General features: G+C 74.6%; 52 protein-coding genes and 1 riboswitch (1 of these 53 running past the window's edge). Of the genes, 7 read left to right on the top strand and 45 right to left on the bottom strand.

The window, feature by feature from the left end; all coding sequences use genetic code 11:
* Positions 1 to 359: 359 nt before the first annotated feature.
* The 19 genes from ASF47_RS05245 to ASF47_RS05155 form a co-directional block, all read right to left on the bottom strand.
* Complete coding sequence (locus ASF47_RS05245) at positions 360 to 965, bottom strand: DNA-3-methyladenine glycosylase (RefSeq protein WP_056863009.1); 606 nt, start codon at positions 963 to 965, stop codon at positions 360 to 362.
* A gap of 10 nt (positions 966 to 975) precedes the next feature.
* Positions 976 to 2,403, bottom strand: coding sequence for an argininosuccinate lyase (gene argH, locus ASF47_RS05240; protein WP_056862827.1), 1,428 nt, complete (start codon positions 2,401 to 2,403; stop codon positions 976 to 978).
* A complete protein-coding gene (locus ASF47_RS05235) occupies positions 2,400 to 2,870 on the bottom strand; it encodes an NUDIX hydrolase (protein ID WP_056862826.1) in 471 nt (156 codons plus the stop codon). The genes argH and ASF47_RS05235 overlap by 4 nt, the downstream gene beginning before the upstream one ends.
* Positions 2,870 to 4,303, bottom strand: a complete 1,434-nt coding sequence (gene argG, locus ASF47_RS05230) for an argininosuccinate synthase (protein ID WP_056862825.1) — start codon at positions 4,301 to 4,303, stop codon at positions 2,870 to 2,872. Before argG ends, ASF47_RS05235 begins: the two co-directional genes overlap by 1 nt.
* Positions 4,304 to 4,402: 99 nt before the next feature.
* Positions 4,403 to 4,930 (bottom strand): arginine repressor, encoded by a 528-nt coding sequence (locus ASF47_RS05225; protein WP_056862824.1) that lies wholly within the window; start codon positions 4,928 to 4,930, stop codon positions 4,403 to 4,405.
* Positions 4,931 to 4,935: 5 nt separating this feature from the next.
* The gene (gene argF, locus ASF47_RS05220) at positions 4,936 to 5,934 is read right to left on the bottom strand and encodes an ornithine carbamoyltransferase (RefSeq protein WP_235558631.1); all 999 of its coding nucleotides are present in this window, start codon (positions 5,932 to 5,934) and stop codon (positions 4,936 to 4,938) included.
* Complete coding sequence (locus tag ASF47_RS05215; RefSeq protein WP_056862823.1) at positions 5,931 to 7,106, bottom strand: acetylornithine transaminase; 1,176 nt, start codon at positions 7,104 to 7,106, stop codon at positions 5,931 to 5,933. Before ASF47_RS05215 ends, argF begins: the two co-directional genes overlap by 4 nt.
* Positions 7,103 to 8,044 carry an acetylglutamate kinase gene (argB, locus tag ASF47_RS05210; protein ID WP_056862822.1) on the bottom strand — a complete coding sequence of 314 codons (942 nt, stop codon included), beginning with the start codon at positions 8,042 to 8,044 and terminating at the stop codon, positions 7,103 to 7,105. The genes ASF47_RS05215 and argB overlap by 4 nt, the downstream gene beginning before the upstream one ends.
* Positions 8,041 to 9,192 carry a bifunctional glutamate N-acetyltransferase/amino-acid acetyltransferase ArgJ gene (argJ, locus tag ASF47_RS05205; protein WP_056862821.1) on the bottom strand — a complete coding sequence of 384 codons (1,152 nt, stop codon included), beginning with the start codon at positions 9,190 to 9,192 and terminating at the stop codon, positions 8,041 to 8,043. The genes argB and argJ overlap by 4 nt, the downstream gene beginning before the upstream one ends.
* A complete protein-coding gene (locus ASF47_RS05200; RefSeq protein WP_056862820.1) occupies positions 9,189 to 9,800 on the bottom strand; it encodes an ACT domain-containing protein in 612 nt (203 codons plus the stop codon). The genes argJ and ASF47_RS05200 overlap by 4 nt, the downstream gene beginning before the upstream one ends.
* Positions 9,797 to 10,834, bottom strand: a complete 1,038-nt coding sequence (gene argC, locus ASF47_RS05195; RefSeq protein WP_156697730.1) for an N-acetyl-gamma-glutamyl-phosphate reductase — start codon at positions 10,832 to 10,834, stop codon at positions 9,797 to 9,799. The genes ASF47_RS05200 and argC overlap by 4 nt, the downstream gene beginning before the upstream one ends.
* A gap of 543 nt (positions 10,835 to 11,377) precedes the next feature.
* The gene (gene pheT / locus ASF47_RS05190) at positions 11,378 to 13,873 is read right to left on the bottom strand and encodes a phenylalanine--tRNA ligase subunit beta (protein WP_056862819.1); all 2,496 of its coding nucleotides are present in this window, start codon (positions 13,871 to 13,873) and stop codon (positions 11,378 to 11,380) included.
* Complete coding sequence (gene pheS, locus ASF47_RS05185; protein ID WP_056862818.1) at positions 13,873 to 15,003, bottom strand: phenylalanine--tRNA ligase subunit alpha; 1,131 nt, start codon at positions 15,001 to 15,003, stop codon at positions 13,873 to 13,875. The genes pheT and pheS overlap by 1 nt, the downstream gene beginning before the upstream one ends.
* Positions 15,004 to 15,162: 159 nt before the next feature.
* On the bottom strand, positions 15,163 to 16,209 hold the full coding sequence (locus tag ASF47_RS05180) for a sensor histidine kinase (protein ID WP_056862817.1): 1,047 nt from the start codon (positions 16,207 to 16,209) through the stop codon (positions 15,163 to 15,165).
* A 53-nt stretch (positions 16,210 to 16,262) separates the two neighbouring features.
* Positions 16,263 to 17,066, bottom strand: a complete 804-nt coding sequence (locus ASF47_RS05175) for a TrmH family RNA methyltransferase (protein WP_056863006.1) — start codon at positions 17,064 to 17,066, stop codon at positions 16,263 to 16,265.
* Positions 17,063 to 17,455 carry a 50S ribosomal protein L20 gene (gene rplT, locus ASF47_RS05170; protein ID WP_056862816.1) on the bottom strand — a complete coding sequence of 131 codons (393 nt, stop codon included), beginning with the start codon at positions 17,453 to 17,455 and terminating at the stop codon, positions 17,063 to 17,065. Before rplT ends, ASF47_RS05175 begins: the two co-directional genes overlap by 4 nt.
* Before the next feature lie 96 nt (positions 17,456 to 17,551).
* Positions 17,552 to 17,746, bottom strand: a complete 195-nt coding sequence (gene rpmI / locus ASF47_RS05165) for a 50S ribosomal protein L35 (protein WP_056862815.1) — start codon at positions 17,744 to 17,746, stop codon at positions 17,552 to 17,554.
* A 54-nt stretch (positions 17,747 to 17,800) separates the two neighbouring features.
* The gene (gene infC, locus ASF47_RS05160) at positions 17,801 to 18,529 is read right to left on the bottom strand and encodes a translation initiation factor IF-3 (protein WP_082499984.1); all 729 of its coding nucleotides are present in this window, start codon (positions 18,527 to 18,529) and stop codon (positions 17,801 to 17,803) included.
* 341 nt (positions 18,530 to 18,870) lie between these two features.
* Positions 18,871 to 19,404, bottom strand: coding sequence for an SseB family protein (locus tag ASF47_RS05155; RefSeq protein WP_228943058.1), 534 nt, complete (start codon positions 19,402 to 19,404; stop codon positions 18,871 to 18,873).
* 141 nt (positions 19,405 to 19,545) lie between these two features.
* On the opposite strand from ASF47_RS05155, the gene ASF47_RS05150 reads away from it, so the two are divergent.
* The 7 genes from ASF47_RS05150 (at position 19,546) to ASF47_RS05120 (ending at position 25,571) form a co-directional block, all read left to right on the top strand.
* Positions 19,546 to 20,367, top strand: coding sequence for an ABC transporter permease (locus ASF47_RS05150; RefSeq protein WP_056862814.1), 822 nt, complete (start codon positions 19,546 to 19,548; stop codon positions 20,365 to 20,367).
* The gene (locus tag ASF47_RS05145) at positions 20,355 to 21,191 is read left to right on the top strand and encodes an ABC transporter ATP-binding protein (RefSeq protein ID WP_082499983.1); all 837 of its coding nucleotides are present in this window, start codon (positions 20,355 to 20,357) and stop codon (positions 21,189 to 21,191) included. Before ASF47_RS05150 ends, ASF47_RS05145 begins: the two co-directional genes overlap by 13 nt.
* Positions 21,188 to 22,255: an ABC transporter substrate-binding protein gene (locus ASF47_RS05140; protein ID WP_082499982.1), complete on the top strand. Its 1,068-nt coding sequence runs from the start codon at positions 21,188 to 21,190 to the stop codon at positions 22,253 to 22,255. The genes ASF47_RS05145 and ASF47_RS05140 overlap by 4 nt, the downstream gene beginning before the upstream one ends.
* Positions 22,255 to 23,433: an LLM class flavin-dependent oxidoreductase gene (locus ASF47_RS05135; RefSeq protein ID WP_056862813.1), complete on the top strand. Its 1,179-nt coding sequence runs from the start codon at positions 22,255 to 22,257 to the stop codon at positions 23,431 to 23,433. The genes ASF47_RS05140 and ASF47_RS05135 overlap by 1 nt, the downstream gene beginning before the upstream one ends.
* A gap of 92 nt (positions 23,434 to 23,525) precedes the next feature.
* Entirely contained in the window at positions 23,526 to 24,041 is a 516-nt protein-coding gene (locus tag ASF47_RS05130; protein ID WP_056862812.1) for a hypothetical protein, read from the top strand.
* A 20-nt stretch (positions 24,042 to 24,061) separates the two neighbouring features.
* Entirely contained in the window at positions 24,062 to 24,634 is a 573-nt protein-coding gene (locus ASF47_RS05125) for a uridine kinase family protein (protein ID WP_200918944.1), read from the top strand.
* 10 nt (positions 24,635 to 24,644) lie between these two features.
* Positions 24,645 to 25,571: an aldose 1-epimerase family protein gene (locus ASF47_RS05120; protein ID WP_056863001.1), complete on the top strand. Its 927-nt coding sequence runs from the start codon at positions 24,645 to 24,647 to the stop codon at positions 25,569 to 25,571.
* A gap of 102 nt (positions 25,572 to 25,673) precedes the next feature.
* Here ASF47_RS05120 and ASF47_RS05115 read toward each other — a convergent pair whose 3' ends face one another.
* The 26 genes from ASF47_RS05115 to ASF47_RS04985 form a co-directional block, all read right to left on the bottom strand.
* Positions 25,674 to 26,147, bottom strand: coding sequence for a PH domain-containing protein (locus ASF47_RS05115; RefSeq protein ID WP_056862811.1), 474 nt, complete (start codon positions 26,145 to 26,147; stop codon positions 25,674 to 25,676).
* The gene (gene hisG / locus ASF47_RS05110; protein ID WP_193666496.1) at positions 26,131 to 26,997 is read right to left on the bottom strand and encodes an ATP phosphoribosyltransferase; all 867 of its coding nucleotides are present in this window, start codon (positions 26,995 to 26,997) and stop codon (positions 26,131 to 26,133) included. The genes ASF47_RS05115 and hisG overlap by 17 nt, the downstream gene beginning before the upstream one ends.
* A 23-nt stretch (positions 26,998 to 27,020) precedes the next feature.
* Positions 27,021 to 27,284, bottom strand: a complete 264-nt coding sequence (locus ASF47_RS05105) for a phosphoribosyl-ATP diphosphatase (RefSeq protein WP_056862810.1) — start codon at positions 27,282 to 27,284, stop codon at positions 27,021 to 27,023.
* A gap of 109 nt (positions 27,285 to 27,393) precedes the next feature.
* Complete coding sequence (gene ribH, locus ASF47_RS05100; RefSeq protein ID WP_056862809.1) at positions 27,394 to 27,882, bottom strand: 6,7-dimethyl-8-ribityllumazine synthase; 489 nt, start codon at positions 27,880 to 27,882, stop codon at positions 27,394 to 27,396.
* Complete coding sequence (locus ASF47_RS05095) at positions 27,879 to 29,258, bottom strand: bifunctional 3,4-dihydroxy-2-butanone-4-phosphate synthase/GTP cyclohydrolase II (protein WP_235558630.1); 1,380 nt, start codon at positions 29,256 to 29,258, stop codon at positions 27,879 to 27,881. Before ASF47_RS05095 ends, ribH begins: the two co-directional genes overlap by 4 nt.
* Positions 29,255 to 29,938, bottom strand: a complete 684-nt coding sequence (locus ASF47_RS05090) for a nicotinamide mononucleotide transporter family protein (protein ID WP_056862808.1) — start codon at positions 29,936 to 29,938, stop codon at positions 29,255 to 29,257. The genes ASF47_RS05095 and ASF47_RS05090 overlap by 4 nt, the downstream gene beginning before the upstream one ends.
* A complete protein-coding gene (locus ASF47_RS05085) occupies positions 29,938 to 30,579 on the bottom strand; it encodes a riboflavin synthase (RefSeq protein WP_056862807.1) in 642 nt (213 codons plus the stop codon). Before ASF47_RS05085 ends, ASF47_RS05090 begins: the two co-directional genes overlap by 1 nt.
* Positions 30,579 to 31,673 carry a bifunctional diaminohydroxyphosphoribosylaminopyrimidine deaminase/5-amino-6-(5-phosphoribosylamino)uracil reductase RibD gene (gene ribD / locus ASF47_RS05080; RefSeq protein WP_082500041.1) on the bottom strand — a complete coding sequence of 365 codons (1,095 nt, stop codon included), beginning with the start codon at positions 31,671 to 31,673 and terminating at the stop codon, positions 30,579 to 30,581. The genes ASF47_RS05085 and ribD overlap by 1 nt, the downstream gene beginning before the upstream one ends.
* 185 nt (positions 31,674 to 31,858) lie before the next feature.
* Positions 31,859 to 31,988: riboswitch (FMN riboswitch) on the bottom strand.
* 225 nt (positions 31,989 to 32,213) lie between these two features.
* Positions 32,214 to 32,708 carry a maleylpyruvate isomerase N-terminal domain-containing protein gene (locus tag ASF47_RS05075; protein WP_056862806.1) on the bottom strand — a complete coding sequence of 165 codons (495 nt, stop codon included), beginning with the start codon at positions 32,706 to 32,708 and terminating at the stop codon, positions 32,214 to 32,216.
* Between the two features lie 3 nt (positions 32,709 to 32,711).
* A complete protein-coding gene (rpe, locus tag ASF47_RS05070; protein ID WP_056862805.1) occupies positions 32,712 to 33,407 on the bottom strand; it encodes a ribulose-phosphate 3-epimerase in 696 nt (231 codons plus the stop codon).
* A 72-nt stretch (positions 33,408 to 33,479) separates the two neighbouring features.
* Complete coding sequence (locus tag ASF47_RS05065; protein WP_056862804.1) at positions 33,480 to 35,147, bottom strand: RecQ family ATP-dependent DNA helicase; 1,668 nt, start codon at positions 35,145 to 35,147, stop codon at positions 33,480 to 33,482.
* Positions 35,148 to 35,301: 154 nt separating this feature from the next.
* Positions 35,302 to 36,270, bottom strand: a complete 969-nt coding sequence (gene ligD, locus ASF47_RS05060; RefSeq protein ID WP_056862803.1) for a non-homologous end-joining DNA ligase — start codon at positions 36,268 to 36,270, stop codon at positions 35,302 to 35,304.
* Between the two features lie 73 nt (positions 36,271 to 36,343).
* Positions 36,344 to 37,693, bottom strand: coding sequence for an RsmB/NOP family class I SAM-dependent RNA methyltransferase (locus tag ASF47_RS05055; protein WP_200918962.1), 1,350 nt, complete (start codon positions 37,691 to 37,693; stop codon positions 36,344 to 36,346).
* Between the two features lie 80 nt (positions 37,694 to 37,773).
* On the bottom strand, positions 37,774 to 38,748 hold the full coding sequence (fmt, locus tag ASF47_RS05050) for a methionyl-tRNA formyltransferase (protein ID WP_056862801.1): 975 nt from the start codon (positions 38,746 to 38,748) through the stop codon (positions 37,774 to 37,776).
* A gap of 272 nt (positions 38,749 to 39,020) precedes the next feature.
* A complete protein-coding gene (gene def, locus ASF47_RS05040; protein WP_056862799.1) occupies positions 39,021 to 39,566 on the bottom strand; it encodes a peptide deformylase in 546 nt (181 codons plus the stop codon).
* A 151-nt stretch (positions 39,567 to 39,717) separates the two neighbouring features.
* On the bottom strand, positions 39,718 to 41,817 hold the full coding sequence (locus ASF47_RS05035) for a primosomal protein N' (RefSeq protein WP_056862798.1): 2,100 nt from the start codon (positions 41,815 to 41,817) through the stop codon (positions 39,718 to 39,720).
* A gap of 154 nt (positions 41,818 to 41,971) precedes the next feature.
* A complete protein-coding gene (gene metK / locus ASF47_RS05030) occupies positions 41,972 to 43,168 on the bottom strand; it encodes a methionine adenosyltransferase (protein ID WP_056862797.1) in 1,197 nt (398 codons plus the stop codon).
* A gap of 123 nt (positions 43,169 to 43,291) precedes the next feature.
* Entirely contained in the window at positions 43,292 to 44,608 is a 1,317-nt protein-coding gene (gene coaBC, locus ASF47_RS05025; protein ID WP_056862796.1) for a bifunctional phosphopantothenoylcysteine decarboxylase/phosphopantothenate--cysteine ligase CoaBC, read from the bottom strand.
* A gap of 7 nt (positions 44,609 to 44,615) precedes the next feature.
* Complete coding sequence (rpoZ, locus tag ASF47_RS05020) at positions 44,616 to 44,951, bottom strand: DNA-directed RNA polymerase subunit omega (protein ID WP_056862795.1); 336 nt, start codon at positions 44,949 to 44,951, stop codon at positions 44,616 to 44,618.
* Positions 44,952 to 44,979: 28 nt separating this feature from the next.
* Complete coding sequence (gene gmk, locus ASF47_RS05015; protein WP_056862999.1) at positions 44,980 to 45,549, bottom strand: guanylate kinase; 570 nt, start codon at positions 45,547 to 45,549, stop codon at positions 44,980 to 44,982.
* An 80-nt stretch (positions 45,550 to 45,629) separates the two neighbouring features.
* Positions 45,630 to 45,956, bottom strand: coding sequence for an integration host factor, actinobacterial type (mihF, locus tag ASF47_RS05010; protein WP_056862998.1), 327 nt, complete (start codon positions 45,954 to 45,956; stop codon positions 45,630 to 45,632).
* A gap of 132 nt (positions 45,957 to 46,088) precedes the next feature.
* Positions 46,089 to 46,586: a hypothetical protein gene (locus ASF47_RS05005; protein ID WP_056862794.1), complete on the bottom strand. Its 498-nt coding sequence runs from the start codon at positions 46,584 to 46,586 to the stop codon at positions 46,089 to 46,091.
* Positions 46,587 to 46,632: 46 nt separating this feature from the next.
* Complete coding sequence (pyrF, locus tag ASF47_RS05000) at positions 46,633 to 47,442, bottom strand: orotidine-5'-phosphate decarboxylase (protein WP_056862997.1); 810 nt, start codon at positions 47,440 to 47,442, stop codon at positions 46,633 to 46,635.
* A gap of 83 nt (positions 47,443 to 47,525) precedes the next feature.
* Positions 47,526 to 48,428: a tRNA-dihydrouridine synthase gene (locus ASF47_RS04995; RefSeq protein ID WP_156697729.1), complete on the bottom strand. Its 903-nt coding sequence runs from the start codon at positions 48,426 to 48,428 to the stop codon at positions 47,526 to 47,528.
* Positions 48,425 to 49,291 (bottom strand): iron-sulfur cluster-binding protein, encoded by an 867-nt coding sequence (locus tag ASF47_RS04990; protein WP_056862792.1) that lies wholly within the window; start codon positions 49,289 to 49,291, stop codon positions 48,425 to 48,427. Before ASF47_RS04990 ends, ASF47_RS04995 begins: the two co-directional genes overlap by 4 nt.
* 62 nt (positions 49,292 to 49,353) lie before the next feature.
* On the bottom strand, positions 49,354 to 50,181 hold the 3' portion of the coding sequence (locus tag ASF47_RS04985; RefSeq protein ID WP_235558629.1) for a quinone-dependent dihydroorotate dehydrogenase. Its footprint extends 243 nt past the window's final position; only the last 828 of its 1,071 coding nucleotides appear in the window; the start codon falls outside the window, past its right edge; it ends in the stop codon at positions 49,354 to 49,356.

Below are 50,181 nucleotides of genomic sequence, written 5' to 3'. Positions count from 1 at the left end.
AACCCTGACATGATGTCAGAATCATTGTCTTACCAAAGAAACCATCAACCAACCCCCAAAAAAAGAGGATCAGCCAACGGGGCATAACAAACTAATTCGTCGACTATGACACACTGTTGAGTTCTCAAGAATCAGACGCACACCGTCCTGCGACCTTCCGGTCGAAGCGGCGGGGCAACCTGCAGAAACTTACCGGTCCGACCTCAGCGCGTCAACTCCGTCGGAGTGACGCCCTGCCGTAGGATCCGGCCGCCGCACGTGCGTCAGCCACTCGAGGTGACCTTGCGGTCCGAGTGGCAGCTGCTCGCTGCGACAAGAAGAACGTTACACACGTGTTGCGGGGAGGCCAAATCAGGGCGTCAACACCCCAACGGGGGTGCCTTGCGGTAGGCGCTGACGGTCGGATCCTCCGCGATCCAGAAGCGCCACGGCCGCTCGGCGTCGCCCCGGAGCCCCACCCGTGGCCCCCGCTCCACGGCGGTGACCGGCTCCCCCGGATGCAGGGTGACGGTGCTCGGGGCGAGGAGGTCCGTCCCGTCGTGGTCAAGCCGCAGGCCGAGGGCCTGACCGAGCCGTCCCGGCCCCCGGGCGAGGTCGCGGGCGACGCCGGTGCGCCGACGGGACCGGGCCTCGTCGGCACCCGCCACGACCTCGCCGGCACGCAGCAGCACGGCACCGGGCGATCCCTCGGGACCGGTGACGACGTTGGCGCACACGTGCAGGCCGTAGGAGAGGTAGACGTAGAGCCGCCCGGCGGGGCCGAACATCGTGGCGTTGCGGCGGGTGGGACCGCGATGGGCGTGGGAGCCGGCGTCGTCGGCGCCGCCGTAGGCCTCGACCTCCGAGAGGCGGATCGACACCCCGGCGTGGGAGACCACGGCACCGAGCAGCAGCGGCGCGACCCGCTCCACCGGGGCGGCGAGCAGCGCCGCCAGGTCGTCGGGCCCGGGACGCGCGCCGCTCACGTGTGTCGGCTCAGGAGCCGAGCCGCGCGCGGTGCGCGGCCACGACCGCACCGAGCTCGTCGAGCTGCTCGCGCACCCGGACGGGGGCGGTGCCGCCGCGACCGTCGCGGGAGCCGACGGAGCCCTCGGCGCTGAGCACGTCGCGCACCCCCGGGGTCAGGGCCGGCGAGATCGCCGCGAACTGCTCGTCGGTGAGCTCGTGCAGCTCCAGGCCCAGCTCCTCGCACCGGCGCACGCACGCGCCCGCGAGCTCGTGGGCGACGCGGAACGGCACGTTCTCCCGCACCAGCCACTCGGCGATGTCGGTGGCCAACGAGAACCCCTGGGGGGCGAGCTCCGCGAGCCGCTCGCGGTCGAAGACCAGGGTCGCGACCATGCCGGTGAAGGCCGGGAGCAGCACCTCGAGGGTGTCGACGGAGTCGAAGACCGGCTCCTTGTCCTCCTGGAGGTCCCGGTTGTAGGCCAGGGGGAGAGCCTTCAGGGTGGCGAGCAGACCCGAGAGGTTGCCGACGAGCCGCCCGGCCTTGCCACGGGCCAGCTCGGCGATGTCGGGGTTCTTCTTCTGCGGCATGATGCTCGAGCCCGTCGACCAGGAGTCGTGCAGCGTGACGAAGCCGAACTCCCGGGTCGACCAGAGGATGACCTCCTCGGCCAAGCGGCTGACGTCGATCCCCACCTGGGCGCACACGAACGCGAACTCGGCCACGAAGTCTCGCGCGGCGGTGCCGTCGATGGAGTTGGCGCTGGAGCCGGTGAACCCGAGCTCGGCGCCCACCCCCACCGGGTCGAGCCCCAGGCTCTGGCCCGCGAGGGCGCCCGAGCCGTAGGGCGAGTCCGCCGCGACGCGGGCGTCCCAGTCGAGGAACCGGTCGACGTCGCGCAGCAGGGGCCAGGCGTGGGCCATCAGGTGGTGGGCCAGCAGCACCGGCTGCGCGTGCTGCAGGTGGGTGCGCCCGGGCATGACGGTGGGCGTGCCCGCCAGGTGGTCGGAGGCCTGGGCGGCCAGCACGTCCACGAGATCCAGCACCTGGCCGACCACCACGCGGCAGTGGTCGCGCAGGAAGACCTTGAAGAGCGTCGCGATCTGGTCGTTGCGGCTGCGACCCGCCCGCAGCCGTCCGCCGACGTCGGGTCCGACCTCCTGGAGCAGCAGCCGCTCGAGGGCGCCGTGCACGTCCTCGTCGGAGTCGTCGGGCCGCAGGGTGCCGGCGGCGTACCGCTCCCCCAGTGCGTCGAGGCCGCGCAGCAGCTCGGCGTGGTCGGCCTCGGTGAGCAGGCCGGCGCGGTGCAGCGCGTTGGCGTGGGCGCGCGACCCGGCGAGGTCGTAGGGCGTGAGTCGCCAGTCGAAGTGGGTGGAGCGCGACAGCGCCTCCAGCTCCGGCGACGGGCCGCCGGCGAAGCGGCCCCCCCACAGCTTGCCGGTGTTCGTGGTGCTCACTGGTCTCCTCCCAGGACGGCCCGGACGGCCGCGGTCATGATGTCGCACAGGTCGGGCGAGACGAGCCGGCCGTCGTCGGCCAGGTCGTCGGGGGTCCACCAGCGCGCCTCGAGGACGACGCCGACCTCGGCCTCCTCGAGGTGGTCGAGGACGACCTCCTGCGCGCGGTCGAGGGCGAGGGCGAAGAAGGTCGCGTCGCCGCGGTAGGTCGTGCCGCGCCAGGAGAAGTCCTGCACCTGGTGGTGGAAGGGCCCCACCAGGTCGGCCGCCCCCGCCCGGACCCCGGTCTCCTCGTGCAGCTCGCGCAGGGCGGCGTCGACGAGGGACTCCCCCTCGTCGACGCCACCGCCGACGGTGCCCCAGCGCGGGGCGTCGGGGCGCTCGGGGTCGTGGTCGAGCAGCAGCAGGACCTCGCCCGTCGCGCTGACCGGCACCACCCGGGCGCTACGGCGCAGGATCGGCTCCATCAGTCGGTGCCGAACTCCATGGCCGCGTGGTCGAGCGCCTCGTCGTCGATGTCGCCCTCGCCGGCTGGGCGCGTGGCGATGCGCTTCGCGCCGCCCGGCTCGAGCTCACCGAAGAGGGTGCCGTTCTCGACCAGCACCTGGCCCTGGTCGAGCGGCTGGGTGGCGTAGAGCTCGAGCTTGGCGCGCGAGTCGGCGATGTCGAGGTTGCGCATCGTGAGCTGGCCGATGCGGTCGGTGGGCCCGAACGCAGCGTTCTCGGTGCGCTCCATGGACAGCTTGTCGGGGTGGTAGGAGAAGGCCGGCCCGTCGGTGCGCAGGACGGTGTAGTCCTCGCCGCGCCGCAGGCGCAGCGTGACCTCGCCGGTGACCAGCGAGGCGATCCAGCGCTGGATCGACTCCCTCAGCATCAGCGCCTGGGGGTCCAGCCAGCGGCCCTCGTAGAGCAGCCGGCCGAGGCGACGGCCCTCGTTGTGGTAGCTGGCGACCGTGTCCTCGTTGTGGATCGCGTTGAGCAGGCGCTCGTAGGCGATCCACAGCAGCGCCATGCCGGGGGCCTCATAGATGCCGCGCGACTTGGCCTCGATGATGCGGTTCTCGATCTGGTCCGACATGCCCAGCCCGTGACGCCCGCCCACGGTGTTGGCCTCGTGCACCAGGGCCACGGGGTCGGCGAAGGTCTGGCCGTTGATCGCCACGGGGCGGCCCTGGTCGAAGCGGATCGTGACGTCCTCGGTGGCGATGTCGACCGCGGGGTCCCAGAACTTCACGCCCATGATCGGCTCGACCAGCTCGAGGGAGGCGTCGAGGTGCTCGAGCACCTTGGCCTCGTGGGTGGCGCCCCAGATGTTGGCGTCGGTGGAGTAGGCCTTCTCGGCGCTGTCGCGGTACGGCAGACCGTGCTCGGTCAGCCACTGGCTCATCTCGGCGCGCCCGCCCAGCTCGTGCACGAAGTCGGCGTCGAGCCAGGGCTTGTAGATGCGCAGGGCGGGGTTGGCCAGCAGCCCGTAGCGGTAGAACCGCTCGATGTCGTTGCCCTTGAAGGTCGACCCGTCGCCCCAGATGTCGACGCCGTCCTCGTGCATGGCGCGCACCAGCATCGTGCCGGTGACGGCGCGGCCGAGCGGGGTGGTGTTGAAGTAGGTGCGACCGCCCGAGCGGATGTGGAAGGCACCGCAGGCGATGGCGGCGAAGCCCTCCTCGACCAGCTGGGTGCGGCAGTCGACGGCGCGGGCGATCTCGGCGCCGTACTGCAGGGCGCGGTCGGGCACGCCGGAGATGTCGGGCTCGTCGTACTGCCCGATGTCGGCGGTGTAGGTGCAGGGCACCGCACCCTTGTCGCGCATCCACGCGACGGCGACGGAGGTGTCGAGGCCGCCGGAGAACGCGATGCCGACGCGCTCGCCCTTCGGCAGGGTGGTGAGGACCTTGCTCACGGTGGGGCTCCTTGGGATCGGGACGGAAGTCTGGTGGGGCGGCGCACGCTCCGTGCGGGGCGCCGCGGCGTCAGGTCGTGCGGGGAGGTGCGACGGGGGTCAGGGCGCCGGCGGGACGTGGGTCTCGGCCAGCGCCAGGAATCGTCGGGCCAGGTCGTCGCCGCCCGCGGGATCGCGACCGATGACCAGGACGGTGTCGTCACCGGCGATCGTGCCGAGGATGTCGGGGAAGTCGGCCTTGTCGAAGGCGCTTCCGAGGAACTGCGCTGCGCCGGGCGGGGTGCGCAGCACCACGAGGTTGGCGCTCGCGTCGGCGCTCACGAGGAGCTCCGCGCACAGCCGGGCCAGCCGCGCGCGCGCCGCGGCCGAGTCGGCCGGCGGGGCCGGGCGACGGTCGCCGCCCTCACCGGGCACGGCGTAGACCAACGCACCCGAGGCGGCGCGCACCTTGACGGCGTCGAGCTCGACGAGGTCGCGCGAGAGCGTGGCCTGGGTGACCCGGACACCGCTCTCGGCCAGCAGCACGGCGAGCTCGCCCTGCGAGTGGACCTCCTGGGTGGAGACCAGCTCGACGATCAGCTGGTGGCGCGCGTTCTTGGTCGCGGGCCGCAGGACCGACTCGGTCATCAGGCTCACCTCTCCCCCGCCGTCGGGTCCTGCGCGAGCGAGGGGTCGAGCAGGAAGGCCAGGATGGCCTTCTGGGCGTGGCGCCGGTTCTCCGCCTCGTCCCAGACCACGCTCTGCGGTCCCTCGAGCACCTCGGCGTCGATCTCCTTGCCGCGGTAGGCCGGCAGGCAGTGCAGCGCCACGGCGTCGGGTCGCGCGTGGGCCAGGAGCCTCGTCGTCAGCGACCACGGCGCGAACACCGCCGCCCGTGCCTCGGCCTCCTCCTCCTTGCCCATGGAGACCCAGGTGTCGGTGACCACGACGTCGGCGCCGGTGACCGCGACCACCGGGTCGGCGACCGCCGCCACCGAGCCGCCGGTGCCGGCGGCGATCTCGGCGGCCCGGGCGAACATCGCCTCGTCGGGCAGGTAGCCCTCCGGCGCGCTGACGCGCACGTGCATGCCCGCGGTGGCCCCGGCCAGGAGCCAGGAGTTGCCCATGTTGCACGCCGCGTCGCCCACGAAGGCCGCGGTCAGACCCGCGAGGTCGCCCTTGTGCTCGCGCACGGTCAGCAGGTCGGCCACCAGCTGGCACGGGTGGAACTCGTCGGTGAGCGCGTTGACCACCGGGACGCCGGCGTGGGCGGCCATGGTGTCGAGGTCGGACTGGTGGAAGGTGCGCCACACGACGGCCGCGACCTGGCGGCCCAGGACCCGCGCGACGTCCTCGACCGACTCGCGCACGCCGATCCCGGCCAGGCGGCCCTCGACCACCATGGGGAAGCCGCCGAGCTCGGCGATGCCGGCCGAGAACGACGTCTGGGTGCGCAGGGTCGGCTTGTCGAAGATCATCGCCACCGACCGCGGGCCCGCCAGCGGGCGCTGCTGGTGCGGCGAGGCCTTGAGCTGCGCGGCGAGATCGAGCACGCGCGCCTGCTCGGCCGGCGACAGGTCGTCGTCGCGCAGGAAGTGCCGCAGCTCCACCGCGGCAGGCAGGACCGTCTCGGTGGGGGCCGGCGCGCTCACGAGACGCCCGCGTCGTCGAGGATCCGCGGCCACGCCGCGAGGAAGGCGTCGACGTCGGCGGTGCCCAGCACGAGCGGCGGGGCGAGGCGGATCCGGCGCGGCGTGGGGTTGTTGACGATGAAGCCGTGGGCCATCGCGGCCGCGGTGACCTCGGCGGCGTGCTCCGAGACCAGGTCGAGCCCGATGAGCAGGCCCTCACCGCGCACCTCGGTGACCCGCCGGTCGGCGAGCAGCCCCGCCCGCAGCCGGTCGCCCGCCTCGACGGCGTGGGCCAGCAGGCCCTCGGACTCGATGGTGCGCACGACGGCCAGCGCGGCCGCACAGGCCACCGGGTTGCCGCCGAAGGTCGTGCCGTGGTTGCCGGGGTCGAAGAGGTCGGCGGCGCGGCCCAGCCCGAGGACCGCGCCGATGGGGAAGCCGCCGCCCAGTCCCTTGGCCAGCGTGATCACGTCGGGCACCACGCCGGAGGGCAGGTGGGCGTACCAGGAACCGGTGCGGCCCATGCCCGACTGGACCTCGTCGAACCACAGCAGCGCGCCGTGCTCGTCGGCGACGCGACGCGCCGCGGCGAGGTAGCCCTCGGGCGCGACCACGACACCGGCCTCGCCCTGGATCGGCTCGAGCAGGACCGCGGCGGTGTCGTCGGTGACGGCGGCGGCCAGCGCGGCCTCGTCGCCGTACGGCACGAACTCGACGTGGCCCGGCAGCGGCTCGAAGGGGGCGCGGTAGGCCTCCTTGGAGGTCAGGGCGAGCGCGCCCATGGTGCGGCCGTGGAAACCGCCCTCGGCGACCACCACGTGGGTGCGCCCGGTGCGGCGGGTCAGCTTGAAGGCGGCCTCGTTGGCCTCCGCGCCGGAGTTGGCGAAGAAGGCCTTGCCCTCGGCGCCCGCGAACGACAGCAGCCGCTCGGCCAGCTCGACCTGGGGGGCGCTGGTGAAGAAGTTGGAGATGTGGCCCAGCGTCGACAGCTGCGTCGTGACCGCCTCGACCAGCGCCGGGTGGGCGTGGCCCAGCGCGTTGACGGCGATGCCGCCGAGCAGGTCGACGTACTCCTTGCCGTCGGCGTCCCACACGTGCGCGCCCTCCCCGCGCGTCAGCACGAGCTTGGGCGGGCCGAAGGTGTTCATCAGGGAGTCGGCGTAGCGCTCCTGCAGCGCCTGCTGCTCGGTCATGACTGGGTCTCCCGGGCCTTGCGGGTCTTGGTCTCGACGCCGGGCAGCACCTGCGTGCCGACGCCCTCCTTGGTGAACAGCTCCAGCAGCACGGCGTGCGGCTCGCGCCCGTCGACGACGGTGGCGCGCGGCACCCCGCCCTCGACCGCGAGCAGGCACGCACCCATCTTCGGGACCATGCCGCTGGCCAGCGAGGGGATGACCTCGGCGAGGGACTCGGGGCTGATCTCGCCCACGACGTCCTCGGAGTCGGGCCAGTCGAGGAAGAGGCCCTCGACGTCGGTCAGCACGAGCAGCTTCTCGGCCTTGAGCGCCACGGCCAGGGCGGCGGCCGCAGAGTCGGCGTTGACGTTGTGGACGGTGCCGTCCTCGTCGGGGGCGACCGAGGAGACCACCGGGATGCGGCCGGCCTCGATGAGGTCGAGCACCGACTCCGGGCGCACCCGGGTCACCTCGCCGACCAGACCGAGGTCGACCTCCTCGCCGTCGACGACCGTGCCGGTGGCGGTGGCGGTGAACAGACCGGCGTCCTCGCCGGAGCAGCCCACGGCCAGCGGGCCGTGCTCGTTGATGAGTCCCACCAGCTCGCGCTGGACCTGGCCCACGAGCACCATGCGTACGACGTCCATCGCCTCCGGCGTGGTCACGCGCAGGCCGCCGCGGAACTCCGACTCGATGCCGAGGCGGTCGAGCATGCTGGAGATCTGCGGCCCGCCGCCGTGCACGACGACGGGTCGGAAGCCGGCGAAGCGCAGGAAGGCGATGTCCTCGGCGAAGGCCCGCTTGAGGGAGTCGTCGGTCATGGCGTTGCCGCCGTACTTCACGACCACGATCTTGCCGTGGTACTGCTTCAGCCACGGCAGGGCGGCCGCGAGCGTGCGGGCCTTGGCCTGGTCGGGCTTGCCGACGGTGAATTCTCCGGTGCTGGAATCGTTCATGATGAGTAGGCGCTGTTCTCGTGGACGTAGGCGTGGGTGAGGTCGTTGGTCCAGACGGTGGCCCGCTCGGAGCCCGCCTTGAGGTCGATGGTCACGCTGACCTCCCGGCCGGTGAGGTCGACGGTCTCGGGGTCGGCGTGCGGGGTGGACCGCCTGCAGACCCACACACCGTTCATGGCGACGTCGAGGTCGGCGGGGTCGAAGGCCGCCGCCGTGGTGCCGATGCTGGCGAGCACGCGGCCCCAGTTGGGGTCGTTGCCGAAGATCGCGGCCTTGAACAGGTTGCTGCGGGCCACGCTGCGCCCGACCTCGACGGCGTCGTCCTCGGAGGCGGCGTTGAGGGTCGTGATCGCGATCTCGTGGTCGGCGCCCTCGGCGTCCTTGAGCAGCTGCATCGCCAGGTCGGTGCACGCCTGGGTCAGGGCGTCGGTGAAGTCGTCGACCGAGGGCGTGATGCCGCTGGCGCCGCTTGCCATCACCGTCACGGTGTCGTTGGTCGACATGCAGCCGTCGGAGTCGAGCCGGTCGAAGGAGACCCGGGTCGCGGCGCGCAGGGCCCGGTCGAGATCCGCGGCCGGGACGACGGCGTCGGTGGTGAGGACCACCAGCATCGTGGCCAGCTGCGGCGCCAGCATGCCCGCGCCCTTGGCCATGCCGCCGACCGACCAGCCGGCGCCCTCGACGACGACCTGCTTGCTCACCGAGTCGGTGGTCATGATGGCGTGGGCGGCCTGGTCGCCGCCGTCGGGCGAGAGGGCCGCGTGGGCGGCGTCGACCCCGGCGAGGACCTGGTCGCGGTCGTTGGTCAGGCCGATCAGACCGGTCGAGCACACCACCACGTCGAGCGCCCCGATGCCGAGGTGGTCGGCGACCCGCTCGGCGACCGCGTGGGTCGTCTGGAAGCCCTCGGGGCCGGTGTAGCAGTTGGCGCCACCGGAGTTGAGGACGACCGCGCGCACGGTGCCGTCCTTGACGACCTCCTGGCTCCACAGCACCGGGTTGGCCTTGCAGCGGTTGGCGGTGAAGACCGTGGCGGAGTCGTGCGCGGGACCCTGGTTGACCACCAGGGCGACGTCCTTGCCGCCGGAGGCCTTCAGGCCCGCCTCGACGCCGGCGGCGACGAAGCCGGCCGGGGTGGTGACGCTCATCTCTTCCTCTTCTCCTTGCTGCTGGATCCGGAACGCCGGTCCGGCTGCTGGTCGGACTGCGGATCCTTGCGGGAGCGACCGGTCATGCGCGGGGGCTTGTCGGTGCCGTTGCCGGCACGCGGCTCGCGCTCGCGCGGAGCGCGTGAGGCGCCGACGGGCACCGCGGGTCGCACCGTGTGGCCGTGGCGGCGCCAGGCCTCGGTGGCGCGCTCGGTGGCGCCGGAGGGCACCAGCACCCAGTCGGTCTCGAAGGTGGAGATCGAGAAGACGCTGATCTGCTCCTCGGCCAGTGGCACCAGCAGCGCGGCCAGCACCCCGGTCGCCTCGGTCGGGATCGGGCCCTGCACCGAGAAGGCGACCAGGCCCTTGTGGGCGACCTGCTTGGTGGGCACGTTGCGGCCCGCGCAGATCAGCGTGGTCTCGGTGGCCGTCGCCGTGACGGAGAACAGCGACGACGACTCCGCCCAGCTCGGCACCTCGGCGCCGACCGGGAGCTTCACCAGCGCGAGCTTCTCGGGGAACTGCTGCAGCACGTACGACACCGTGCCGCCCGACACGGCGGGGCCGCCCTCGTGGGTGCCGGTCTCCGCCGGCTCGTCGCCGCTCACGGCGCGATCCCGACCGCGGTGAGACCGGTGGTCTCGTCGATGCCGAGCGCGATGTTCATGCACTGCACGGCCGCACCGCCGGTGCCCTTGGCGAGGTTGTCGACGGCGCCGACCGCCACCAGGCGGCCCGCGGCCTCGTCGACGGTGACCTGCACGTGCACGGCGTTGGAGCCTGTGACCGACTTGGTCTGGGGCCACAGGCCCGCGGGCAGGAGGTGCACGAACGGCTCGTCGGCGTAGGCCTCGGCATAGACGTCGTAGGCCTCCTCCGCGCTGACCGGGTCGACCAGCGGGGCCGAGCACGTGGCCAGGATGCCCCGTGGCATCGGCACCAGCAGCGGGGTGAAGCTGACGCTGACCGTGCCCTCGACGAGGCGCGAGAGGTTCTGGGTGATCTCCGGGGTGTGGCGGTGGGTGCCGCCGACGCCGTAGGCGCTGGCGTTGCCCATCACCTCGCTGCCCAGGAGGTTGGTCTTGGCCGCCTTGCCGGCGCCGCTCGTGCCGGAGGCCGCGACCACGACGACCTCGGGGTGCACCAGCCCTGCGGCGATGGCCGGGGCGAGGGTCAGCGAGGACACGGTGGGGTAGCAGCCCGGCACGGCGAAGCGAGTGCGGCCCTCGAGACGCTCGCGCTGGCCGGGGAGCTCGGGCAGGCCGTAGGGCCACGTGCCGGCGTGGTCGCCGCCGTAGAACTGCGCCCAGGCCGCGGGGTCCTCGAGGCGGAAGTCGGCGCCGCAGTCGATGACGATCGTGTCGTCACCGAGCTGGGCGGCGAGCTCGCCGGACTGGCCGTGGGGCAGGGCGAGGAAGACCACGTCGTGACCCGAGAGCACCTCGAGCGTCGTCTCCTCCAGCACCCGGTCGGCCAGCGGCACGAGGTGCGGCTGCAGCGCGCCCAGGGGCTGACCCGCGTTGGAGGCACCGGTCAGGGCGCCGATCTCCACCTCGGGGTGGCCCAGCAGCAGGCGCAGGACCTCTCCCCCGGCATAACCGCTGGCACCGGCGACAGCGACACGTCTCCTCGTCATGTGCATGACTATACAAGTCAATGCATGAGCATGTGCAAGTCGGTCGTCGACGTGACACCTGCGTGGGTCGCCGCGACGCGGGAAGCGCCGCGCCCGCCGCGGGCCCTGCTCGCACGCGGGCCCGGGTCGCACGCGGGCCCGGGTCGCACGCGGTGCGGGGGGCGGGCGAAGCCGCTGACGGGCGAGCGGGCCGGGCGTCCGCAGCAGCCGCGCGAGAGGCGGCAGCCGCGGCACGCAATTGCGCCGGTTGCGCACACCACCTAGCGCCCCACCAGCACCAGCCACGCAAACCACCGCGACCACCATTAACGACCCCACGCAATTGCGCCACTTACGCACACCACTCAGCACCCCACCAGCACCAGCCACGCAAACCACCGCGACCACCACCAGCGACACCACGCAATTGCGCCACTTACGCACACCACCCAGCGCCCCACCAGCGACCGCACGCCAATGCGCCGGTTGCGTGTGGGACGGGTGCTGCGGTGGGGAGGCGCGGGGCGGGCGACCGCGGCTCCGCACGCAGGGTGCGGAGCCGCGGGGACCTCAGGCGCGCTGGACGGCGCCGGTGCGCTCGACGGCCGCGTCGACGGCGGACTGTCGGGCCGCGACGATCTCGTCGTCGGTCAACGTGCGGTCGGGGGCACGCAGGCGCAGGGCGAAGGCCAGCGACTTGCGCCCCTCGCCGAGCTGCTCGGAGCGGTAGACGTCGAAGAGCCGGATCGACTCCAGCAGCTCGCCGGCCCCCGCCACCAGGGCGGCCTCGACGTCGGCCGACGTCACGGACTCCGCCACCACGAGGGCGACGTCCTCCTTGGCGAGCGGGAAGCCCGAGACCACCGGGCCCGGCACGACGTCGACCGCGTGACGCAGGAGGGCGTCGAGGTCGACCTCGACCGCGGCGGAGCGCGCCGGGAGGTCGAAGGCCTTGCAGACCCGCGGGTGCAGCTCCCCGGCGTGGCCGACCACGACCCGGTCGTCACCGTCGCCGACGGCGACCTCGGCGCAGCGGCCCGGGTGCCAGGGCATCCGGGTGGCCGCGGAGACCTCCAGCCCGATGCCGAGCTCGGTCGCGACGCGGCGCAGCACGGCGAGAGCATCGGCCCAGCCGGCGTCGCGGCCCTCGCCCCACCAGCCGGCGCGCTCGCGCTCACCGGCCAGCACCACCGACAGGTGCTGCGGCTGGCGCGGGATGGCGTCGAGCAGGGCCTGCAGCTCGGCGTCGGAGGGGCGCTGCTCGACGCCGTAGATCGGGGCGGGGCCGCTGTCGACCGGGAAGGCCACCGTGCCGGTCTCGAAGAGGGCGACACCGGCGGCCCCGCGCCCCAGGTTGCGGGCCGCGGCGCGCAGCAGGCCCGGCAGCAGCGTCGTGGTGTACGCCGGCTCCTCGGAGCTGATCGGGTTGGCCAGGCGCACCGTGCGGCGCAGCGGGTCCTCGGCCGGCAGCCCGAGCGCGTCGAACGTCGCCTCGCCGACGAACGGGAAGCTGATCGCCTCCACGCACCCGGCGCCCGCGAGCACCCGGCCCACCCGACGGCGCAGTCGCTGCTCGCGGGTCAGACCGCGCCCCGCGGCCTCGGTGGGCAGCACCGAGGGCACCTCGTCGTAGCCGACGATGCGGGCGACCTCCTCGACCAGGTCGAAGGGGTCGGTGACGTCGGGGCGCCAGGTCGGCGCCGTGACCGTGAGGGCCTCGCCGTCGACCTCGACCGCGCAGCCCACGGCGCGCAGGTGAGCGACCGTGGTCTCGGCGTCGATGGGCATGCCGGTCACCCGCGCGGGGAGGTCGGCGCGGGCGTGGACCACGGCCGGGGCGGGCGCCTGGCCGACCACGGTCACGCCGGTGTCGGCCCGGCCGCCACCCAGGGCGGTGAGCAGCTCGACGGCGCGGTCGGCGGCCACCTCGGGCAGCCGCGGGTCGACGCCACGCTCGTTGCGCTTGCCGGCCTCGGAGCTGATGCGGTGGCGCTTGCCGGAGCGGAAGACCGAGGTGGCGTCGAAGTGGGCCGACTCCACCACCACGTGGGTCGTCGAGGCCGACATCTCGGTGCGGGCGCCGCCCATGACGCCGGCGATGCCGATGGGACCGGTGGCGTCGGTGATGAGCAGGTCCTCGGGCGAGAGCTCGCGGTCGGTGTCGTCGAGGGTGGTGATCCGCTCCCCCGGCTCGGCGCGCCGCACGCGGATCGCCCCGTCGAGCGTGTCGCCGTCGTAGGCGTGCAGGGGCTGGCCCAGCTCGAGCATGACGTAGTTGGTCACGTCGACCCCCAGGGAGATCGAGCGCATGCCGGCCTGCTGGAGGCGGCGGACCATCCAGTCCGGCGTGGGCGCCGTGGCGTCGAAGCCGGTGACGGTGCGCGCCACGAAGAGCGGGCAGCCCGCGGGGTCCTCCACCACCACGGGGTGGCCCTGGTCGTCGGCGTCCGGCACGTCGCGCTCGGCGGGGTCGACGTAGGGCAGGTCGTAGGCCAGGGCCGCCTCACGGGCGATGCCGCGCAGCGAGAGGGCGTAGGCACGGTCGGGGTTGATCTCGAACTCGATGACCTCCTCGCGCAGGCCGAGCAGGTCGAAGACGTCGTCGCCCGGCTCGCCGGCGTCGGCGGGCAGCACGATGATGCCGTCGTGCTCCTCGCCCAGCCCGAGCTCGGAGGAGGAGCAGATCATGCCGGCCGAGACGTGGCCGTAGGTCTTGCGCGCCGAGATCCGGAAGTCACCGGGCAGCACGCCTCCGGGCAGGACGGTGACGACGAGGTCGCCGGGGGCGAAGTTGTGGGCTCCGCAGACGATGCCCTGCGGCTCGCCGGTGCCGTTGGCGTCACCGACGTCGACGGTGCACCAGTTGATGGTCTTGCCGTTCTTCTGCGGCTCCGGCTCCATGGTGAGCACGCGGCCCACGACGAGCGGACCGGTGATACCGGCACCGGCGCGCTCCACGGCCTCGAGCTTGAGGCCCAGGGCGGTCAGGCGTGCGGTGAGTTCGTCGGTGGTGACGTCGGCGGGCAGGTCGACGAGCTCGCGGATCCACGAGACAGGGGCCTTCATCAGATCTCACTCCCGAACGCGGTGGTGAAGCGGACGTCGCCCTCGAAGAGCGCGCGCAGGTCCTCGATGCCGTGGCGGAACATCAGCATCCGGTCGATGCCGAAGCCGAACGCGAAGCCGGTGTAGCGCTCCGCGTCGATGCCGCACGCGGTGAGCACCCGGGGGTTGACCACCCCGCAGCCGCCGAGCTCGATCCAGCCCTCGCCGCGGCACGTGCGGCAGGACGCGGCGGTGTCGGCCGCGCCGTCGTCGCCCGTGGCGAGCCCCGTGCCGCGGCAGACGAAGCAGACCATGTCCATCTCGGCCGACGGCTCGGTGAAGGGGAAGTACGACGGGCGGAAGCGCGTGGAGATCCCGGCGCCGAACAGCGAGGAGACCAGGTGGTCGAGGGTGCCCTTGAGGTGGGCCATGGTGATGCCCTCGTCGATGGCCAGGCCCTCGACCTGGTGGAAGACCGGGCTGTGCGTCGCGTCGTACTCGTCGGTGCGGAAGACGCGACCGGGGCAGGCGATGTAGATGGGCGGGGTGCGCGTGAGCATCGAGCGCGCCTGCACCGGCGAGGTGTGCGTGCGCAGGACGACGCCGTGGTCGGCCGGGTCGGCCCAGAAGGTGTCCTGCATCGTGCGCGCCGGGTGGTCGGGGCCGAGGTTGAGGGCGTCGAAGTTCAGCCACTCGGCCTCGAGCACCGGCCCCTCCGCGATCTCCCAGCCCATCGCGACGAAGATGTCGGCGATCAGCTCCGAGCCGGTGGTCACGGGGTGACGCGCGCCGACCGGGAGCCGGTCGGTGGGCAGCGTGACGTCGACGGTCTCCTCGACGAGCATCCGCTCCTCGTGCTCGGCCTCGAGCACCTGCTGGCGGCGCGCGAGGGCCTGGTTGACGGCGCCGCGCGCCTGGCCGATGCGCTTGCCGGCCTCCTTGCGGGCCTGCGGGGGCAGCGCGCCGATCTCGCGGTTGGCCAGCGCCAGGGCGGAGCGGTCGCCCGCGTGCTCGAGCCGGGCCGCCTTGAGCTGCTCCAGGTCGGTCGCGGCCTCGATGGCCGCCACGGCGGCGTCGCGCGCCGCCTCGACCTCCTCGGACTTCAAGGGGGTGACCTCCACGGGGTCGAAGTCGGTGTTGGGACCGGACATGACTGCCTTTCCAGCGGGTGGCCGCGCACTCCGGCGCGCGGCGTGGTCAGTCTAGGAAGCCGCGGCCCCCGCCCGCGAACCGGTTGCCGGCCCTGGACGACGCCGTGCCGTGCGCCCGGCCGGTGGACGCCCGCCGCGCCGGGGCCGACCCGACCGGGGTCACTCCGGTCGGCGGTCCTCGCTGGGCCAGGTGAGCACGATGCTGGCGCCGCCGCCGGGGGCGTCGCCGATGCTGACGGTGCCGCCGTGGGCACGGGTCAGGCCCCCGACGATGTACATGCCCAGGCCCGTGCCGCCACGCGCCCCGCCCTTCCAGAACTTGGTGAAGACGCGGCGCCGCAGGTCGAGCGGGATGCCCTCGCCCTCGTCCTGCACGACGAGCCGGACCCCGGCGTGGTCGTGGTCGGGGCCGAGCGGGTCCAGGGTCACCGACACCGTGCCCTCGCCGTGGCGCACGCCGTTCTCGACCAGGTTGGTGACGACCTGGGTGAACTTGTCGGGGTCGGCGGAGATCTCCGGCAGGTCGGCGGCGACGTGCAGCGCCACCGGGCGCGAGGTGCCGGCCTGCACCGACTCCACGATGCGACCGGTCAGCACGGCGGCGTCGCTGGGGCGGGGGTAGAGCTGGAGTCGCCCGGTGTCGATGCGTGCGACGTCGAGCAGCTCGGCGATGAGGCGGCTCAGCCGGTCGGAGTCGGCGCTGACGGTGGTGAGCATCAGCTTCTTCTGGTCGTCGCTCAGCTTGTCCCAGCGGTTGAGCATGGCCTGGACGAAGCCCTTGACCCCGGTGAGCGGGGAGCGCAGCTCGTGGGCCACCGTGGCCACCAGGTCGGAGCGCTCCCGGTCGAGCCGGGCCCGGCCGCGACCGGAGCGAAGGGTGACCACCACGCTGCTCACGGGGCGGTCGAGCGCCGGGCGGTGGATGCGCGCCGCCACGAGCACCTCGGTGCCGTCGGGCAGCAGCCACGACTGCTCCGGCACGGCCGTGCGCGTCACCAGCCCCCGGTAGGGGCAGTTGTGGTCGAACCACGCCGCGCCGTCCTGGTCCTGGAGGGCCAGCACCTCGGCCAGGCCACGCCCCACCCCGTCGAGGGCGCTGCGGCCGAGCATCTGCACGGCCACGCGGGAGACGAGCGTGACGCGGCCCTCGGCATCGGCGACGACGACGCCGTCGGGCAGGGAGTCGGCGAGCTGCTGGGCGTCCACGCGGCCCACCCTAGGCCCCGGCGAGCCACCCCACCGGCTGCGCGAGGGACGGGTCAGACGCGGTGGGCGCGGGCGGAGGCGTAGAGGCAGAGCGCCGCGGCGGTGGAGAGGTTGAGGCTCTCGGCCCGCCCGAGGATCGGGATGCGGACCCGGTGGTCGGCCAGTGCCGCCAGCTCCTCGGGCAGTCCCCACGCCTCGTTGCCGAACAGCCACGCGGTGGGGGCCGCCAGCAGGTCGTCGGCCTCGAAGAGGTCGACCTCGCCGGCGCCGTCGGCGGCGAGGACCTGCAGCCCCGCGGACTGCGCCCGGCGTACGGCGTCGGCCGGTTCGGCCGCCACGGCGACCGGCACCTGGAACAGGCTGCCGACGCTGGCGCGCACCGTCTTGGGGTTGTAGGCGTCGACCGAGCTGCCGGCCAGCACCACGGCTCCGGCTCCGGCGGCGTCGGCGGTGCGGACGACGGTGCCGGCGTTGCCGGGGTCGCGCACGTCGGCGCAGACGGCCACCAGGCGGGGCGCCGGGTCGAGCAGGTGCTCCAGCGGCCGGTCGAGGAACCGGCACACCGCCACGACCCCCGCCGGGTTGACGGCGTCGCTGAGCGAGGCCAGGGCGCGCTCGTCGACGAGGGTCCAGGCCGCGTCGGCCCGCTCGGCCGCCGTGGCGAGCGCGACGTGGCGCTCGGCGGCCGCGGGCGTGGCGAAGACCTCGACCACGCAGCCGGGCACCGCGAGGGCCGACTCGACGGCCTTCGGACCGTCGGCAAGGAACAGCCGCCGCTCGGATCGGGCCGAGCGGCGGCTGAGCTTGCGCGCTTCCTTGACGCGACCGTTGCCGGTCGTCAGGGGGACGGTGGTCAGGCCGAGGCCTCCGCCTTGGGCGCGTTGACGTCGGCGGGCAGAGCGGCCTTGGCCGTCTCCACCAGCGCGTTGAACGCAGCGACGTCGTTGACGGCGAGCTCGGCGAGGATCTTGCGGTCGACCTCGACGCCGGCCAGGTTGAGGCCCTGGATGAAGCGGTTGTAGGTCATGCCCTGCGCACGCGCGGCGGCGTTGATGCGCTGGATCCACAGCTTGCGGAAGTTGCCCTTGTTCTTGCGGCGGTCGTTGTAGCTGTAGACCAGGGAGTGGGTGACCTGCTCCTTGGCCTTGCGGTACAGGCGCGAGCGCTGGCCGCGGTAGCCGCTGGCGCGCTCGAGGGTCGTCCGGCGCTTCTTCTGGGCGTTCACTGCCCGCTTGACGCGTGCCACGTTGTTACTCCTTGTTGCGGTGGAAGATCTGAGGTGGTGCCGACCGGGTCGGCGTGGGCGGTCGCGACGGGCGCGGCCACCAGGGGCGGACGAGGGTCAGAGACCCAGCATCTTCTTGGCGCGCGGGACGTCGGCCTTGGCGACCTCCACGGTGCCGGTGAGGCGACGCGTGACCTTGGAGGCCTTCTTCTCCAGGTTGTGGCGCTTGCCGGCCTTCTCGCGGAGGATCTTGCCCGAGCCGGTCACGCGGAAGCGCTTGCCGGCACCGGAGTGGCTCTTGTTCTTCGGCATCTGTATCTCTCTCTCGTCGTCAGCCACGGGCACGGTGGTGCCCCGGCGGGAGTCTCAGGCCTCGATCTCGGGATCGAGGTTCTCGGAGCGGCCACGCTCCTTCTTCTTGGCCACGGGCCCGGCGGCGTGGGCGGCGTCGCGCTCGGCGCGCTCACCGGCCTCGAGCGCGGCACGCTCGGCGGCCTTGGTGTCCTTCTGGGCCTGCATGTCGACCTTGGCCTCGGCCTTCTTCTTGTGCGGGCCCAGGACCATGATCATGTTGCGGCCGTCCTGCTTGGGCGAGGACTCCACGAAGCCCAGCTCGGTGACGTCCTCGGCCAGACGCTGCAGCAGACGGAAGCCCAGCTCGGGACGGTGCTGCTCACGACCGCGGAACATGATCGTGATCTTGACCTTGTCCCCGGCGCGGAGGAACCGCACGACGTGACCCTTCTTGGTCTCGTAGTCGTGGGCGTCGATCTTCGGACGAAGCTTCATCTCCTTGATGATCACGTTCGTCTGGTTGCGACGGGCCTCGCGCGCCTTCTGGGCGTTCTCGTACTTGAACTTGCCGTAGTCCATGAGCTTGCAGACCGGCGGGCGGGCCATCGGGGCGATCTCGACGAGGTCGAGGTCGGCTTCCTGGGCAAGGCGCAGCGCGTCGGCGGTGGGAACGATGCCGACGGTCTCGCCACTGGGGCCAACGAGGCGGACCTCGGAAACCCGGATCCGGTCGTTGATTCGAAGCTCGGTGCTGATGTGTCCTCCTGGTTGGGATCTGTCCGGAGGCCTCGCGCCGTCCACGCACGGCGTGGAAATGAACAAAGGCTCCCGCTGGTGACCCAAGCGGAAGCCAGTCGCGACACGTCTCCCCGGCCGGGTGACGCATCCTCTGCCGAGGGCCCGCGCCGTGCTGGCACGACGCGTGGTGGATCCTCGGTAGACCGGTGACCCGACGACCTGTGCCTCGGACTGCTCCGTGGCGGCGGTCGGTGCGGGTGGGAGACGTGTGCTGCTGGTCCCCGCTTGGAGATCGGCCCCGTCGCAGCGTGCACGGCGGGACTGATCGGTCAACACCGGACCTTAGCCGAGCATTCCGACCTCACGCCAATCACCGGGCCGGCGCCCACCGCCCCGCCTGGGTGTCAGCCGACCGGAGGGTCGGCGTCGGGGCGCACCCATCCCGAGCGCTCGCCGACGCGCGCCAGCGTCCACCCGGCCGCCAGCGCCTCGAGGTCCTGACCCTCGATCGCCACCACCACCGGGCCGGCCAGGTCGACCACCAGGGCGGCGGCCTCCTCCTGCACCGCAGACAGCGCCGCACCCGACGCCGGCACCGGCACCGGCCGGGCCTGCGGGTCCCAGGCCGCCATGGTCTCCAGCGAGGTGAAGGCCAGCAGGGCGCGCCGCCCGTCGCGGCCGGTCATCAGCACCGCAGCCATGTCGCTGGTCTTGTCGTGGGCCAGGCCGGCGTCGTCGACCTCGACCTCGCCGAGCACGGCCACCACCGGCACCAGCAGGCGCGAGGTCGACAGGGCCGCGAGGGCGTCGACGTAGGCACCCCGGTCGGAGGAGTACGCCGCCAGGGCCGCCACCACGTCGGGGGCGGCACGCCCGTCGTCGTCGGGGAAGGCCGGCCCCTGCAGCTGGCGGGGCAGGCCGGGCGGCTGGTCGCTCACCCGTCCATCCTCCCCGACACGGCGATGCACGGCGAGCCGGGGGTGAGACCGGAGGGGCGGCCGAGCGCGCGGTGTGTGATCCTCACCGTAAGTCGAGTGTCTGAGTTGACTTACAGGTATTGGTTTGCAGAGGGTGGAGCCATGACCGTGACCCCCGTGCTCGCCGGCCCGGCCGCGCCCACCCCCACGACCCCACCCCCACGACCCCTGCGACGTCCCCGCCTGCGGCACTTCCGCCGGTGGGTCTCCCCCCTCGTCATCCTCACGCTGTGGCAGCTCGCCAGCAGCACGGGGCTCCTCGACCCCCGCACGATGGCCTCGCCCGCGCAGATCGCCGTGCAGGCGGTGGAGCTGGTGCGCGACGGCACGCTCGGGCCGGCCGTGCTGACCTCGGTGCAGCGCGTGGTGCTGGGCTTCCTGATCGGCGCCGTGATCGGCGTCGTGCTCGCCGTGCTCGCCGGGCTCAGCCGGGTGGGAGACGACGCCGTCGACCCGCCGATGCAGATGCTGCGCACCCTCCCCCACCTCGGGCTCGTGCCGCTGTTCATCATCTGGATGGGCCTGGGCGAGACCCCGAAGATCGCGCTGATCGCCATGGGCGTGATGTTCCCGCTCTACCTCAACACCCTCGGCGGCATCCGCAGCATCGACCGCAAGACGATGGAGGTCGCCAAGGCGCTGCACCTCACGCGGGCCCAACGGATCCGCCACGTCGTCGTGCCCGGCGCGATGCCGCAGACCCTCGTCGGGCTGCGCCAGAGCCTCGGCATCGCCTGGCTCACCCTCATCGTCGCCGAAACCCTCAGCGCCACCTCGGGGCTCGGCTTCATGATCAACAACGCCCGCGAGTTCCTGCGCATCGACGTGATCGTCGTGGGTCTCGTGGTCTACAGCCTGCTCGGTCTGCTCACCGACGTCGTCGTCCGCCACCTCGAGAGAAGGGCCCTGTCATGGCGTTCCTGAAGTCCCGCTCCGCCGCCCGCGACTCCGCCGGGAGCCGCTCGGCCCGACGGGGGGCTCCGGCCCTCGACGCCTCCCTGGTCGCCCGGGTCCGCTCCCACCACCGCTCCTTCGGCCAGACCCACGTGCTCAAGGACGTCGACCTCGACATCGCCCCCGGCGAGTTCGTGGCCCTCCTGGGGCGCAGCGGCTGCGGCAAGTCGACGCTGCTGCGCAGCCTCGCGGGGCTCGACCCGGCTCCCGTCGAGGAGGTGCAGGTCAGCGGACGCACCTCGGTGGCCTTCCAGGAGCCGCGGCTGCTGCCGTGGCGCGACGTGCGCGAGAACGTCGCCCTCGCGCTGCTCAACGCCCCCGAGCGAGCCGAGCGGCACCGCCTGGCCGACGAGCGGATCACCGAGGTCGGCCTCAGCGGCAAGAGCGACGCCTGGCCGCTGCAGCTCTCCGGCGGGCAGGCCCAGCGGGTCTCGCTGGCCCGCGCGCTGGTCAGCAACCCCTCGCTGCTGCTGCTCGACGAGCCCTTCAGCGCCCTCGACGCGCTGACCCGCATCGAGATGCACCAGCTCGTCATCGACCTGTGGCGACGCCACTCCATGGCCATCCTCATCGTGACCCACGACGTCGACGAGGCGCTGGCCCTGGCCGACCGGCTCATCGTGCTCGACGGGGGCAAGGTCGCCGACTCCTGGCGGATCACCCTGCCGCGCTCGGACCGCGACCACTCCCAGCCCGAGATCGCCCGGACCCGCTCCGCGGTGCTCCAGGCCCTCGGGGTCAGGCCCACTCCCCCCAACCCGAACCGTCAGACCCAGAAGCAAGGTGCCGCATGAACCACGTCTCCCCCACCTCCCCGCGCCACGTCGGACGCCGACTGCGACGCCGTGGCCTGCTCGCCGGTGCCGTCGCCGCCGGGCTGCTGCTCACCGGCTGCGGTGGCGGCACCGGCAACGAGGACGCCGTCGCCGACGACGGGTCGGTCGACCTCAGCAAGGTGACCCTCATCGTCGGTGACCAGCGCTCCAGCAGCGTGCGCGCGCTGCTCGAGGCGGCCGACCTGGCCGACACGCCCTACGACATCGAGTGGAAGGAGTTCACCTCCGGCCCGCCGATGCTCGAGTCGGTGAACGCCGGGGCCGTGCACGTCGGGCTGGTCGGCAACACCCCGCCGCTCTTCGCGGCGGCCGCCCAGGGACAGTTCAAGATGGTCCAGGCCGTGACCTACTCCGGCAAGGGCGACGCCATCCTCGTGCCGAAGGACTCGCCCATCCAGTCGGTGGCCGACCTGGCCGGCAAGGACGTCGGCGTCGCCGTCGGCAGCTCGGCCAACTACAACCTGCTGGCCCAGCTCAGCGAGGCCGGCGTCGGCTACGACGAGATCGAGGTCAAGAACCTCCAGCCCGCCGACGCCCTGGCCGCCTTCACCTCCGGCAGCCTCGACGCCTGGGCGGTCTGGGACCCCTTCACCTCCCAGGCCGTCATCGACGAGGGCGCCCGCGTCCTGGCCGACGGCGAGGAGCTGGTCAACGGCTACAACTTCCAGGTCGCCTCCGACGAGGCCATCGACGACACCGCGACCGCGGCGGCCCTCGAGGACTACCTCGCCCGGGTCACCGAGGCACAGCTGTGGTCGGGCGAGCACCAGCAGGAGTGGGCCGACGTGTGGGCCCAGCAGACCGGTCTGACCCCCGAGGTGACGCTGGCCGCGGCCAAGCAGCGCCCGGTCACCATCGTGCCGATCGACGAGGAGGTCATCGCCTCGGAGCAGGAGATGGCCGACGCCTTCACCGAGAACGGGCTGCTGCCGGAGTCGGTGGACGTGGCCGACTACTTCTCCGACGCCTTCAACGACGTCACCGCCACCCAGCAGAGCCCGACGGCCGGAGCGGCCCGCTGATGCCGGGCGCGAAGCTCCACTGGTTCCTGCCGACCTCCGGCGACAACCGCGGCCTCGTCGGGGCCGGGCAGGGAGTGCCGGCCTCCGTGCGCGCCGGGCTCGACGAGACGGTCACCCACGGCTTCCGGGCCCCCGACATCGACTACCTCGCCCAGGTCGCTCGTACGGCCGAGCAGCTCGGCTTCGAGGGGGTGCTGACCCCGACCGGCACGTTCTGCGAGGACGCGTGGCTGACCACGGCGGCTCTCATCCGCGAGACCACGCGGCTGAAGTTCCTCGTGGCCTTCCGCCCGGGCGTGGTCAACCCGGTGCTGGCCGCGCAGATGGCCGCGACCTACCAGCGCATCTCCGGGGGCCGGCTGATGCTCAACGTCGTGACGGGTGGCGAGCCGCGCGAGCAGGCCCGCTTCGGCGACACCGCGGCCAAGGAGGTGCGCTACGCTCGGACCGAGGAGTTCCTCGCCGTGGTGCGTGGCACCTGGTCGCAGGCGCCCTTCGACTTCTCCGGGGACCACTTCACCGTGGAGGGGGCGATGGTCAGCGGCGGCATCGACCCGGTGCCCGACGTCTACTTCGGTGGCTCCTCCGGACCGGCGGGCCCGGTCGCGGCCAAGCACGCCGATGTCTACCTCACCTGGGGCGAGCCGCCGGAGCTGGTGGCCGAGAAGATCGCCTGGATGCGCGAGCTCGCCCGGGCCGAGGGACGCACGCTGCGCTTCGGGCTGCGCGTGCACACGCTGTCGCGCGACACGAGCGAGGCGGCCTGGGCCCACGCCCAGACGCTGCTCGACGGCCTCGACCCCGCCACCGTCGCCGGGGCCCAGGAGGCCCTGCGGGCCAGCGAGTCGACCGGGCAGCAGCGGATGCTCGCCCTGCGCGACGGGCGGACGAGCTTCGACTCCGCGCGTGAGCTGGAGGTGTCGCCGAACCTGTGGACCGGCGTCGGCCTGGTGCGCGGCGGTGCCGGCACCGCCCTGGTGGGCAGCCACGACGAGGTGGCCGCCCGCATCGCCGACTACCACGCGGTGGGCGTCGAGGAGTTCATCCTGTCCGGCTACCCGCACGTGGAGGAGGCCTACTGGTTCGCCGAGGGGGTCATGCCTCGGCTGGCCGCCCTGGGCGTCACCGGGGCGGCCGCCGCGACGGGCGCGCGCGAGGCGGTCACCGCGGGGCGCTGACACCCCGGGCGCGCCGCACCACGCACGCGGCACCACCCGACCCCGGGCCTCGCACGAGGCCCGGGGTCGCTCGTGTGTGTCAGGCTGGAGGGGTGGACGACGCCGCGTGGGCCGCACTGACCCTCACCCTCACCGCGCTGGGCGCGGTGGGCACCTGGCTGGTCTGGCGGCGACGCGGCCCGGCTCCCGCCCTGCGCGTCGGCGGGCTGACCCTGCTGCCCCTGGCGGCCTACCTCACCGACACCCTGCAGATGGCCACCCGCATCGGCACCGCCGTCTCCGACTGGGCGGCCGGCCTCGTGCTCAGCCCGGTCGTGTGGACCGGGATCGTGCTGGCCGGCGTCGGGGTCGGCCTCGTGCTGCTCGCCGGGTCGCTCACCGCCCGCGGCATCGGGGTGCGCGGCGTGCAGCGCGAGGGCGCCGTGGGCCCGGCCCGCGGCGCTGCCCTCGCGGGCGCCGACGGCTCCGCCGCACCGACCCGGACGACCCGGGCGAGCCGGGCCGACCGGAAGGCCGCCACGGCGAGCGGGTCCGGCAAGGGCGAGCCCGCCATCGACGACGACCTCGCCGACATCGAGGCCCTGCTGCGCAAGCGCGGCATCTCCTGACCCCCGCCCGGAGCGCCCGGGTGGTGCTCGACCTGGCCCGGGAGGGGGCGCCGCGGCTGGGCGGCTCGCGGCTGGTGTGCCTCGACGGGCCGGCCGGCTCGGGCAAGACCACCCTGGCCGCGGCCCTGGCCGACCTGGCCACCTCCGCCGGGCTCGACGCCCGCGTCGTCCACATGGACGACCTCTACGACGGCTGGGAGGGGCTGCCCCGCGTCGGCCAGGCGCTCGCACCGCTGATGGGCCCCCTCGCCACCGGGGCCCCCGGCCGCTACCGCCGCTACGACTGGCACCGGGCGGCCCTCGCCGAGACCGTCACCGTGCCCCCGGCCCCGCTGCTGGTGCTCGAGGGCGTGGGCTCGGGCCTCGCCGCGTGGTCACACCACCAGACCCTGCTGGTCTGGGTCGAGGCCCCGTCGGCTCTGCGACTGGCGCGCGGCCTCGAGCGCGACGGTGCCGACCTGGCCGACCGGTGGCGGGCGTGGCGCACGGCCGAGGACCTCCACCACACCGCCGACCGCACCCGGGAGCGGGCCGACCTCGTCGTCGACGGCACCGGCCGGACGCCTCCCGGGCCGCCGGGCGAGGCGCCCTAGGGTGGAGCCCATGCGTGCTCCCAGCGGTGACCAGTTCGAGATCGCCGGCGGCGGCTACCGCGCCGTCGTCACCGAGAGCGGGGCCGCGCTCCGCACGCTCGAGCACGCGGGACGTGCCCTCGTCGACGGCTTCGCCGAGGAGGAGATGACCTCCGGCGGGCGCGGCCAGCTGCTGATGCCCTGGCCCAACCGGCTGCGCGACGGCCGCTACCGCTGGGGTGGACGCGAGCACCAGCTCGCCCTGACCGAGCCCGGCCGCGCCAACGCCTCCCACGGGCTCGTGCGCTGGGTGGCCTGGACCGCCGAGGAGCACACCGGGCACTCGGTGTCGCTGTCCTACCGCCTCATGGCGCAGAGCGGCTACCCGTGGACGCTGGACCTGCACGTCGTCTACGACCTCTCCGCCGACGGGCTCACCGTGACCCAGACCGCCAGCAACACCTCGACCGCGCCCGCGCCGTGGGCCAGCGGGGCCCACCCCTACCTCCGCGTCGGCGCCGGCCCCGTCGACCCCCTCGAGCTCACGCTGCCGGCGGCGACCCGGATCCTGGTCGACCCCGAGCGGCTGCTGCCGGTCGGCACCGAGGAGGTCGAGGGCACGACGTACGACTTCCGGGTGGCGCGCCCTCTGCGCGACCTGCCGCTCGACGACGGCTTCACCGACCTCGTGCGCGACGACGACGGCACCGCCACCGCCGTGCTGCGCGACCCGCGCTCCGGCGAGGGCGTGGCGCTGTGGGTCGACCGCCACCACACGGCGCTGCAGGTCTACAGCGCCGACGAGGTCGCCGCCACCGCACGGCGCTCGCTGGCCGTGGAGCCGATGACGGCTCCCGCCGACGCCTTCGCCTCCGGCACCGGTGTCGTCACCCTCGGCGCCGCCGGTGAGCCCGACGACTCCTTCTCCGCCACCTGGGGCATCCGCGCGCTGGACTGAGCCGCCGCGCGCCACTTACCGACCGTTGCGACCACTACCCGACCATCGTGACGGTCAGGTAGTGGTCGCAACGGTCGGTAGGACGCCCCGGTCGGGGGCAGCTCAGCGGGGCAGCTCGGCGGCCAGGGCGCGGAGCTGGCGGGCGTGGGCCTGGGCGCGGGCGCCGTCGGAGCCCTGGATGCCCATCACCGCGGCGGTCGTGCCGTCGGCGAGGTCGAGGGTGACCCACGGGGCGCCCGGCGGGAGGTTGACCGAGACGATCTGCGGCCAGCTGTACTCGCGGCGGCGGTAGCCGTTGACCACGATCAGCCGGTCGCGCTCGGCCACGACGCGGGAGCGCACCAGGGCGAACATGCAGGCGTAGCCCAGCCCCACCAGCACGAAGAGCGTGCCGATCTGGAAGGCCGTGAACTTCGCCTGGGTCTCGTCGTCGAAGCTGAACCACGCGGCGGCGAACATCGCGAGCAGGCCGACGCCGAGCACCGCGCCGACGATGCGCGGGCCCAGCGGGCGCCAGGTGTGGGGCAGGGTGGGCGCGAGGTCGCGTCGCGCCGGACCCTCAGAGGCGGCAGGCATGGATGTCGGTGGTGAGGATGCCGCGGGCGCCGACCTGCCAGAGCTCGTCCATGAGGCGCTGGGCACCGCTGCGCGGCACCATCACCCGCACGGCCGACCAGCCCTCGCGGTGCAGCGGGGCCACGGTGGGGCTCTCGATGCCGGGGGTCAGGGCGACCGCGGCGGCGACCGCCTCGCTGGGGATGTCGTAGTCCATCATCACGTAGGAGCGGGCCACCAGCACGCCCTCCACGCGACGGCGGAAGACCTCGAAGCCGTCGGGAGCGGCCGCGCCGGAGCGGGTGATGACCACCGCCTCGGACTCCAGGATCGTCTCGCCGAACACCTCGAGACCCGCCTGGCGCAGCGTGCTGCCGGTCTCGACGACGTCGGCGATCGCGTCGGCCACACCGAGCTGGATGCTGGTCTCCACAGCCCCGTCGAGGCGGATCACCGTGGCCTCGATGCCGCGCTCGGCCAGGAAGGACCGCACGACCCCGACGTACGACGTGGCGATGCGGGCGCCCTGGAGCTGGGCCAGGTCGGTGAACGCACCGCGGGGGCCGGCGAAGCGGAAGCGGCTGCGGCCGAAGCCCAGGCGCATGGCCTCGTCGGCCTGCGCCCCGGAGTCCTGGAGCAGGTCGCGCCCGGTGACCCCGACGTCGAGGGTGCCCTCGCCGACGTAGAGCGCGATGTCGCGCGGGCGGAGGTAGAAGAACTCCACGCCGTTGTCGGCGTCGATGAGGGTGAGCTGCTTGGAGTCGTCGCGCTGGCGGTAGCCGGCCTCGCGCAGGATCTCCGAGGCCGACTGCGACAGCGAGCCCTTGTTGGGCACCGCGACGCGCAGCAGCGGGGTGGCGGGAGAGGTCATCGGGTCGGCCTTCGCGGGTGCGGTCACAGGTGGGCGTAGACGTCGTCGAGCTCGAGGCCGCTGGCCAGCATGAGGCACTGGGCGTGGTAGAGCAGCTGGCTGATCTCCTCGGCCGTGCGCTCCTTGCCCTCGTGCTCGGCCGCCATCCACGACTCCGCGGCCTCCTCGACCAGCTTCTTGCCGATGGCGTGCACGCCAGCGTCGAGCTGGGCCACGGTGCCGGATCCTGCGGGGCGGGTCCGGGCCTTGTCCTGCAGCTCGGCCCACAGCTCGTCGAACGTCTTCACAGCAGAGCAGCCTAGGCGGTGCCCTCGCGGCGGCGTACGACGGGACCGCGCGGCGGCACCCGCCGTGGCCTGGGCCACGCCGTCCGGGGCGGCTGCGGCCCGGGAGGGATCAGGCCAGCCGGCCGCGGCGCAGCCGCTTGAGCACGTGCGCGGTCTGGAGCGCGGCCGAGGTGGCCTCGTGGCCCTTGTCCTCCTTCGAGCCCTCCAGGCCGGCGCGGTCGAGCGCCTGCTGGTCGTCGTCGCAGGTGAGCACGCCGAAGCCGACCGCGACCTGGTGGTCGAGCGCGACGCGGGTGAGACCGTCGGTGGCGGCGTGGCACACGTAGTCGAAGTGGGGGGTGCCGCCGCGCACGACGACGCCGAGCGCGACCACGGCGTCGTAGCCCTGGGCGGCCAGGGTCGCGGCCACGACGGGGAGCTCGAAGGTGCCGGGCACCCGCACGACCAGCGGGTTGCCCACGGAGTACTCCTCCAGGGCGCGGTGGGCCCCGGCGAGCAGGCCGTCCATGACCTCGGTGTGCCAGCTGGCCGCGACGACGGCGACGCGCAGGTCGGAGGCGTCGACGGCCTCGGGGGTGGGTGCTCCGTGGCCGCTCATCGGGTGGCTCCGTTCGTCTCGAGGTCGGTGCCGGCCACCGTGCTGGTGCCGGCTGCGGGGTGGTCGACCCCGCCGTGGAGGTCGGGCAGGACGTGGCCCATCCGGTCACGCTTGGTGAGCAGGTAGGCCAGGTTGTGGTCGTTGGGGTGCGGGGTGAGCGGCACGCGCTCGGCGACGGTGATGCCGAAGTCCTCGAGGTTGCTGACCTTGTCGGGGTTGTTGGTCATCAGCCGCACGCTGGCCACGCCCAGGTCGCGCAGGACCTGGGTGGCGGTGCCGTAGTGGCGGGCGTCGGCGGGCAGACCGAGGTCGAGGTTGGCGTCGACGGTGTCGCGCCCGCCGTCCTGCAGGGCGTAGGCCTGGAGCTTGGCCAGCAGGCCGATGCCGCGACCCTCGTGGCCGCGCAGGTAGATCACCACGCCGCGCCCCTCGGCGACGACGCGCTCGAGGGCCTCGTCGAGCTGCGGACCGCAGTCGCAGCGGTGGCTGCCGAAGACGTCGCCGGTGAGGCACTCGGAGTGCACGCGGGTCAGCACCGGCTCCTCGCCGGAGAGGTCGCCGTGCACGAGCGCGATGTGCTCGGAGCCGTCGACGGTGATGCGGTAGCCCACGGCGGTGAAGTCGCCGGCGCGGGTGGGCAGGCGGGTCTCGGTGACCCGCTCGACGAGGTTCTCCACCCGGCGGCGGTGCCGCACGAGGTCCTCGATGGAGATCATGGCGAGGTCGTGCTCGTCGGCGAAGGCGCGCAGCTCGGGGGCGCGCTTCATGGTGCCGTCGTCGTTGACGACTTCCACCAGCACCCCGGCGGGGGTCAGCCCGGCGAGGCGGGCCAGGTCGACGGCGGCCTCGGTGTGGCCGCGGCGCACGAGCACACCGCCCTCGCGGTAGCGCAGGGGGAAGACGTGACCGGGGCGGGTCAGCTCCCAGGGCTCGGTGGCGGAGTCGGCGAGCACCCGGGCGGTGTGGGCCCGGTCGGCGGCCGAGATGCCGGTGGACACGCCGTCGCGGGCGTCGACGGAGATCGTGTAGGCCGTGCGCAGCTTGTCCTTGTTGTGCGGCGTCATCAGCGGGATCTCGAGCCGGTCGAGCATGTCGGCGGGCATCGGCACGCAGATCACGCCGCTGGAGTGGCGGATGGTGAAGGCCATCAGCTCGGGGGTCGCCTTGGCGGCGGAGAAGATGATGTCGCCCTCGTTCTCCCGGCCCTCGTCGTCGACGACCACGACGGCCCGGCCCGCCGCGATGTCGGCGATGGCGCGCTCGACGCTGTCGAGGCGCACGCCGCCGTGCTGCTCGGCGTGCTGCGCGGTGTAGGCGTCGACCAGGGGCTCGGCCTGCTCGACCGGCTCGTCGTGGGGTGCGGGGGTCTGGGTCATGCGTGTGCTCCTTCGAGGGCGGTCGTCTCCTCGACGACCGTGCGGGTGGCGCGCCACCAGGTGACGAGCCCGGCGACGCAGAAGCCGCCGTAGAACAGGTACATGCCGGCGGTCGGGTAGTAGCCGGCCTGGACGAGGGTGGTGACGCCGACGGCGTCGACGGCGATCCACACCAGCCAGAACTCCACCCAGCCGCGCGCCATGCCGTAGGTCGCCAGCAGCGAGCCGGCGAGGATCCAGGCCTCGGTGGCGGGGCTGTAGGAGCCGATCCGCACCAGCACCTCGTGGGCCACGGCGTAGCCGACCGCCGCGAGGGCGAGCAGCTGGAGCCGCTCGGCCCCGGTGGCCCAGCGCGGCGCGATCGCCCCGCCGTCGCTGCCGGGGCGGGCGTGGCTCCAGCGCCACCAGCCGTAGACGCCGGCCAGGGCGAAGAAGACCTGACGCCCGGCCTGGCCCCACAGCGGCTCGGCGACGGTGCCGCTGATCTCGCCGCTCACGAAGACGGTGAAGAGCAGCGCGTTGCCGACCAGGCCGACCGGCCAGGCCCAGGTGAGGCGGCGCATGCCCAGCAGGGCGCTGGCCAGGCCGAAGCCGTTGCCCACGACCTCGCGCACGCTGAGCGCTCCCCCGCCGACCGGGATCGAGCCGTGCAGCAGCCACTGCACCACGGCGTCGAGCATCAGGCGCCCTCCCCGAGGCGGCGCACCAGCGCGTCGAGGTGACCGCCCACGAGCAGCTTCTCGACGTGCTTGGCCAGCACGTCGGCCTCGAGGTTGACCCGGTCGCCGACGCGGCGCGAGCCCAGCGTGGTGCGGGCCAGGGTCTCGGGGATCAGGCTGACGGTGAAGCTGCGCTCGCCGGCCTCGACCACGGTGAGGCTGACGCCGTCGACGGTGATGGAGCCCTTGTCGACCAGGTAGCGGCCCAGGTCGCCGCCGGGCCCCTGCGGCAGGGAGACCTCGACGACCTCCCAGTGCTCGCTCGGGGTGCGACGCAGCACCTCGCCGACGCCGTCGACGTGGCCCTGCACGATGTGCCCGCCCAGCCGCTTGTCGGCGGTGACCGCACGCTCGAGGTTGACCCGGTCGCCCGGCGCGACGCCTCGCAGGCCGGTCTTGTCGAGGGTCTCCTGCATGACGTCGGCGGTCCAGGTCGTGGCCGTGCGCTCCGCGACGGTCAGGCAGCAGCCGTTGACCGAGATCGAGTCGCCGAGACCGGCGTCCTCGAGCACGACCGAGGCCTCGACGGTGAGGCGGATCGCGTCGCCCTGCTCCTCGACGGCGGCCACGGTGCCGAGCTCCTCGACGATTCCGGTGAACATCAGCGGGTCCCTCCTGGGATGGGCGCCGGCGTGGCTGCCGGCTGGTCGACGGGGTGCTCGGCGGGTTGCTTGGCGTGGTCGGACCCGCGCGGGGCGGGCACCAGGGTGAGGCGTACGTCGGGCTGCTCGCCCTCCACGCCCTCGATGACGGTGACGTCGGTGAGCACCGGTCGCAACGCTGCGTCGACGGTGCTGATTCCGAGGTCGCCCACGGCGCTGGCGCCCGCCCCCAGGAGCACGGGGGCGACGTAGGCGACGATCTCGTCGACGAGCCCGGCGCGCACGAACGCCGCGGCCAGGCGCGGGCCGCCCTCGAGGAAGACGTGGCGGCGCTCGAGCCCGGCGAGCTGGGCCAGCGCGGCCCGGGGGTCGCGGGTGCGCAGGTGCACGGTCTCGGCGGAGCCGTCGAGGACCCGGCGACCCGGCTCGAGGTCGCTCTCCCCCATGACGGCGCGCAGCGGCTGGTGCTGCAGCGGGCGGTCCTGCTCGTCGCGCACGGTGAGCGCGGGGTCGTCGGCGGCCACCGTGCCGGTGCCCACGAGCACCGTGTCGGCGAGGGCGCGCAGCCGGTGCACGTCGCGGCGGCTGGCGCGCCCCGAGATCCACCGGCTGGTGCCGTCGGCGGCCGCGCTGCGCCCGTCGAGGGTCGCCGCCAGCTTCCAGGTCACGAACGGGCGGCCGTGCTCGACCGCGAAGGTCCACACCCGGTTGAGCGCGCGTGCGTCCTCCTCGAGCAGGCCGGCCTCGACCACGAGGCCGGCCGCCCGCAGCGTCTCGGCACCGCCCCGGGCCACCGGGTTGGGATCGGACTGGGCGTAGACGACCCGGCGTACGCCGGCCTCCACCAGCGCCCGCGCGCACGGTCCGGTGCGGCCGGTGTGGTTGCAGGGCTCCAGGGTGACCACGGCGGTGGTGCCGCGGGCGGCCGCTCCCGCGCGGGCCAGCGCGTCGGCCTCGGCGTGGGGCGTGCCGGCCCCGCGGTGGAAGCCCTCGGCCACGGTGGCGCCGTCGTCGGCGAGCAGGACGCAGCCGACCCGCGGGTTCGGCGAGAGCGGCACGCCCGGGGTGGCGGCCAGGGCCAGGGCGCGACGCATGGCCGCCGCCTCGTGCCCGGCGCCGTCGGCGTCAGTCCCACCGGTGCCGTGCCGGGTGCTGTGCCCGGTGTCGTGCCCGGTGCCGTGCTCGCTGCTCACCGCCGCCCCTCTCTGGTCCGCGCTCGGACTCCGGGGCTGACTGCGGTGGTCGACGACGGCACGCGACGCGTGCGTCGACGGGTCACCTGCGTGCACTTCCCATCCGGACTTTGACCGTCGGTCCAGGAGTTCCACCTGGTCAACCGGTCACTGGAGGTGACCGGGTCGCGGACTTTCACCGCCGGCTCGGATTTTCACCGACCCCAGAGCACGCGAGCAATGTTGACTCGTCAGGTGCAGTTTAACCACACCCGTGTCGTCCGCGGGTGTGAGCACCCGCACAGCGGGCTCGGTGCGGCGGCCCGGGGTCGGCGGTGGGGGCCTGCAGCCACGGACGTCATGCGGACCGAGGATGCGACTCCACCCTTCGCATGACGCCGGGAGGGCCACGCGGCGGGGGCGGGCGCGGGCGGCGGCACAGGCCGCCGGGGGCGGCGCCGCTCAGGCGGTGGCGTCCTCGCGGCGGCCGAAGGGCAGCAGCGCCAGGCCCTGGCGGTCCAGGCCGGCGGGGTCGGCGGCGTCGCCCTCGAGGCGTGCGAAGCCCTCCTCGGCGTAGAGCGTGTCGCCGGCCTCGCGCGCGAGCACCTCGAGGAAGGTCAGCTGGTCCTCGCCCAGGCGCAGGTCGGCCTCCAGGGCGCGGGCGACGTCCCAGGCGTGGAGGGTCAGCTCGAGGGTGTCGTAGGGCGCGGTGGCGGCCAGGGCGGGGTCGTCGGGGATGGCGGCGGCGTAGGTGGCCATCAGGTCGCCGGTGACGTCGCCGGCCAGACGCGCGCCCAGCACGTGCTCGTGGTGCTCGAGCACGTGGGTCACGACGTCGGACACCGTCCACCCCGGGCAGGAGGGAACGGGCCTGACCAGGTCGGCCGCACCGACGCGGTCGAGCACGGCGCGGAAGGTGTGGGCGGCGCGCAGGTAGGTGGCCTGGAGGGTCGGCACGGCTCAGGCCCCCGGGACGTCGGTGCCCGTGGCCGCGGCGCCCGTGGCGGTCTCGGCGGCCGCGCGCAGGCGGCCCACCATCTCGTCGGGGTCGTCGGCGGAGTAGACCGCGGAGCCCGCCACGAAGACGTCGGCACCGGCCTCGGCGCAGCGCTCGATGGTCTCCAGCGAGACGCCGCCGTCGACCTGGAGCCAGGTCTCGACGCCGTGGCGCTCCAGCAGGGCGCGGGTGCGGCGGATCTTGGGCAGCACCAGGTCGAGGAACGTCTGGCCGCCGAAGCCGGGCTCCACGGTCATCAGCAGCACCATGTCGAGCTCGGGCAGCAGGTCGGCGTAGGGCTCGATCGGGGTGGCCGGGCGCAGGCCCATGCTGGCGCGACCGCCGGCGGCGCGGATCTCGCGGGCCAGCCGCACCGGCGCGCGGGCCGCCTCGACGTGGAAGGTCACCGAGGCGCAGCCGGCCTCGACGTACGCCGGGGCGTGGGAGTCGGGGTCCTCGATCATCAGGTGCGCGTCGAGGGGCAGGTCGGTGGAGCGCGCGAGGGCCTCGACCATTGTCGGGCCGAAGGTCAGGTTGGGCACGAAGTGGTTGTCCATGACGTCGACGTGCACCCAGTCGGCGCTGCCGATGCGGCCCACCTCCTCGCCCAGGCGGGAGAAGTCGGCGTTGAGGATGCTCGGCGTGATCTGGATGCCCACGGGGGGTGAGCCTAGGCGAGGGCCGGGGTCGGGGCCTCCCGGGGGCGGGCTCGCGAGGGTCGCCGGACCGGCTCAGCCCGCGGCCAGCAGGTCGTGGTCGCGCACGACGTCGAGGGCCAGCGTGCGGTAGCCGACGCTGTCGAAGAGCACGGTGACCCGGTCGGCCTCCAGCTCGGTGACCACACCGTCGCCGAACTCGGGGTGGTGCACCTGCTCCTGCAGGCGGTAGCCCACCTCGTCGGGGTCGACCGCGTCAGGGACGACCCCGGCGCGACAGGTGTCGCAGCGCCCGCAGGGACCCGCGAGCTGCTCGCCGAGGTACTCCACCAGCACCTGCGAGCGGCAGCGGTCGGTCTCGGCGTAGTGGCGCACCAGCTCGACCCGCGAGCGCTCGAGGTCGCGACGGCGGGTGGCCAGCTCGCGGGCGGCGTCGACCCCGGTGCCCCGCCCGGACTCCTCGGCGTCGCGCAGCAGGTTGACCAGGCGGCCGGCCTTGCGGCGACCGCAGCCCACCCGCTCGCCGACGAGCTCGACGGGGTCGAGGTCGGCGACGTCGGCGTCACCCTCGGCGCGAGCCGTGTCGAGGGCGTCGAGCGCGGCCCGCGCCCTCCTCAGGTCGCCCCGCGACGGCACGGTGGCCGAGAAGAACCGGCCCAGCGCCAGGTCCTCCTCGCGGTGCACCAGGGTCGCGGTGGCGTCGGCGCCGTCACGACCGGCCCGTCCCGCCTCCTGGTAGTAGGTGTCGGGCGACTCCGGCGCGTGGGCGTGCACCACGAAGCGCACGTCGGGCTTGTCGATGCCCATGCCGAAGGCCGAGGTCGCCACGACGATGTCGACCGCGCCGCCCAGGAAGGCCACCTGGGTCTCGCGGCGCCGGCGGTGGGCGAGGCCCGCGTGGTAGGCCTCGACCGTGCGGTCGCCGAGGCGCTCGTCGGCGCGCAGCAGCTCGACGTAGCGCGCCGTGGCCGGGCGGGTGCGGCAGTAGACGATGCCCGCGGCGTCGGCGGGGCCGGCGAGGGCCGCGTCGAGCACCGCGCGCTCCTGCTCGTCCTCCCCCGCGACGCGCACCACGTCGAGCACGAGGTTGTCACGGGCGAAGTCGGTGACGACCAGGCGCGGGTCGCGCAGCTCGAGCCGCTCGGCGATCTCCTCGCGCACCGGCGGCGCGGCGGTGGCCGTCATCGCCACCACCCGCGGGCGCCCCGAGGGGCTGGCCTCGCGGTCGCCCAGCTCGTCGAGCAGGGCGCCGAGGCGGTGGTAGTCGGGCCGGAAGTCGTGCCCCCACGCCGAGACGCAGTGCGCCTCGTCGACGGCCACCAGACCCGGGCGGGCCACCGCGAGGCGGCGGCGTACGTCGTCGAGCGCCAGCTGCTCGGGGGCGAGGAAGAGGAAGTCGAGCTCGCCGGCCTCGGCCGCGGCGAGCACCTCCTCGCGCCGGGTGGCGCTCTCGGCCGAGCTCAGCCGGGCCGCCCGCACGTCGCCGCGCAGCGCGTCGAGGTGGTCGACCTGGTCCTGCTGGAGGGCCAGCAGGGGCGAGACCACGAGGGTCAGCCGCTCCAGGATCGTGCCGGCCAGCTGGTAGGTCAGCGATTTGCCCGCGCCCGTGGGCGAGATCAGCAGCACGTCGTGGCCCTCGAGCAGCGCAGTGGTCGCCTCGAGCTGGCCCGGCAGCAGGTCGGCGTGGCCGAAGACGTCGTGGGCGGCGCGGCGGACTCGGTGCTCGGTGGCGGAGGAGGTCACCTGCTCACCCTCGCCCGGCGCCGGCCTCCCGCGGACCGCCCGCAGGGGTGGAGGGGCCGCGCGGTCTCACCCCTTCGGCCCACCCCACCCCGGACCCCTGGCCCCCGGACCCCTGGCCCCCTGACCCGCGCCCGGGCCCTGGCCCTGGGGGGGCTCAGTCCTCCGGGTCGGCCGGCGGGGACGCCCCGTCGCGCTCGTCACGGGCGGCCCACTCGAGCAGCGGCGCGAGGTCGAAGGTGTGCTCGCCGTCGTCGAGCCCCGCGTGCAGGTCGCCGAGCTCGGCGAAGCGGGCCGGGACCGTGGCGATGGTGAAGTCGCGCGGGTCGGCGTCGTCGACCTCGTCCCAGCGGATGGGGGTCGAGACGCGGGCGTCGGGCAGTCCGCGCACCGAGTAGGCCGCAGCGATCGTGTGGTCGCGGGCGTTCTGGTTGTAGTCGGGGAAGACCGCGCGGGGGTCGCGGTCCTTGCGCCACCAGGTGGTCGTGACGTCCTGGGGGCTGCGCCGCTCCACCTCGCGGGCGAACGCGAGCGCGGCGCGGCGTACGTCCTTGAAGCCGTGGTCCGGCGCGATCCTCACGTAGACGTGCAGGCCCTTGCTGCCGCTGGTCTTGGGGAAGCCCGTCGCCCCGAGGTCGTCGAGCACCTCGTGGGCGACGTGGGCGACCCGGCGCACCGTGTCGTAGTCGCACTCGGGGCCGGGATCGAGGTCGATGCGCCACTCGTCGGGCTTCTCGGTGTCCTCGCGGCGGCTGTTCCACGGGTGGAACTCCACGGTCGACATCTGCACCGCCCACACCACCGCGGCCAGCTCGGTCACGCACAGCTCGTCGGCCGTGCGGTCCCACCGGGGGAAGTGCAGCCGGACGGTCTCGACCCAGTCCGGCGCCCCCGCCGGCAGCCGCTTCTGGTGCACCTTGGGGCCGGTCAGGCCCTTCGGGAAGCGGTGGAGCATGCAGGGTCGGTCCTCGAGGGCGTGCACGATCCCGGGCCCCACCGCGAGGTAGTACTCCACCAGGTCGAGCTTGGTCGCGCCCGACTCGGGGAAGTACACGCGGTCGGGGTTGCTGACCCGCACCACCCGGCCCTCCACCTCGACCTCGACCGCGGGTGCCTTCGTCGCCATGGCTCGACCTTAGGCGCCACAGGACGGTGACGAGGGGCGGCGGGCCGCCACGGCCCCTCGTCGGCGGGGCGCCCTACGGCGTGCCGGGGGCGCGCAGCAGGGCCATGAACATCGCGTCGGTCTCGTGGCGGTGGGGCCACAGCTGCAGCGTGCCGGGCAGGGGCCCGGCCGCGTCGGCGACCTGCGGGAGCTGCGCGGCGAGGTCCTCCAGCACCACCCCCGGACGCTGGGCCAGGACCGACGAGACCACCTCGGCGGTCTCGGCGAGGATCGGCGAGCAGGTCGCATAGAGCACCACGCCCCCGGGCCGCACCAGGTCGAGCGCCGAGGTCACCAGCGCACGCTGGAGCAGCACCAGGGTCAGCAGGTCGTCGGGGCGACGGCGCCAGCGCGCCTCGGGACGCCGGCGCAGCGCCCCGAGACCGGTGCAGGGTGCGTCGACCAGCACCCGGTCGAAGGAGCCGTGGCGCCACGGCGGTGCCGTGCCGTCGGCCGTCACCACGCCGAGCACCCCGTCGGCACCGCCCAGGGCGCGCGCCACGAGCCGGGCGCGGTGGGGCTGCCGCTCCCCCGCCACCAGCGCGGCGCCACGCCGGGACGCCAGGGCGGCCAGCAGGGCCGCCTTGCCGCCAGGACCGGCGCACAGGTCGAGCCAGCGCTCGTCGGGGCCCTCGAGGGGTGCCTGCGCGAGGGCCTCCGCGACCAGCTGCGAGCCCTCGTCCTGCACCCCGGCGCGCCCCTCGGCGACCGCCGCCACCTCGCCCGGGTCGCCGCCCCCCAGCACGACGCCGTACGGCGAGAGCCGGGTCGGCGTGCCGGGCAGCTCGTCGCGGGTCGAGCGACCCGGGCGCGCGACCAGCGTGACCCGCGGGGCCACGTTGTCGGCCGCGAGCAGGTCCGGCAGCTCGCCCGCGGCCTCGCCCAGGGCGCGGCGCAGTGCGGCCACGACCCAGGTGGGGTGGCTCCACGCGATGGAGGCCTGCTTGTCGTCGCTCGCGGCACGGGGTGCGAGCTCGGCGACCCACGCCTCGAGGTCGCGCTGGGCGACCTTGCGCAGCACGGCGTTGCTGAAGTTGCCCGCGCCGTGGCTGACCTTGCCGCGCACCAGGTCGACCGTGGAGCTGATCGCGGCGTGGTCGGGCACCCGCATCGACAGCAGCTGGTGCACCCCCAGTCGCAGGGCGTCGAGCACCTTGGCCTCGATCTTGCGCAACGGCCGGTCGGCGCAGGCGGCGATGACGGCGTCGTAGGTGCCCTGGCGGCGGATCGTGCCCGAGACCAGCTCGGTGGTGAAGGCGGCGTCGCGGCCGCTGAGGCCGGCCTCGCGCAGGACGCCGGGCAGCACCAGGTTGGCGTAGGCGTCGTCGACGCGCACGGCCTTGAGCACCTCGAGCGCCGCCAGGCGTGCCGGGTCGGCCCGCACCTGCCCCCCGGCCGGCCGCCGCGCGGGCGGACGCCGCCCCGGGGCCGCGCCGCCCGCCGCGCGCCGGTCGGCCGGCCCGCTCACGCGGTCGGCTCGGCGCCGGGCTCGGCGCTGGCGTCGGGGACCTGTGCGGGCGCGCCGAGCCTGGCGCCGCTCTCGAGCCGCACCCCGCGGGCCCAGTCGGCGGCGCGCATCTGCTTCTTGCCGAAGGCCTTGACCTCGCCGAGGCTGACCGCGTGGGTGCCGGTGCCGACGACGACGTGGTTCTTGCCGACCACGATCTCACCCGGCGGCAGCGCTCCGTCGGTGATCTCGACGGGCCCGATCTTGATCCGCTCGCCCTCGAAGGTCGACCACGCACCCGGCCCGGGGGTGCAGGCCCGGATCCGGCGGTCCACCGCGGGGGCCGGCTCGCGCCAGTCGACCTCGGCGTCCTCGACGAGGATCTTCGGGGCCAGGCTGACGCCGTCCTCGGGCTGCTCGCGGGCGACGAGCGAGCCGTCCTCGATCCCGTCGAGGGTCGCCACGAGCAGCCCGGCTCCGCCCTCGGCGAGGCGGCCGAGCAGGTCGCCGGCGGTGTCGGTGGGGCGGATCCGCTCGGTCATCACGCCGAAGGTGGGGCCGGCGTCCATGGCCTTCACGATGCGGAAGGTCGTGGCGCCGGTGACCTCGTCGCCGGCCCACACCGCGTGCTGCACGGGGGCCGCCCCTCGCCAGGCCGGGAGGCAGGAGAAGTGCAGGTTGACCCAGCCGTGGGGCGGGATGTCGAGGGCCGACTGGGGCAGCAGGGCGCCGTAGGCCACGACGGGGCAGCAGTCGGGGCGCAGCGCCCGCAGGGCCTCCTGGAAGTCGGGGTCGCGCGGGTGCTCGGGCTTGAGCACCGGCACCCCGAGCTCGACGGCGCGCTGGGCGACGGGGCTGGCGGTGAGTCTGCGACCTCGTCCGGAGGGCGCGTCGGGCCGGGTGACGACGCCGACGAGCTCGTGGCCGGAGGCCGCGACGGCCTCCAGGGACGGGACGGCGACCTCGGGGGTCCCGGCGAAGACGACTCTCACTGCTCTCCTCAGGTGGTGACGGTGCGCGACGGGCGCTCACCGCCGGTGTGGCTCGTGGTGTGGCTCGTGGTGTGGCTCGTGGTGTGGCTCGTGGTGTGGCTCGTGGTGTGGCTCGTGGTGTGGCTCGTGGTGTGGCTCGTGGTGTGGCTCGTGGTGTGGCTCGTGGGGGTGGATCGTGGGGGTGGATCGTGGGGGTGGATCGTGGGGGTGGATCGTGGGGGTGGACCGCGGCGGGGTCGGAGGACGGGGCGCGCCGGGGCCCGTCGGCCCGGCTAGATGCCGAAGCCCCGGGTGGCGTGGGGGCTGACCTTGACGGTGGGGCGCTCCAGGCCGAACCATTCCGCCTCGCGGATCTCGCGCATCGCGGCCTTGCGGGCGGCCTGGTCGAGACGGTCGACGAAGAGCACCCCGTCGAGGTGGTCGGTCTCGTGCTGGATGGCGCGGGCCAGCAGGTCGCTGCCGTGGACGGTGACCGGCTCACCGTGCATGTCGAAGCCGCGCGCCACCACCGAGAGCGCGCGGGTGCACTCGAAGGACAGGTCGGGGATCGACAGGCAGCCCTCGAGACCGTGCTGCTCCTCCTCCGACAGCTCGAGGCGCGGGTTGACGAGGTGACCGAGCTCGCCGTCGACGTGCCAGGTGAAGACGCGCAGCCCGACGCCGATCTGGGGCGCCGCGAGCCCGGCCCCCGGCGCCTCCACCATGGTGTCGGTGAGGTCGGCCACGAGCTTGTGCAGCTCGCGGTCGAAGTCGACGACCTCGAGCGCCGGCTTGCGCAGCACGGGGTCACCGAAGAGGCGGATGGGCTGGACGGCCACGGGACTCCTTGGCGGGGCGACGGATGTGCGGTCGGTCGGCGGTGGATCGATGGTGGATCGGCGGTGGATCGGTGGTGGACCGGTGGCCGATCACGACCGGCGCCCACCTCCACCGTCGACGTCCCAGTCTAGGCCCGCCGGGTCGGGCCCCCTAGCCGAGGCTGGGCGGGTCGACCTGGATGCGGACCGGGTCGAGCTTGCGCGAGGACCGGAGGCGCTGGAGGTCGCCGAGGGCGCGCGAGAGCTCCGGGCCGCGGTGCCGCGGGACCCTCACCACGACCCGCTCGGGGTGGTCGGGACCCTCGCCCTCCGGCACCGGCCCCAGCACCTCCGCGCCCTCGGGGGCGGCGAGGAGCACCAGGGCGTCGTCGACCGCCCCGGCCGGCCCGGAGATCGTGGCCAGGCGCGAGGCGGGCGGCAGGTGGGCGCTGCGACGCTCCTCGGCCTCGCGCTCGGCGAAGCCGGCGGGGTCCCACCGGACGAGGGCCTGCAGCGCGGGGTGGGCCGGGTCGCCGACGGCCAGGGCCCGACCGCCCGGCGTCACCAGGCCCACGGCGTTGGCCCAGCGGCGCAGCGCCTCCTCGGTGGTGCGCAGGTCGGTGCGGGCCAGGGGCAGCCAGGTGTCGAGCAGGACCACCGCGGCGTAGCCGCCCTCGGCGACGGGCTCGGCCCCGGGGGTGGCCACCACGATCGCCGGGCGTGCCTCGACCCGGGCGAGCACCTCCCCGCCGGCCGACGAGGTGCGGACGCGGGTGCCGGGGAAGGAGCGCCCCAGCTCCTCGGCGGTGCGGGCGTCGCCGACCACCGGCGCACGCAGCCCCCGGTGGCCGCACTCGGGGCACGCCCACCCCGGCGCGGGCGTCGCGCACCACCGGCAGGCCGGGGGGTCGGCCGCGCCACGCAGGTGGAGGGGGCCGGAGCACACCGCGCACCGCGCGGGCGTGCGGCAGCGCTCGCAGGCCAGCGAGGCGGCGTAGCCACCCCGCGGCACCGAGACGAGCACCGGCCCCGAGCCGAGCGCGTCACGCACCAGGTCGCGCACCTGGGTCGGCAGCCGGGCGGTGCGGGCGTGGGGGTCGCGGCGCAGGTCGTGCTCACTGGCACCGGCCACGGTCACCGTGACCGCCCGGCGCAGCGTGCCGCGGTCGGCGACGAGCTCGCGCGCCCACCCCGTGCGGACCAGGTGGTCGCCCTCCACGGTGCGCGTGAAGCCGCCGACCAGCGCGGCCGAGCCCTGCTCGGCCGCGCGCAGCAGCAGCACCTCGCGGGCGTGGGGGTAGGGGGCCCGCTGCTCGGCGTGGTTGTCGTCGCCGTCGTCCCAGATCGCCACCAGGCCGGGGCTCGCCACGGGCGCGAACGCGGCGGCGCGGGTGCCGACGGCGATCCGGCGCGAGCCCCGGGAGAGCAGGAGGAAGGCGCGGTAGCGCTGCGCCGGACCGGTGTCGGCGGTCAGCACGGCGTGCTGCGGGGGCAGCCCGGCAGCGGCGGCGGCCCGCTCGAGGGCCTCGGCCACCCGCGCGACGTCCTTGCCGTCGGGCAGGCAGAGCACCGCTCCCCCGGGCGCGCCGAGCGCCGCCAGGGCCAGCAGGTGCGGCCAGTCGGCGCCGGGTGGCGGGCCCCAGACCGCGCGGGGGGCTCCGCCCTCGGCGAGGTGGGTGAGGAAGGCCGCGCCGTGGGGGTGCTGGGCCCACGCCTCACGGCCGTGAGCGCCGAGGGCCGACACCGCGGCCGGGGGCAGCGGGGCCAGGTCACCGGAGGGCTGCTCCCCGAGGGCCTCCTTCTCCGCACCGGCATGGCGCGGGGGCACGGCGAGGCGCAGCACGTCGGCACGGGCGCCGGCGTAGCGCTCGGCCACGGCCGCGGTCAGCGCCGCGACGCCGGGTAGCAGCACCGGCTCCGGGCTGACGACGCGGCGCAGCGGCTGGAGGACGCCGGGGTGGTCGGAGGAGGCGGCGCGCTCGACGAGGAAGCCGTCGACGTCGTGGCCGGCGAAGCGCACCTTGACCCGGACCCCGGGGCGGGCGTCGTCGGCCATCGCGGCCGGCACGGCGTAGTCGAAGGGGCGGTCGAGGTGGGCCAGCGGCACGTCGACGAGCACCCGGGCGACGGGGTCGACCTCGGCGATCTCCACCTCGCGGCGCTTGCGCTCGCGCGTGGCGCGCGCCTTGGCCTGCGACTCCTTCAGCGTGGCGCGCACCAGCCCCGGCAGCAGCTCGGGCTGCTCGTCGCGGCGGGGGTCGGCAGGGGGCACGGGCAGATGTCTACCAGCGTCCGCCGACCGACCCGTCGGCCCTCGACCGCTCGTCCACAGACGCAGCCACGGACGCAGCGCACCCGCCGACCCCGAAGGGCCGGCGGGTGCGGGTGGTGGTGCGGGTGGTGCGGGAGTCGTGCCGGGTGCGGGCTCAGGCGCCGACGGCGGCCTTGAGGGCCTCGGCGCGGTCGGTGCGCTCCCAGGTGAACTCCGGCAGCTCGCGGCCGAAGTGGCCGTAGGCCGCGGTCCTGGCGTAGATCGGGCGCAGCAGGTCGAGGTCGGCGATGATCGCGGCGGGGCGCAGGTCGAAGACGCTCAGCACGGCCTGCTGGATCTGCTCGTCGGGCACGGTGCCGGTGCCGAAGGTCTCGATGAAGACGCCGACGGGCTGGGCCTTGCCGATCGCGTAGGCGACCTGGGCCTCGCAGCGGCGGGCCAGGCCCGCGGCCACGACGTTCTTGGCCACCCAGCGCATGGCGTAGGCCGCGGAGCGGTCGACCTTCGAGGGGTCCTTGCCCGAGAAGGCTCCGCCACCGTGGCGGGCCATGCCGCCGTAGGTGTCGACGATGATCTTGCGACCGGTCAGGCCGGCGTCGCCCATGGGGCCACCGACGACGAAGCGGCCGGTGGGGTTGACCAGGAGGCGGTAGCCCTCGGAGGAGATGTCGAAGGCCGAGAGCACCGGGTCGATGACGTGCTTCTTGACGTCGGGCTGGAGCACGGTGGCGAGGTCGACGTCGTCGCTGTGCTGGGTGGAGAGCACGACGGTGTCGATGCGCACCGGTCGGTTGTCGGCGTCGTACTCGATGGTGACCTGGGTCTTGCCGTCGGGGCGCAGGTAGTCCATGGTGCCGTCCTTGCGGACCTCCGAGAGCCGCTCGGAGAGCGTCTGCGCGATCTTGATCGGCAGGGGCATCAGCTCGGGGGTGTCGTCGCAGGCGTAGCCGAACATCAGGCCCTGGTCGCCCGCGCCCTGCTTGTCCATCGCGTCGACGGACTCCTCCAGGCGCGACTCGTAGCCGGTGTCGACGCCCTGGGCGATGTCGCCGGACTGTCCGCCGATGGCGACCATCACGCCGCAGGTCTCGCCGTCGAAGCCCTTGTCGGAGTGGTCGTAGCCGATGTGGAGGATCCGGTCGCGCACGACCTTCTTGATGTCGACGTAGCCGGTGGTGCTGACCTCGCCGGCCACGACGACCAGGCCGGTCGTCAGGAGCGTCTCGACCGCGACCCGCGAGTGGGGGTCCTGCTCGAGCATCGCGTCGAGGATCGAGTCGCTGATCTGGTCGGCGATCTTGTCCGGGTGACCCTCGGTCACGGACTCCGAGGTGAACAGACGTCCGGGCACAGTGCTTCTCGCTCTCGTAGGAAGGGTGCTGCGGGCAGTGCTGGTGGTGCGCGCAACGATATCGACCGTCCCACAGTGCGGGACGGCGGTCTCAGTTGTACGCCGGGACCGGTCGGGTGCGGCTCACCCGGGGGGCTGGCCGGGGCGCGGCGGCCGGTCGGGTGAGGCCGGGCCGAGCCGGAGCACCACCTGGTCCCAGACGGCGTGGGCCAGGTGGGCCTTGGAGCCGTGGCCCACCTCCACGGCGGCGCCGTCGGCGGCCAGGACCACCGCGTCGTTGTCGGGGCTGCCGAAGACCGCTCCCCCGCTGACGTCGTTGACGACGAGCAGGTCGCAGCCCTTGCGGGTCAGCTTGGCCCGCGCCAGGTCGAGCACGCCGGCGTGGGCGTCGCCGGTCTCGGCGGCGAAGCCGACCACGACGCCGGGCCGGGTCGGACCGACGGGTCGGGCGGCCACCTCGCGCAGGATGTCGGGGTTCTGCACCAGCGCGATCGGCGGGGCCGCGCCGTCGTCGGCCTTCTTGATCTTCGCCGTGCTGACCTCGGTGGGCCGGAAGTCGGCCGGGGCGGCGGCCATGACGAGCGCGTCGGCGCCCTCCGCTGCGGCCACGACCGCCTCGCGGAGCTGGGCCGTCGTCTCCACGCGCACGACGCGGGCTCCCGCGGGGTCGGGCAGCGTGGCGTTGGCGGCCACCAGCGTCACCGAGGCCCCCCGCGCCACGGCGGCGCGGGCCAGGGCCCAGCCCTGGAGGCCCGAGGAGCGGTTGCCGAGGAAGCGCACGGGGTCGAGCGGCTCGCGGGTGCCGCCGGCGGAGACGACCACGCGGCGACCGGCGAGGTCCTGGGCCGGCGCGCCGTCGCCGCCGGAGCGGGCGAGCACCTGCACGCAGGTCTCGAAGATCTCGCCAGGGTCGGGCAGCCGGCCCTTGCCGGTGTCGGCGCCGGTGAGGCGACCCTCCGCCGGCTCCAGCACCAGCACGCCGCGCGAGCGCAGCGTCGCGACGTTGGCCACGGTGGCGGGGTGCTCCCACATCTCGGTGTGCATCGCGGGGGCGAGCACCACCGGGCAGCGCGCGGTGAGCAGCGTGTTGGTGAGGAGGTCGTCGGCCAGGCCGTGGGCGGCGCGCGCCAGCAGGTCGGCGGTGGCGGGGGCGACCACGACGAGGTCGGCGGACTTGCCGATGCGCACGTGGGGCACCTCGTGGACCGAGGTCCACACGTCGCTGGCCACCGGCTTGCCCGACAGCGCCGACCACGTGGGGGCGCCGACGAACTCCAGCGCCGCGGCGGTGGGGACCACGGTGACGTCGTGGCCCGACTCGGTGAGCCGGCGCAGCAGCTCGCAGGCCTTGTAGGCCGCGATGCCGCCGGCGACGCCGAGGACGACGCGAGGCCGCTCCCCGTCGTGGGGGGCGGCCTCGTCGGTGGTGCTGGTGCTCAGGGGAGGATCACTCGTCGCCGGGCGCGAAGGACGCGTCGAGGGCGGCGGCCTTGGCAGCGGCCTCCTCGGCGGCGAGCTCGGCCGGGTCGACGTCCTCGCAGGTCAGGAGGTCGTCGTTGATCTCGCGCAGCGCGATCGACAGCGGCTTCTCCTGCACGTGAGTCTCCACGAGGGGGCCGACGTACTCCAGCAGGCCCTCGCCGAGCTGGGAGTAGTAGGCGTTGATCTGGCGGGCGCGCTTGGCGCTGTAGAGGACCAGCTTGTACTTGCTGTCGGTCTTGGTGAGCAGGTCGTCGATCGAGGGGTTGGTGACGCCCTCGGCGGCGATGTTGGGAGCAGACACGCGGAAGCCTCGCTGGGGTTGGAACGGGTCAGGGCCGGTCGGGCCGTGACGGCTCCTGCTGGAGCATCATCAAGGTTACCAAGTCGTCGGCCGCAGCGTGAACTTCGTGGTTGACCACGGTGACGTCGAACTCGGGCTCGGCGGCCAGCTCCTCCTGCGCGGTCTCCAGGCGCCGCTCCCGCTCCTCGGCGGTCTCGGTGCCCCGACCGACGAGCCGGCGCACCAGCTCCTCCCACGAGGGGGGCTTGAGGAAGACGAAGAGGGCCTGCGGCATGGTGCGGCGCACCTGGCGCGCGCCCTGGAGGTCGATCTCGAGCATGGCCGGCCGACCGGCGGCCAGCGCCTCCTCGACCGGTCCGCGCGGGGTGCCGTAGCGGGCCCGCTTGTGGACCACGGCCCACTCCAGCAGCTCGTCCTCGGCGACCATGCGGTCGAAGGCCTCGTCGGAGACGAAGCGGTAGTGGACCCCGTCGACCTCGCCCGGGCGGGGCGCCCGGGTGGTGGCCGAGACGGAGATCCACACGTCGGGGTGCATCTCGCGCACGGCGGCGGCCACGGTGCCCTTGCCGACGGCGGTGGGGCCGGCGAGCACGAGCAGCCGCGTGGGCGGGCCGGCGGGGGTGCCGGCGGGGGTGCCGGAGGGGGTGGAGGTGGAGGGATCGGGGGGCGTGGCGGCGCTCACGTGGCGTCTCGGGGGCCGAACTCGCGCTCGAGCGCGGCGACCTGCTTGATGCCCAGCCCGCGAACCCGGCGGCTCTCGGCGATGCCGAGCCGCTCCATGACCTGGCGGGCGCGCACCTTGCCCAGCCCCGGCAGCGACTGGAGCAGGTCGACGACCCGCATCTTGCCGATCACCTCGTTGGTGCTGCCCTCGCGCAGCACGTCGACGATGGAGGCCCCGGAGTTCTTCAGCCGGTTCTTCACCTCGGCCCGCTCACGGCGCGACGCGGCGGCCTTGTCGAGAGCGGCCTGACGTTGCTCGGGCGTGAGGGGAGGGAGAGCCACGGGTGAGAGGTCCTTGATCGACGCGACGGTGGAGGGGGCCAGGGTCAATCTAGTCAGAACTCTCAGACGGCGGCAACGAGGGGCGGCTGACCCCGGGCCGCGCGCTGTGCCCGCGGGCTCCCGTCGACCCGCTCACAGGTAGAGCGGGGTCTGGCACACGTCGCGCACCTGCTGCTCCACGCTGGCCAGGGCCTGCACGGTGGCCGGTGAGGCCAGGTCGTCGGCGGCCGCGGTGATCCGGGCGCGGTCGTCGTCGGAGAGTCCGTCGGGGGGCTCGTCGGGGTCGTAGTCCTCGGGGGCGACGTCGGCGGTCTCCAGCGCGTCGCGCAGCGCCTCGAGCCTGCCCACCACCTGCTGCCACTCGTCGGCCACGTCGTCGGGGGCGCTGGCCTGGAGCGCCTCGAGCTCGGGCAGGACGCCGATGAGGGCGCCGGGCCCGCCGTCGGCGACGGCCTCGGTGATCGCCTCTTGGCTCTCCCCCACCGTCTCGCAGTAGTCCGGCTCGGCGCAGCCCGCCGCCAGGAGCGCCCCGGCCAGCGCCAGCACGAGCGGGGCGCGCGGTGCGCGCCGCGGGAGCCGTGCCGGGCGACGGCGGCGTACGACGGGGCGCGCGACGGTGGAGTGGCTCACGGCGCCGAACCTAGCCCGGAGCCCCACCGACGACGCGGCCACGCGCTCAGCCGAGCGCGGCGAGCGCGTCGTGGGTGCGCGCGACGGCGTCGCGCAGCGCCACGGGGTCCGGGCCGGCGGCGAGGACCTCGCGCGAGGAGCTGGGGAGCACCAGGCGCGCCGCGGGGCCGAAGACCCGGCGCAGGTCGGCGACCGTGCCGCCCTGGGCGCCGAAGCCGGGGGCGAGCAGGGGGCCACGCACGTCGAGGTCCTCGGTGGCCGGGTCGACGGTGGCGCCGACGACGGCGCCGAAGGAGCCCAGTCCGTCGTCGTCGACGCCGGCGTTGAGCGCACGCAGGTGGTCGAGCACGACGCCGGCCACGCTGCGGCCGTCGGGCGCCGTGGCGTGCTGCACCTCGGGGCCCTCGGGGTTGGAGGTCAGCGCGAGCACCAGGAGCCCGGCGCCGTGGGCACGGGCGGTCTCCACGAAGGGGGTCAGCGAGCCGAAGCCGAGGTAGGGGCTCACCGTCACGGCGTCGCTGGCCAGCGGCGAGGACGGGTCGAGGTAGGCCTCGGCGTAGGCCTGCGAGGTGGAGCCGATGTCGCCTCGCTTGGCGTCCATCAGCACCAGGGCGCCCGCCTCGCGGGCGGTGGCGACCACGCGCTCCAGCACCGCGACGCCGCGCGACCCGAAGCGCTCGAAGAACGCCGACTGCGGCTTGAGCACCGAGCAGTACGGCGCCAGCGCCTCGGTCGCCGACAGCGCGAAGCGCTCCAGGCCGGCCACGTCGTCGTCGAGCCCCCACGCGCGCAGCAGCGCCGCGTGGGGGTCGATGCCGACGCAGAGCCGGCCGCGGGCCGCCGTCGCGGCCTGCAGGCGGGCGCCGAACGGCGCGGGGGTCGGGCGGTCGGTCGGGCGGTCGGTCGGGCGGTCGGTCGGGCGGTCGGTCGGGCGGTCGGTCACGGGCGGTCTCCCGGTGCGGCGGTCGGGTCGGAGGTCGGGCCGGAGGTCGGAGCGACGGCCGGGTCGTCGGCCAGCTCCCGGACGATGCGCGCGGCCGCGGTGGGGTCGTGCAGCAGGGCCGAGCCGACCTGCACCGCCGTGGCGCCGGCGCGCAGGTGGGCGCGGGCGTCGGCCGCGGTGGCGATGCCTCCGGCGCCGACGACCTGCAGACCGGGCAGGGCCGCGCGGACCTCGGTGACGCAGCGCAGGGCGAGGGGGCCGATCGCGGGCCCGCTGAGGCCCGCGGGCCGGCCGTCGGGCATGGCCGCGGGCAGCGCGTTGCCGACCACGACCGCCGCGGCGCCGGAGTCGCGGGCCACGCGGGCGGTCTCGACCACGCGCTGCAGGTCGGGGCGCAGCTTGGCCATCACCGGCAGCCCACGGGGCAGCTCGCGCAGCACCGCGGCGATCGCCCCGCCGGCGTGGAAGGGCTCGCGCGCGTCGAGCACCCCGGCCACGACGGCGTCGGGCGCCGAGAGGTTGACCTCGATGGCGGCGACGCCGGGTGCGCTGGCCAGGCGGCGCGCCATCTCGGCGTACTCCCCCAGGGAGCGGCCGGCCACCGACACCACGACGCGCGCCCCCTGCTGCACCAGCCAGGGCAGCTCGGTGGCCAGGAAGAGGTCGAGGCCGGGGTTGGGCAGGCCGGTGGCGTGCAGCAGTCCGGCCGGCGACTCCAGCAGCCGCGGCGCGGGCCCGCCGGGGCGGGGGTCGCGGGTGAGGGTGCGGGTGACGAAGGCGCCGTAGGCCGAGAGCCCGGCCGGCCCGGAGTAGCCCGCCAGCTCGCGCCCGGTGCCGCCGCAGCCCGCGGCGACCATGACGGGGCCGGCGAGGGTGATGCCGCCCAGCGACGTGCTCACCACGCACCGCCGGCGGGTCCGGGCAGGTGGCGGTCGGGACCGTGGCGCCGGTTGAGGTCGAGGTCGAGGTCGTCCCAGCGCACGCGGTCTCCGCGCAGCACGGGTCCGTCGACGCACGCGCGGGCGGTGCGGGCGACGCCGTCCTCGCCGACCACCGGCACGGGGCAGCCGTGGCACAGGCCGGTGGCGCAGGTCAGCGGCTGCTCGAGGGCGACCTGGCTCCAGGCGCCGTGCTCCTCCGCGGCCAGCGCCACGGCGTGCAGCGTGGCCGCCGGGCCCGCGGCGTAGACGACCTCGGCACCCGCCCGGCGCAGCGTCTCGGGCACGACGTCGCCGACGCGCCCGCGCACGCCCACCGAGCCGTCGCCCGTGACCACGACCACCGAGCGCGCCGAGCGTCGCGCCTCCAGCGCGGAGAGCAGCCGCGGCTCGTCGGCCGCGCCGACCACGAGGCTGACCGCGCAGCCCCGCTCGCGCAGGCGCTCGGCGAGCGGGAAGAGCGGTGCCGCGGCGTAGCCCTCGCCGACCAGCACGGTGGCCACCGGCTCCTTGGGCAGGGCGAAGGGCCGGCCCAGCGGGCCGGTCACCGGGAGGCGCGCGCCGGGCTGCAGCCCCGCCAGCCAGCCGGTGCCGCGCCCCACCGGCTCCACGACGACCTGGAGCGCCAGCCCGTGCCCGCCCACCGGGCGCACCTGGTGGATCCACAGCGCACGGCGGCCCAGCAGGTGGTCGCCGAGGGTGCCGACGGAGGCGGCGAGGAAGGTGCCGGGGCGGAAACGCTCGGCGACGCCGGGCGCGAGCAGCGTGAGGTGCTGGTAGGCGCCGACCCGCTTGGTCGCGAGCACCTCGGCCGTGGTGTGCACCGGTCCCTGCGGCGGGCTCTGGCGACCGGGCTGCGTCGCTGGCGGGACGGGGGCGGCGGGGCTCACGCGGGGGCGTCCCCGGAGCCGGCGAGAGCGCCGGCCACCCGACGGGGCCACGCCGGACCCTCGTAGACGAACGCGGTGTAGGCCTGCACGAGGTCGGCCCCGGCGGCCAGGCGGGCCGCGGCGGCCTCCGGGCCGTCGATGCCGCCGACCCCGACCAGCGTCAGGTCGTCCCCGACCCGACCGCGCAGCAGCCGCAGCACCGCCTCGGCGCGCGCGGCGAGCGGAGCGCCGGAGACGCCGCCGGCGCCGAGCGCGGCGACCTCCGCGGCGGGGGTGCGCAGGCCCTCGCGGGAGATCGTGGTGTTGGTGGCGATCACCCCGTCGAGCACCTCGTCGCGCCGACCGGCCACCGCCAGGTCGGCCACGGCCAGCACGTCGTCGTCGGCGAGGTCGGGGGCGATCTTGACCAGCAGCGGCACCCGGCGCCCGGGCGTCGCGCGGTCGGCGACGCGGCGTACGTGGGCCAGCAGCGGCTCGAGCCGCTCCACGGCCTGCAGCGAGCGCAGCCCGGGGGTGTTGGGCGAGCTCACGTTGACCACGAGGTAGTCGGCGTGGGGCGCCAGCAGCGAGGCGCTGCGCTCGTAGTCGGCCTCCACCGCGCGCTGGTCGTCGTCGGGCACGACCTTGGACTTGCCGATGTTGACGCCGAGGACCGGTCCGCTCCCCCGCGGCCGGCGTACGGCGCGCCGGGCCAGGCGCTCGGCCACGGCCTGCGCGCCCTCGTTGTTGAAGCCCATGCGGTTGAGCACGGCGCGGTCTGCGGTGAGCCGGAACAGCCGCGGCGCCGGGTTGCCGGGCTGGGCGAGCCCGGTGACGGTGCCGAC

This window comes from Nocardioides sp. Leaf285 (assembly GCF_001422955.1).
Lineage (GTDB): Bacteria > Actinomycetota > Actinomycetes > Propionibacteriales > Nocardioidaceae > Nocardioides > Nocardioides kribbensis.
This window is presented reverse-complemented; position numbering and strand designations above follow the sequence as displayed.

Bases quoted from the DNA above. Each gene is read 5' to 3' on its own strand.
- argJ (WP_056862821.1), bottom strand. From the start codon at position 9,192: ATGAGCGTCACCACCCCGGCCGGCTTCGTCGCCGCCGGCGTCGAGGCG.
- ASF47_RS05215 (WP_056862823.1), bottom strand. From the start codon at position 7,106: ATGACCGAGCAGCAGGCGCTGCAGGAGCGCTACGCCGACTCCCTGATG.
- hisG (WP_193666496.1), bottom strand. From the start codon at position 26,997: ATGACCTCTCCCGCCACCCCGCTGCTGCGCGTCGCGGTGCCCAACAAG.
- ASF47_RS05095 (WP_235558630.1), bottom strand. From the start codon at position 29,258: ATGACCCAGACCCCCGCACCCCACGACGAGCCGGTCGAGCAGGCCGAG.
- ASF47_RS05145 (WP_082499983.1), top strand. From the start codon at position 20,355: ATGGCGTTCCTGAAGTCCCGCTCCGCCGCCCGCGACTCCGCCGGGAGC.
- argC (WP_156697730.1), bottom strand. From the start codon at position 10,834: ATGCACATGACGAGGAGACGTGTCGCTGTCGCCGGTGCCAGCGGTTAT.
- ASF47_RS05090 (WP_056862808.1), bottom strand. From the start codon at position 29,938: ATGCTCGACGCCGTGGTGCAGTGGCTGCTGCACGGCTCGATCCCGGTC.
- pheS (WP_056862818.1), bottom strand. From the start codon at position 15,003: ATGTCCGGTCCCAACACCGACTTCGACCCCGTGGAGGTCACCCCCTTG.
- ASF47_RS05085 (WP_056862807.1), bottom strand. From the start codon at position 30,579: ATGTTCACCGGAATCGTCGAGGAGCTCGGCACCGTGGCCGCCGTCGAG.
- rpmI (WP_056862815.1), bottom strand. From the start codon at position 17,746: ATGCCGAAGAACAAGAGCCACTCCGGTGCCGGCAAGCGCTTCCGCGTG.
- ASF47_RS05120 (WP_056863001.1), top strand. From the start codon at position 24,645: ATGCGTGCTCCCAGCGGTGACCAGTTCGAGATCGCCGGCGGCGGCTAC.
- ASF47_RS05140 (WP_082499982.1), top strand. From the start codon at position 21,188: ATGAACCACGTCTCCCCCACCTCCCCGCGCCACGTCGGACGCCGACTG.
- ASF47_RS05225 (WP_056862824.1), bottom strand. From the start codon at position 4,930: ATGACCGAGTCGGTCCTGCGGCCCGCGACCAAGAACGCGCGCCACCAG.
- ASF47_RS05135 (WP_056862813.1), top strand. From the start codon at position 22,255: ATGCCGGGCGCGAAGCTCCACTGGTTCCTGCCGACCTCCGGCGACAAC.
- ASF47_RS05115 (WP_056862811.1), bottom strand. From the start codon at position 26,147: ATGCCTGCCGCCTCTGAGGGTCCGGCGCGACGCGACCTCGCGCCCACC.
- argB (WP_056862822.1), bottom strand. From the start codon at position 8,044: ATGAACGATTCCAGCACCGGAGAATTCACCGTCGGCAAGCCCGACCAG.
- ASF47_RS05150 (WP_056862814.1), top strand. From the start codon at position 19,546: ATGACCGTGACCCCCGTGCTCGCCGGCCCGGCCGCGCCCACCCCCACG.
- ribH (WP_056862809.1), bottom strand. From the start codon at position 27,882: ATGAGCGGCCACGGAGCACCCACCCCCGAGGCCGTCGACGCCTCCGAC.
- ribD (WP_082500041.1), bottom strand. From the start codon at position 31,673: ATGCGTCGCGCCCTGGCCCTGGCCGCCACCCCGGGCGTGCCGCTCTCG.
- ASF47_RS05235 (WP_056862826.1), bottom strand. From the start codon at position 2,870: ATGGAGCCGATCCTGCGCCGTAGCGCCCGGGTGGTGCCGGTCAGCGCG.
- pheT (WP_056862819.1), bottom strand. From the start codon at position 13,873: ATGAAGGCCCCTGTCTCGTGGATCCGCGAGCTCGTCGACCTGCCCGCC.
- ligD (WP_056862803.1), bottom strand. From the start codon at position 36,270: ATGGCGACGAAGGCACCCGCGGTCGAGGTCGAGGTGGAGGGCCGGGTG.